The sequence below is a fragment of the Rhizobium sp. LjRoot258 genome (assembly GCF_964254185.1).
Lineage (GTDB): Bacteria > Pseudomonadota > Alphaproteobacteria > Rhizobiales > Rhizobiaceae > Rhizobium.
Genome location: NZ_CAXUST020000001.1, coordinates 2,690,964 through 2,745,249 on the forward strand (window position 1 = coordinate 2,690,964; position 54,286 = coordinate 2,745,249).

59 protein-coding genes and 1 pseudogene (2 of these 60 only partly in view) are annotated in these 54,286 nt (G+C 60.7%); 26 read left to right on the plus strand and 34 right to left on the minus strand.

Going from position 1 to position 54,286, the window contains the following annotated elements; all coding sequences use genetic code 11:
• Positions 1 to 1,992: the 5' portion of an FUSC family protein gene (locus ACSQ9D_RS13295; RefSeq protein ID WP_436282615.1), read on the minus strand. It extends 102 nt beyond the left edge of the window; 1,992 of the gene's 2,094 nt are visible here — the first part of the coding sequence; it begins with the start codon at positions 1,990 to 1,992; its stop codon lies beyond the left edge, outside the window.
• Entirely contained in the window at positions 1,982 to 2,449 is a 468-nt protein-coding gene (locus tag ACSQ9D_RS13300; RefSeq protein ID WP_436282616.1) for a MarR family winged helix-turn-helix transcriptional regulator, read from the minus strand. The genes ACSQ9D_RS13295 and ACSQ9D_RS13300 overlap by 11 nt, the downstream gene beginning before the upstream one ends.
• Before the next feature lie 218 nt (positions 2,450 to 2,667).
• Here ACSQ9D_RS13300 and ACSQ9D_RS13305 point away from each other — a divergent pair, with 218 nt between their 5' ends.
• Together ACSQ9D_RS13305 and hisC are read left to right on the plus strand one after the other, a co-directional pair.
• A complete protein-coding gene (locus ACSQ9D_RS13305; RefSeq protein ID WP_436282617.1) occupies positions 2,668 to 4,086 on the plus strand; it encodes an efflux transporter outer membrane subunit in 1,419 nt (472 codons plus the stop codon).
• A 233-nt stretch (positions 4,087 to 4,319) separates the two neighbouring features.
• Positions 4,320 to 5,378: a histidinol-phosphate transaminase gene (hisC, locus tag ACSQ9D_RS13310; RefSeq protein WP_436282618.1), complete on the plus strand. Its 1,059-nt coding sequence runs from the start codon at positions 4,320 to 4,322 to the stop codon at positions 5,376 to 5,378.
• Between the two features lie 449 nt (positions 5,379 to 5,827).
• Here hisC and ACSQ9D_RS13315 read toward each other — a convergent pair whose 3' ends face one another.
• The 3 genes from ACSQ9D_RS13315 to ACSQ9D_RS13325 all read right to left on the minus strand — a co-directional run bounded on the left by ACSQ9D_RS13315 (position 5,828) and on the right by ACSQ9D_RS13325 (position 7,749).
• Complete coding sequence (locus ACSQ9D_RS13315) at positions 5,828 to 6,670, minus strand: aspartyl/asparaginyl beta-hydroxylase domain-containing protein (RefSeq protein ID WP_436282619.1); 843 nt, start codon at positions 6,668 to 6,670, stop codon at positions 5,828 to 5,830.
• 162 nt (positions 6,671 to 6,832) lie between these two features.
• A complete protein-coding gene (locus ACSQ9D_RS13320; protein WP_368515446.1) occupies positions 6,833 to 7,174 on the minus strand; it encodes an SMR family transporter in 342 nt (113 codons plus the stop codon).
• Positions 7,175 to 7,188: 14 nt separating this feature from the next.
• Positions 7,189 to 7,749 (minus strand): TetR/AcrR family transcriptional regulator, encoded by a 561-nt coding sequence (locus ACSQ9D_RS13325; RefSeq protein WP_436283833.1) that lies wholly within the window; start codon positions 7,747 to 7,749, stop codon positions 7,189 to 7,191.
• A gap of 146 nt (positions 7,750 to 7,895) precedes the next feature.
• Here ACSQ9D_RS13325 and ACSQ9D_RS13330 point away from each other — a divergent pair, with 146 nt between their 5' ends.
• Both ACSQ9D_RS13330 and ACSQ9D_RS13335 read left to right on the plus strand, forming a co-directional pair.
• On the plus strand, positions 7,896 to 8,285 hold the full coding sequence (locus tag ACSQ9D_RS13330; RefSeq protein ID WP_436282620.1) for a group II truncated hemoglobin: 390 nt from the start codon (positions 7,896 to 7,898) through the stop codon (positions 8,283 to 8,285).
• An 8-nt stretch (positions 8,286 to 8,293) separates the two neighbouring features.
• Positions 8,294 to 8,662, plus strand: a complete 369-nt coding sequence (locus ACSQ9D_RS13335) for a DUF423 domain-containing protein (RefSeq protein WP_037124269.1) — start codon at positions 8,294 to 8,296, stop codon at positions 8,660 to 8,662.
• 4 nt (positions 8,663 to 8,666) lie between these two features.
• Here the strand turns inward: ACSQ9D_RS13335 and ACSQ9D_RS13340 are convergent.
• The 6 genes and pseudogenes from ACSQ9D_RS13340 to ACSQ9D_RS13365 form a co-directional block, all read right to left on the minus strand.
• Positions 8,667 to 9,032: pseudogene (locus tag ACSQ9D_RS13340) on the minus strand (bleomycin resistance protein).
• Complete coding sequence (locus ACSQ9D_RS13345) at positions 9,033 to 9,347, minus strand: antibiotic biosynthesis monooxygenase family protein (protein ID WP_436282621.1); 315 nt, start codon at positions 9,345 to 9,347, stop codon at positions 9,033 to 9,035. It lies immediately after the preceding pseudogene.
• 10 nt (positions 9,348 to 9,357) lie between these two features.
• Entirely contained in the window at positions 9,358 to 9,627 is a 270-nt protein-coding gene (locus ACSQ9D_RS13350; protein WP_436282622.1) for a hypothetical protein, read from the minus strand.
• Positions 9,624 to 10,031 carry a DUF2325 domain-containing protein gene (locus ACSQ9D_RS13355; protein WP_037124262.1) on the minus strand — a complete coding sequence of 136 codons (408 nt, stop codon included), beginning with the start codon at positions 10,029 to 10,031 and terminating at the stop codon, positions 9,624 to 9,626. The genes ACSQ9D_RS13350 and ACSQ9D_RS13355 overlap by 4 nt, the downstream gene beginning before the upstream one ends.
• Before the next feature lie 112 nt (positions 10,032 to 10,143).
• A complete protein-coding gene (locus tag ACSQ9D_RS13360) occupies positions 10,144 to 11,430 on the minus strand; it encodes a TonB family protein (protein WP_436282623.1) in 1,287 nt (428 codons plus the stop codon).
• A gap of 59 nt (positions 11,431 to 11,489) precedes the next feature.
• Positions 11,490 to 11,933: a hypothetical protein gene (locus tag ACSQ9D_RS13365; protein ID WP_436283834.1), complete on the minus strand. Its 444-nt coding sequence runs from the start codon at positions 11,931 to 11,933 to the stop codon at positions 11,490 to 11,492.
• Positions 11,934 to 12,071: 138 nt separating this feature from the next.
• Between ACSQ9D_RS13365 and hemP the strand changes: the two genes are divergently transcribed.
• The 7 genes from hemP (at position 12,072) to ACSQ9D_RS13400 (ending at position 17,052) form a co-directional block, all read left to right on the plus strand.
• Positions 12,072 to 12,254 carry a hemin uptake protein HemP gene (gene hemP, locus ACSQ9D_RS13370; RefSeq protein ID WP_037124258.1) on the plus strand — a complete coding sequence of 61 codons (183 nt, stop codon included), beginning with the start codon at positions 12,072 to 12,074 and terminating at the stop codon, positions 12,252 to 12,254.
• A gap of 9 nt (positions 12,255 to 12,263) precedes the next feature.
• Entirely contained in the window at positions 12,264 to 13,316 is a 1,053-nt protein-coding gene (locus tag ACSQ9D_RS13375; protein WP_436282624.1) for a hemin-degrading factor, read from the plus strand.
• A gap of 13 nt (positions 13,317 to 13,329) precedes the next feature.
• Entirely contained in the window at positions 13,330 to 14,220 is an 891-nt protein-coding gene (locus ACSQ9D_RS13380; RefSeq protein ID WP_436282625.1) for a heme/hemin ABC transporter substrate-binding protein, read from the plus strand.
• Positions 14,221 to 14,222: 2 nt separating this feature from the next.
• Positions 14,223 to 15,335 (plus strand): FecCD family ABC transporter permease, encoded by a 1,113-nt coding sequence (locus tag ACSQ9D_RS13385; protein ID WP_436282626.1) that lies wholly within the window; start codon positions 14,223 to 14,225, stop codon positions 15,333 to 15,335.
• A gap of 10 nt (positions 15,336 to 15,345) precedes the next feature.
• Positions 15,346 to 16,137 (plus strand): heme ABC transporter ATP-binding protein, encoded by a 792-nt coding sequence (locus ACSQ9D_RS13390; protein ID WP_436282627.1) that lies wholly within the window; start codon positions 15,346 to 15,348, stop codon positions 16,135 to 16,137.
• A 141-nt stretch (positions 16,138 to 16,278) separates the two neighbouring features.
• Positions 16,279 to 16,638 (plus strand): DUF883 family protein, encoded by a 360-nt coding sequence (locus ACSQ9D_RS13395; RefSeq protein ID WP_436282628.1) that lies wholly within the window; start codon positions 16,279 to 16,281, stop codon positions 16,636 to 16,638.
• Positions 16,639 to 16,647: 9 nt separating this feature from the next.
• Complete coding sequence (locus ACSQ9D_RS13400) at positions 16,648 to 17,052, plus strand: hypothetical protein (protein ID WP_037124245.1); 405 nt, start codon at positions 16,648 to 16,650, stop codon at positions 17,050 to 17,052.
• 72 nt (positions 17,053 to 17,124) lie between these two features.
• Here the strand turns inward: ACSQ9D_RS13400 and ACSQ9D_RS13405 are convergent, their stop codons facing one another.
• Entirely contained in the window at positions 17,125 to 17,679 is a 555-nt protein-coding gene (locus ACSQ9D_RS13405; RefSeq protein ID WP_016554882.1) for an RNA polymerase sigma factor, read from the minus strand.
• 9 nt (positions 17,680 to 17,688) lie between these two features.
• Positions 17,689 to 17,850, minus strand: a complete 162-nt coding sequence (locus ACSQ9D_RS13410; protein ID WP_224566993.1) for a NepR family anti-sigma factor — start codon at positions 17,848 to 17,850, stop codon at positions 17,689 to 17,691.
• 298 nt (positions 17,851 to 18,148) lie between these two features.
• On the opposite strand from ACSQ9D_RS13410, the gene ACSQ9D_RS13415 reads away from it, so the two are divergent.
• The 4 genes from ACSQ9D_RS13415 to preA all read left to right on the plus strand — a co-directional run bounded on the left by ACSQ9D_RS13415 (position 18,149) and on the right by preA (position 23,202).
• Positions 18,149 to 18,943 carry a response regulator gene (locus tag ACSQ9D_RS13415; protein WP_037124241.1) on the plus strand — a complete coding sequence of 265 codons (795 nt, stop codon included), beginning with the start codon at positions 18,149 to 18,151 and terminating at the stop codon, positions 18,941 to 18,943.
• Positions 18,944 to 19,138: 195 nt separating this feature from the next.
• Positions 19,139 to 20,146: a sensor histidine kinase gene (locus tag ACSQ9D_RS13420; protein ID WP_436283835.1), complete on the plus strand. Its 1,008-nt coding sequence runs from the start codon at positions 19,139 to 19,141 to the stop codon at positions 20,144 to 20,146.
• Positions 20,147 to 20,511: 365 nt separating this feature from the next.
• A complete protein-coding gene (locus ACSQ9D_RS13425) occupies positions 20,512 to 21,873 on the plus strand; it encodes an NAD(P)-dependent oxidoreductase (RefSeq protein WP_436282629.1) in 1,362 nt (453 codons plus the stop codon).
• A gap of 15 nt (positions 21,874 to 21,888) precedes the next feature.
• Positions 21,889 to 23,202, plus strand: a complete 1,314-nt coding sequence (gene preA, locus ACSQ9D_RS13430) for an NAD-dependent dihydropyrimidine dehydrogenase subunit PreA (RefSeq protein WP_037124236.1) — start codon at positions 21,889 to 21,891, stop codon at positions 23,200 to 23,202.
• 163 nt (positions 23,203 to 23,365) lie between these two features.
• On the opposite strand, the gene ftrA is transcribed toward preA, so the two are convergent.
• On the minus strand, positions 23,366 to 24,364 hold the full coding sequence (ftrA, locus tag ACSQ9D_RS13435; protein ID WP_436282630.1) for a transcriptional regulator FtrA: 999 nt from the start codon (positions 24,362 to 24,364) through the stop codon (positions 23,366 to 23,368).
• Positions 24,365 to 24,432: 68 nt separating this feature from the next.
• Here ftrA and ACSQ9D_RS13440 point away from each other — a divergent pair, with 68 nt between their 5' ends.
• Both ACSQ9D_RS13440 and ACSQ9D_RS13445 read left to right on the plus strand, forming a co-directional pair.
• Positions 24,433 to 24,846 carry a rhodanese-like domain-containing protein gene (locus tag ACSQ9D_RS13440; protein WP_436282631.1) on the plus strand — a complete coding sequence of 138 codons (414 nt, stop codon included), beginning with the start codon at positions 24,433 to 24,435 and terminating at the stop codon, positions 24,844 to 24,846.
• A gap of 105 nt (positions 24,847 to 24,951) precedes the next feature.
• The gene (locus ACSQ9D_RS13445; RefSeq protein ID WP_436282632.1) at positions 24,952 to 26,013 is read left to right on the plus strand and encodes a glycosyltransferase family 4 protein; all 1,062 of its coding nucleotides are present in this window, start codon (positions 24,952 to 24,954) and stop codon (positions 26,011 to 26,013) included.
• 18 nt (positions 26,014 to 26,031) lie between these two features.
• Here the strand turns inward: ACSQ9D_RS13445 and ACSQ9D_RS13450 are convergent, their stop codons facing one another.
• On the minus strand, positions 26,032 to 26,688 hold the full coding sequence (locus tag ACSQ9D_RS13450) for a TetR family transcriptional regulator C-terminal domain-containing protein (protein ID WP_037124226.1): 657 nt from the start codon (positions 26,686 to 26,688) through the stop codon (positions 26,032 to 26,034).
• A 302-nt stretch (positions 26,689 to 26,990) separates the two neighbouring features.
• Between ACSQ9D_RS13450 and ACSQ9D_RS13455 the strand changes: the two genes are divergently transcribed.
• Both ACSQ9D_RS13455 and hydA read left to right on the plus strand, forming a co-directional pair.
• The gene (locus ACSQ9D_RS13455) at positions 26,991 to 28,244 is read left to right on the plus strand and encodes a Zn-dependent hydrolase (protein WP_436282633.1); all 1,254 of its coding nucleotides are present in this window, start codon (positions 26,991 to 26,993) and stop codon (positions 28,242 to 28,244) included.
• A gap of 77 nt (positions 28,245 to 28,321) precedes the next feature.
• Entirely contained in the window at positions 28,322 to 29,776 is a 1,455-nt protein-coding gene (gene hydA / locus ACSQ9D_RS13460; protein WP_436282634.1) for a dihydropyrimidinase, read from the plus strand.
• 12 nt (positions 29,777 to 29,788) lie between these two features.
• Here the strand turns inward: hydA and ACSQ9D_RS13465 are convergent, their stop codons facing one another.
• Positions 29,789 to 30,202, minus strand: a complete 414-nt coding sequence (locus ACSQ9D_RS13465) for a cupin domain-containing protein (RefSeq protein ID WP_436282635.1) — start codon at positions 30,200 to 30,202, stop codon at positions 29,789 to 29,791.
• A 53-nt stretch (positions 30,203 to 30,255) separates the two neighbouring features.
• Here ACSQ9D_RS13465 and ACSQ9D_RS13470 point away from each other — a divergent pair, with 53 nt between their 5' ends.
• The 7 genes from ACSQ9D_RS13470 to ACSQ9D_RS13500 all read left to right on the plus strand — a co-directional run bounded on the left by ACSQ9D_RS13470 (position 30,256) and on the right by ACSQ9D_RS13500 (position 39,867).
• Complete coding sequence (locus ACSQ9D_RS13470) at positions 30,256 to 31,089, plus strand: ABC transporter ATP-binding protein (protein ID WP_436282636.1); 834 nt, start codon at positions 30,256 to 30,258, stop codon at positions 31,087 to 31,089.
• A gap of 36 nt (positions 31,090 to 31,125) precedes the next feature.
• A complete protein-coding gene (locus ACSQ9D_RS13475) occupies positions 31,126 to 32,010 on the plus strand; it encodes an ABC transporter permease (protein ID WP_024315701.1) in 885 nt (294 codons plus the stop codon).
• Positions 32,007 to 33,134, plus strand: coding sequence for an ABC transporter permease (locus ACSQ9D_RS13480; protein WP_436282637.1), 1,128 nt, complete (start codon positions 32,007 to 32,009; stop codon positions 33,132 to 33,134). The genes ACSQ9D_RS13475 and ACSQ9D_RS13480 overlap by 4 nt, the downstream gene beginning before the upstream one ends.
• Before the next feature lie 56 nt (positions 33,135 to 33,190).
• Entirely contained in the window at positions 33,191 to 34,162 is a 972-nt protein-coding gene (locus ACSQ9D_RS13485) for an ABC transporter substrate-binding protein (protein ID WP_436282638.1), read from the plus strand.
• Positions 34,163 to 34,549: 387 nt separating this feature from the next.
• Positions 34,550 to 35,740, plus strand: coding sequence for an efflux RND transporter periplasmic adaptor subunit (locus ACSQ9D_RS13490; RefSeq protein ID WP_436282639.1), 1,191 nt, complete (start codon positions 34,550 to 34,552; stop codon positions 35,738 to 35,740).
• Positions 35,741 to 35,750: 10 nt separating this feature from the next.
• Complete coding sequence (locus tag ACSQ9D_RS13495; RefSeq protein ID WP_436282640.1) at positions 35,751 to 39,044, plus strand: efflux RND transporter permease subunit; 3,294 nt, start codon at positions 35,751 to 35,753, stop codon at positions 39,042 to 39,044.
• A 142-nt stretch (positions 39,045 to 39,186) separates the two neighbouring features.
• A complete protein-coding gene (locus ACSQ9D_RS13500) occupies positions 39,187 to 39,867 on the plus strand; it encodes a Crp/Fnr family transcriptional regulator (protein WP_436282641.1) in 681 nt (226 codons plus the stop codon).
• Between the two features lies 1 nt (position 39,868).
• Here the strand turns inward: ACSQ9D_RS13500 and ureG are convergent, their stop codons facing one another.
• The 18 genes from ureG to ACSQ9D_RS13590 all read right to left on the minus strand — a co-directional run.
• Complete coding sequence (ureG, locus tag ACSQ9D_RS13505; RefSeq protein WP_037124214.1) at positions 39,869 to 40,480, minus strand: urease accessory protein UreG; 612 nt, start codon at positions 40,478 to 40,480, stop codon at positions 39,869 to 39,871.
• 103 nt (positions 40,481 to 40,583) lie between these two features.
• The gene (locus tag ACSQ9D_RS13510; RefSeq protein ID WP_436282642.1) at positions 40,584 to 41,255 is read right to left on the minus strand and encodes an urease accessory protein UreF; all 672 of its coding nucleotides are present in this window, start codon (positions 41,253 to 41,255) and stop codon (positions 40,584 to 40,586) included.
• A gap of 6 nt (positions 41,256 to 41,261) precedes the next feature.
• Positions 41,262 to 41,738 (minus strand): urease accessory protein UreE, encoded by a 477-nt coding sequence (gene ureE, locus ACSQ9D_RS13515; RefSeq protein WP_436282643.1) that lies wholly within the window; start codon positions 41,736 to 41,738, stop codon positions 41,262 to 41,264.
• A gap of 95 nt (positions 41,739 to 41,833) precedes the next feature.
• Entirely contained in the window at positions 41,834 to 42,685 is an 852-nt protein-coding gene (locus ACSQ9D_RS13520; RefSeq protein WP_436282644.1) for a GGDEF domain-containing protein, read from the minus strand.
• Between the two features lie 341 nt (positions 42,686 to 43,026).
• Positions 43,027 to 44,736, minus strand: a complete 1,710-nt coding sequence (ureC, locus tag ACSQ9D_RS13525) for an urease subunit alpha (protein WP_436282645.1) — start codon at positions 44,734 to 44,736, stop codon at positions 43,027 to 43,029.
• A gap of 3 nt (positions 44,737 to 44,739) precedes the next feature.
• Positions 44,740 to 45,363: a Urease operon accessory protein gene (locus ACSQ9D_RS13530; RefSeq protein WP_436282646.1), complete on the minus strand. Its 624-nt coding sequence runs from the start codon at positions 45,361 to 45,363 to the stop codon at positions 44,740 to 44,742.
• A gap of 16 nt (positions 45,364 to 45,379) precedes the next feature.
• Complete coding sequence (locus ACSQ9D_RS13535) at positions 45,380 to 45,790, minus strand: lysozyme inhibitor LprI family protein (RefSeq protein ID WP_436282647.1); 411 nt, start codon at positions 45,788 to 45,790, stop codon at positions 45,380 to 45,382.
• A 27-nt stretch (positions 45,791 to 45,817) separates the two neighbouring features.
• A complete protein-coding gene (locus tag ACSQ9D_RS13540; protein ID WP_037124205.1) occupies positions 45,818 to 46,123 on the minus strand; it encodes an urease subunit beta in 306 nt (101 codons plus the stop codon).
• Between the two features lie 10 nt (positions 46,124 to 46,133).
• On the minus strand, positions 46,134 to 46,388 hold the full coding sequence (locus ACSQ9D_RS13545; protein WP_436282648.1) for a DUF1272 domain-containing protein: 255 nt from the start codon (positions 46,386 to 46,388) through the stop codon (positions 46,134 to 46,136).
• A gap of 10 nt (positions 46,389 to 46,398) precedes the next feature.
• The gene (locus tag ACSQ9D_RS13550) at positions 46,399 to 46,701 is read right to left on the minus strand and encodes an urease subunit gamma (RefSeq protein WP_024315673.1); all 303 of its coding nucleotides are present in this window, start codon (positions 46,699 to 46,701) and stop codon (positions 46,399 to 46,401) included.
• A 128-nt stretch (positions 46,702 to 46,829) separates the two neighbouring features.
• The gene (locus tag ACSQ9D_RS13555) at positions 46,830 to 47,651 is read right to left on the minus strand and encodes an urease accessory protein UreD (RefSeq protein WP_436283836.1); all 822 of its coding nucleotides are present in this window, start codon (positions 47,649 to 47,651) and stop codon (positions 46,830 to 46,832) included.
• Between the two features lie 349 nt (positions 47,652 to 48,000).
• Complete coding sequence (locus ACSQ9D_RS13560; protein ID WP_436282649.1) at positions 48,001 to 48,972, minus strand: 2-hydroxyacid dehydrogenase; 972 nt, start codon at positions 48,970 to 48,972, stop codon at positions 48,001 to 48,003.
• A gap of 127 nt (positions 48,973 to 49,099) precedes the next feature.
• Entirely contained in the window at positions 49,100 to 50,224 is a 1,125-nt protein-coding gene (locus tag ACSQ9D_RS13565) for a branched-chain amino acid ABC transporter substrate-binding protein (protein ID WP_436282650.1), read from the minus strand.
• A gap of 118 nt (positions 50,225 to 50,342) precedes the next feature.
• On the minus strand, positions 50,343 to 50,696 hold the full coding sequence (locus ACSQ9D_RS13570; RefSeq protein WP_037124194.1) for a DUF6867 family protein: 354 nt from the start codon (positions 50,694 to 50,696) through the stop codon (positions 50,343 to 50,345).
• A 24-nt stretch (positions 50,697 to 50,720) separates the two neighbouring features.
• Positions 50,721 to 51,449 (minus strand): ABC transporter ATP-binding protein, encoded by a 729-nt coding sequence (locus ACSQ9D_RS13575; RefSeq protein ID WP_436282651.1) that lies wholly within the window; start codon positions 51,447 to 51,449, stop codon positions 50,721 to 50,723.
• Positions 51,449 to 52,324 carry an ABC transporter ATP-binding protein gene (locus ACSQ9D_RS13580; protein ID WP_436282652.1) on the minus strand — a complete coding sequence of 292 codons (876 nt, stop codon included), beginning with the start codon at positions 52,322 to 52,324 and terminating at the stop codon, positions 51,449 to 51,451. Before ACSQ9D_RS13580 ends, ACSQ9D_RS13575 begins: the two co-directional genes overlap by 1 nt.
• Positions 52,324 to 53,718: a high-affinity branched-chain amino acid ABC transporter permease LivM gene (livM, locus tag ACSQ9D_RS13585; RefSeq protein WP_436282653.1), complete on the minus strand. Its 1,395-nt coding sequence runs from the start codon at positions 53,716 to 53,718 to the stop codon at positions 52,324 to 52,326. The genes ACSQ9D_RS13580 and livM overlap by 1 nt, the downstream gene beginning before the upstream one ends.
• Before the next feature lie 4 nt (positions 53,719 to 53,722).
• Positions 53,723 to 54,286, minus strand: the 3' portion of a protein-coding gene (locus ACSQ9D_RS13590; protein WP_024315665.1) for a branched-chain amino acid ABC transporter permease. The gene runs 339 nt beyond the window's last position; only the last 564 of its 903 coding nucleotides appear in the window; the start codon falls outside the window, past its right edge — the gene reads right to left on this strand; the stop codon is at positions 53,723 to 53,725.

The following is a 54,286-nucleotide window of genomic DNA, read 5'->3' on the forward strand; positions in this document are numbered from 1 at the left end:
GGAGCGGCGTGCGCCTTCGATCGCCGAAGACCTGCCGGCCTCGACCAATGCCGCGAGCGACTGGTCCAAGGTTTTGAGCAGGTTTTCGTCGGGTTGCGCATCGCGGCTCTTCTGCTTGCGCTGATAGTGAGCTGCGATGCCCGACAACACGTTCTCGATCGGCTCGCGTTTGTCGCGCGACACCAACTGCTTGTGGCGTTGCAGATCCAGGGTGTTGAGGCCGTTGCGCAGGTCCCGCAGGATATCGGTCTGTGCGATCGCGGACTCGGCCGGGATCATCGCGAGACGCGGCGCGACGAGGCCGAGGCGATCGACCATCCGGTAAAGCAACTTGGTGAAATCGACCTCCTCGGGACGACGTGCGGCGGCAACGATGTCGGTCCAGCCGGAGCGCAGCAGGCGGTAGGCCGTCCATTCAGCGCCTACCGAGCGAACGAGAACTGTCGTTCCGCAGGCAATCACCATTCCGATGATCATTGCCGCATTCGAATTGACGAAAGAGGCAAGATCCAGGTTCATGCGGTCCTGCAGCGTCAGCATGTTCGGCAGATTCACGCAAAAGCCCATGCCGTAAAGAGCGAGAGACGGCCTGGTCATCAGAAGCCCCGCCGGCACGAGCATCAACCCGAGTGCGGCAGCGAGTTCGACATAGCTGTGGATCAAGGGCATCAGGCCGTACTCGAAGACGAAAGCGGCAATAACCGTCACGATCGCGACGTTGACGAATTTGATCATCATCGGCGCAGGATCATCCATCGACGAAAAGATGCAGCAGAGCACACCGGCCATCATCGCAGCCGCGCTGCCCTGAGGCCAGCCGGTACAGATCCAGAGGGCCGTCGCAATGAACGTCGCCAACATCACGGACAGGCCCGAGTGAATGGCCATGCCGTAGTCCTTGTGAATTGGTGCGCGATCGAAGGACGTGCCGAACCGGCGCCAACGAAGATCGTGATGGGACCCCGATTCGATATCCTGGCGGAGGCTGAGACAGTCTCCCCATATCTGCACGAGATCGCGGATGCGGGCGGTGAAGTTATGAGCAAGCAGCCCGTTCCACTCCTGTTGTTGGCGCCCCTCCTCCTCGGCCTTCGCCATCAGGGCAAGGAACTGCTGCCGCTTGTCCTCGGCAAGAGGCGCACCGCTTTCAAGCAGTGCCGTGGCTTCGCTTACCAGTGCAGTAATGGCAGGCGTGAATTTGCCCGCCGTTGCCTTCTCGAGCGCGTGCAGCACGTCGGCCAAACCCGAAACAATCGGCAGCATCGCGACCATGCGCTGCTGCAATATTCTGGTGCGACCGACGATATCGCGCAGCGCCGAAGTGTCATAAGCGACGTGGGTGGTAAAGCTGTGGAGATCGACCGCATCGGCAGCGAGCCGGCGGGCAGCGGCCAGAAGCGAGGGATCACGTCCCCTGCCGTTCAGCGTACCGATCGCGAGTTCGGCGCCGTCGCGCAGCCACGCATTGATGCGAGCAGCCAGAACCGGCCCGGCGTGCCTGGGAAAGAAAATGCGATTGACGACCGCCGCACAGATGATGCCGAGCGCGATTTCCTCGACGCGGGCAGTTGCATAGGTAAAGGCCGTATCCGGGTTTGCGACAATCGGGAAGCCGGTCAGAGCGGTCGTATACCCCGCGAGCATGAAACTGTAGCTGCGCGGTGTCCGGTCGAGCAGACTGATGCCAAGGCAAAAGGCCATCCACAGCGCGATCGCGAGCGTCAGCAGTTCCGGCGAATTGACGAGGTTCGGGATCAGGATCACCGTAACCGTTCCGCCGAGCGCGGTACCGATCAGGCGATAGAGCGCCTTCGACGTGCTGGCACCCGACAGGGGATGGGCAACGATGTAAACCGTGCCCACCGCCCAATAGGGATTCGTCAGGTCGAAGCAAAGCGCAATGCCAAGCGCGAGCATCGCCGCCGCGAACGTCTTGATGGAAAAAACGACGTCTCCCAGGCTGGGATCGATCGTGTTCTTGCTACTCGTCATTTTCCTGTATTCCGGATAACGCCGCGGTCTTCGCCGCGATGGCGCGCAGGACCTTGAGGGCGGCCTCGACCTGTTCAGGATCAAGGTCTCCGAGGATCTGTGCTCGCAGCTCCGCCGCACAGCTCTCGGCGCGCTCGGCGACCGCTGTGCCTCCTGAGGTAAGTTGCACCAGCTTGATGCGCCGGTCCGCCTCATCTGGAACCCGGCAGATCAAGCCGTCATTTTCCAAACTGTCGAGAACGCGCACGAGGGTCGGCCCTTCCACACCGACCCTTTCGGCCAGAACACCCTGCGGTACCAGGTCGCCATGTCGAAGCAGCGCTATCAAGGGTGCAGCGCTCGCGTCAGACAGGCTGTGCTCGGTCAGGACGACGTTCAAAGCCCGGCGCCACCCGCGCCCACAGATCATAAGCAAGGGTGCGAACTCGGCCCACGTTTGTTTCAGATTCGTTGTCATGAAATTAGATAACATCCTATCGATTAGAATACAATGATATTATTCGACGTAGCGATGATTGTGGATAGCGGACCGTGTTCGTCGCCCGTCGCCTCCCGGTTCGTCATCATGGGTGCTTTCCTTTAGGACTGTCGTTAAAGGGTATTGAGGAAGTTAAAAATTAACCATAGGCGGTAATAGTTTCTTAGAGAATCGCCGAGCATCCCGTTGGAGACCCTATGCGCCGATATGCAATCCTTGCCGCACTGTCTGTTCTGTCAGGCTGTGTGAGTGGCCCGGACCATGTTCCCCCGGAGATGCCGCTTCCGGCGAAGTTCAGCGAGGGCGGGGCCAAGAACATCGGCGACGTGTCGACGGCGGCCTGGTGGACGGCCTATCGCGACACCCGGCTGAACGGTCTGGTGGTTGAGGGCTTAAACGAGAACCTCTCGGTTCAGCAGGCGCTGGAGCGCATCAATGCGGCTGCCGGCGGCGTCACCGTGGCCGGGGCCGGCTCGCTGCCGAGCCTGGTGGTCGGCGCCAGCCAGACCACCAGCGGCAGCATGGGCGAGCGCCGCACGGCGAGCGGCGCCACCAACATCAGCGGCGGCGAGGCCAACGTCTCCTGGCTGCTCGACCTGTTCGGCCAGTACCGTCGCTCGAAGGAAAGCGCCCAGGCGAGCCTCGATGCCGCCTATTCCAGCGCCGACGTCGCCAAGCTCACCTATCTGCAGGATCTGGTGAACTCCTACATCGACCTGCGCTTCTTCCAGGAGCGCCTGGCGCTGTCGCGCGCCAACCTGAAGTCGCGCCAGGAAACCTACCAGCTGACCCAGTTCCAGCTCGAAGCCGGTGCGGCCTCGCGCCTCGACGTCGTCCAGGCCGAAGGTCTGGTGCAGTCGACGCAGGCCGAAATCCCCGGCCTGGAGACCAATATCCGCGTCGCCGCCCACCACATCGCCACGCTGCTCGGCCAGCCGGCCGGCTCGCTGCTCGGCGAGCTGTTGAAGGGCGCGCCGCAGCCGATCTTCCGCGGCGGCATCGCCTCCGGCATCCCGGCCGACCTGATCCGCAACCGACCCGACATTCGCGTTGCCGAGCGCAATCTGGCGGCGGCCACCGCCAATATCGGCGTCGCCATCTCGCAGCTCTACCCGACGATCACCCTGTCGGGCTCGATCTCGCCGACCTATGTCAAGCCGGCCGGCTTCTCCGGCGGCAGCCTGACCACCTGGTCGTTCGGCCCGACCCTGACGCTGCCGATCTTCGACGGCGGTCGCCTGCGCGCCAATGTCGACATCGCCAAGTCCGATGCCAAGACGCAGTATCTGGCCTGGAAGCAGACGGTGCTGAGTGCTGTCGAAGAGGTCGAGAACGCCCTGTCGGCGGTGCGCCGCGACGCCCAGACGGTGGAAGCGCTGCGCGCCCAGGTGAAGACGACCCAGGAAACCCTGGAACTGTCGACCGCCAGCTACAAGGACGGCGCCTCCTCGCTGCTCGACGTGCTCGATGCGCAGCGCCAGGTATCGCTGGCCCAGGCGAGCCTGGCCGCCGCCATCCAGCAGATGGCCAAGGATTATGTCTCCCTCAACGTCGCCATCGGCGGCGGCTACAATCCGGGCGCACCCAGAACCACCCAGCCGCCAAAGGCGAGCTGAGCAACAGCAGACAATAAGCCCCGCTTCGGCGGGGGCAGCCCCATGTAGAAAACGGACCATCAGCAAGCGCTTGAACCGCTTGCTGATGGTCCGTTTTCGTTGGTGCTATCTGCCGAAGATATCTTCGTGGAGCCGGTTGCCGTCGGACTCCGATTTTGCGACGATGCAAAAATCAGACGTTAAACTGCCGCTTTAATTGGGATATTTGCGACAGTACTAAATTGGAAGTTACAATGAGCCGTTTTTGGAGTCCGCTTGTTCACTCCTTGACCCCCTACGTTGCGGGGGAACAACCGACAATGAGCGGGTTGGTCAAATTAAACACCAATGAAAATCCTTACGGCACATCGCCACGCGCCCTCGTAGCGATCGCAGAGGCAGCAAACGATACTCTCCGGCTCTATCCGGACCCGACAGCCCTGCGACTGCGCGAGGTGATCGCTGCGCGCTATGGCCGTGATCCGGATGAAGTGTTCGTTGGAAACGGCTCGGACGAGGTTCTGGCACATACGTTCCATGCCCTTCTCAACCATGAAGAGCCGCTGCTTTTTCCAGACATAACCTACAGCTTCTATCCAACGTACTGCCGCCTGTACGGAATACATTTTTGTCGAATTCCTCTCGATGAAAACATGCAGGTTCGAATTGAGGACTACCGGCAATCTTGCGGAGCAATCATCCTGCCGAATCCCAATGCACCAACAGGCATTGCGCGACCGCTCCGTGAAATAGAAACCTTGATCCGGCAACATCCCGATCAAGTGATCGTTATTGACGAGGCATATGTGGATTTCGGCGGTGAAAGCGCCATCCCGCTCGTAAAAGAATATCCGAACCTTCTTGTTGTTCAGACCTTCTCAAAATCGCGGGGCCTCGCCGGGCTACGCGTTGGCTTTGCCGTTGGACAACGGCCGCTGATTGAAGCACTGGAAAGGGTCAAGGATAGTTTCAACTCCTATCCGCTAGACAGGCTCGCTTTGGCCGGAGCAATTGCGTCTTGGGAAGATGTAGATTGGTTTCAGCAATACCGCGATTTGATTGTGGCGAGCCGGGAGCGCCTAACCATGGCTCTCCAAATGCTTGGTTTTGACGTCCTCACATCATCCGCCAATTTTCTATTTGCTCGACATCCCGAAAAATCCGGTGCGGACTTGGCTGCGGGACTGCGGGACAAAGCAATCTTGGTCCGGCATTTCCCCATGGAACGCATAGAAAACTATCTTCGCATAAGCATTGGGACAGACGCTGAGTGCGATCAACTCGTGGCAGCTTTCAGAGAAATACTGACGTAATTCATGTTCGGAAATTAGCGGAATTCCTAAGAAACACTCAGCCGGGCGCAACCGGTGAAGTGTCGTCGTGAGGAAACCCCATTCGAGTGCGAAAGCATTCTTTAACGAAAACGGCACATATTAGCAGTGCTGGAAGTACCATATTAGTGCATGCGCGGCCGCCGTTTTCTTTTTTGATGCAACCAAGGCGGCCGCGTCTCAACCGACCTCACGCACTTAACCATACCCGCAGCAGACAATTATGTGATGTACCTGGCAACGAAGCCGAAGCGCAGGCTGGTGGCAGCCAACAGCAACTGACCGGTGTCGCTGTCGTCCCGGACAAGCCGAATACGCGTGTGCGGTCATCAAAACAGCCACATCAACGTGGACTTGAGATGCATCGTGGCATGAGGCTCCGACCGATCCCAGAAAAGTGGCCTTGCCTCTTTTCGTTCTGCGATCGGCGTTCAATTCTGCGGTCTGTTTCTGAAGGCTTCCGCTTCCGCGTAGAATTTCTTTTCCCATTCCTTGTGGTTTTCCAGCCCCTCACGAATGAAGGGCGTGAACACGGCGAGGTTCATCAGCACCCAATTGACGAGGCTGGCCGGGAACTTCAAAGGCTTCACGAAGTCGACAAAGAGCACCACGCGCGTCTGGTCGGTGTGGTTCCAGGCCTCGTGCTCATAAGCATCATCAAAGATCAGGACTTTGCCTTCCTGCCAGTGGCAGATCTGGTCCTTCACCCGGATAGCAAGCTTGTCCGGTGGTTCCGGTACGATTATGCCGAGATGCAGGCGAAGCACGCCATTGTAAGGTCCGCGATGCGCCGGCAGGTGCTTGCCGGGCTCGAAGATCGAGAACATGGCGGTTTTCAATCCCGGTATCTTTTGCACCGCCTCCCAGGTTTGCGGGCACGCCTTGATGTTCTGTTCCGACGTCACACCGAACCCGACGAGGAAGAATGTCTTCCAGCCGCTATCACTGGAAATCGTCTTCACGTCAGTCGAGATGTCCTGAAATGTCGGCAGTTCGCTCTGTCGCACGAGCACACGGTCCAGTTCGGACCGGATCTGCGGCCACGCCTTCTCTACTTCGCCGGCCCAGGGGAACGTCGCGGTATCATAGACGGGCGGATTGCCGAGCTCGGCATATCTGAAGTTCAGCTTTTCCGCCCATGCGACGATACCCATGAAGAAGCGCGTGATCGCGCTCGGCCGATCCATCGGCGCGATGCCGGCAGTGTTAAAGGATTGGCCCTTGGTTGCGGATGGATTTTCAGAAAGGCCTGCGTCAGCGGTACCGTCGGTCATGGGTTGTCCAATGCGTAGAATGGGCCGTGAAAAGTTCAAGAAGATATGGATATGGCGCCATTTTTCACAAGCCCGCGCGGCGGCGGTCAAATGTCGCGACCACATCCGGGGGATCGCAGCCGGTCAAGGTGGCTAGCCAGATGAGCCCGGATGCGGGCGAGATCAATGGGAGACGGATTTTGAAAAAAGGTTGACCACCAGCACGCCGGCGATGATCAGCCCCAGCCCGATGATCGCCGGCGCATCGAGCCGCTGCTTGAAATAGATGAGGCCGACAGCGGAAATCAGCACGATGCCGAGCGCGCTCCAGATTGCATAGGCGATGCCGACGGGAATAACCTTCAGCGTTATCGACAGGCAATAGAATGCGGCAGCGTAGCAGGTGACAAGAACAACCGTCGGCCCGACGCGGGTGAACTGCTGCGACAATTGCAGCGCCGTCGTGCCAATGACCTCCAGCGCGATCGCAGCAAAGAGCAGCGCGTAGACGACAGCGGGAGCCATGGCGGGGTCCTACTCTACTTGTTGGTGAATTCGACGAGACGGGCAATCAGCGCATGCCGATCGCCGCCGTTGTCATGGCTGCCGAGCATGTCGGCAAGCCAGAGGCCGTCAGCCGCAAACCGAACGATCTGCGCATCGACGGACGAATCCGTACCGACGTATTCCTCCGTCCGCTCCTGCACCCACGCGCGCCAGCGATGCCGAAGCCGTGGCTCAGCAAGCAACGCGACCGTGACCTGAGCCCAATGGGCCGCCTCGTCGGGACTCTCCCTGAGATCGGCGACGGCATGCAGATAGGCCCGGCTGAAACGGCCGTGCGGCACCGGGTCTTCACGCATGCGCTCATTGATATCAGCGTCAAAACGGTCCAGGAGGCTTTCGAAAAGCGCATCCAGCAGCGCATTCTTCGTCGGGAAGTGGTGCAACAGCCCGCCCTTGCTGACCCCTGAAGCGCCGGACACGGCATCCAGTGTCAGAGCAGCCATACCTTGCTCCATCGTCAAGCGAGCGGCCACATCCAGCAACTGCTGGCGCACAATGAGAGGCTGTTTGCGGCGATGATGAGCGAGTGACATATCGACAAAAGATACCGTCCAGACGGTTTTGTCAAGATATTTGTCACCGGCAGACTGACGGCGGGCGAATTGCCGCGTACTGATCCAGGCGGTTGCGGTCGTCTTCATCGCAGTGCATTAAGAGTTGGATTTCGAGGAATGGAACCGTGACGGAAAAAGTCATTACGCTTTACGAGGCAATGGGCGGCGGCGCGGCCGTGCATGCGCTGACGCACCGCTTCTATGAGCTGATGGATACGCTGCCGGAGGCCCGCCATGTCCGCGCCGTCCATCCGCCATCACTGGAAGGCAGCGAGGAGAAATTCTACGAATACCTGACAGGGTATCTCGGCGGCCCGCCGCTCCACACCGATAAGCGCGGCCATCCACGCCTCAGGAGCCGGCATTTCGTTGCCGAGATCGGTCCCGTGGAACGCGACGAATGGCTGCTCTGCTTTCGCCGCGCGCTTGAAGAAACCATCGCCAATCCGAAGCTGCGCGAGATCATCCTGCCGCCCATCGAACGGCTCGCATATCACATGCAGAACAAGGAATAGGAACAGCCATGACGCTGAACGCGCGTATTGCGCCGCTACTTTATCTGTTTGCAGGCCTGTTCGGCTTTGCCGGCGTGGCGCTGGCGGCTGCCGCAGCGCACGGCGGCGGCGACGCACATCTCGTCGCTTCGGCTTCGGCAATGTGCCTGGCGCACGGCCCTGCCCTGCTTGCTCTTGCCATCGGCGCCGAGAAGCTAAGGACCGCATGGCTTGCCGGCATACTGATCGGCGCTGGCACACTTCTGTTTGCCGGCGATCTCGTCGCATTGCGCTATGCGGGTTCAGGTTTGTTTCCGATGGCCGCACCCACGGGCGGAGTTGCCATGATGTTCGGCTGGTTGGCGGTCGCAGTTGGCGCCTTCATCCGTCGAGGCTGATCGATCAGCTGACGGGTATGCGCCCAAACCGAGAGCAGATTGCCATGCGGGTCATTGATATGGAATTCTTCCATACCCCAAGGCCGTCGCTCAAGCGGGGTCAGACGCGCCACGCGCTTCACTTGATATTCCGCATGCAGCGCGGCAATTCGACCGCCACGCAGATAGACGGACGTCGCCTCGCATAGCGCTCGGTCGCGCGCCAGCCAGAAATGTCCATCTCGTCGCGACGCAGGATCAGATAGTCTGGAGACTGGTGGAGGATCCGGTCGAAGCCAAGATCGTCACGATAAAAGGCCAGCGTTTCTTCGAGATTAAGCGATGGCAGCACCGGCAGGACTTCGACACGATCCGGGTCCGGCTCGGCCATTCAGATGCCGGCCACGACGTTGAAGCCTTCGAAAACCGGCGGCCCTTTGTACATCGCCTTGCGTTCACCGGCACTGCGATGGGCGGCGCGAAAGTTTTCGGACTTCGTCCAGTTCACGAAGTCCTCCTCGCTCTGCCAGAGGGTATGCGAGGAAAACAGCGTGTAATCCTCCTCCGTATTCGTCCTGCCCCGCAGCAGGCGGAACTCGACGAAGCCGGGAACCTGAGAGAGGCTGGAATCGCGATTGCGCCAGACATTCTCGAAGTCGGCCTCCGATCCCATCGCAACCTTGAAGCGGTTCATCGCAATATACATGGAAGGATCCTTACCCTTTGCCTTTCACGCCAGCGCGCGCAGGCGCGAAGGCCACGACATTATTGCCGTTTGCAGCCTCCAAACCAAGCGGCTTTTCAAGCTGCTGCCCGGGCATCCGTGCCTCCCAGAGCGGAAACTCCGACACGTTGGGATAGTCTCTACGCCGCTCGGCATTGCGCAGCAGCAGATCGTAAAGCTCCGGCACAAGGCCGTCACCTCTTTGAGCGGCAAGCTTGTGCAAGCCGATCATCATGACCCCGTCAGGGCGTTCTTCATTCATCGGGAATTGTCTCGTTCGTTCATCGTCTGCAGCGCACGTTCCAGGCTGGACTTGCTGCCGTTTCGAAGCGGGATGAAAGCCTTGCCGAATTTCTTGCAGCCGGTCTTCACGCGCAGGCAGGCATCGTGGCTGATACAGTCGATCGGGCAAAAGACGCAGTCGACCGAGGGAAGCACGGTATCGATGCGGGAGACCGCTTCGCGCAAACCACCGTCGTGGTGGATCAGCTCTGCCCCAAAGTTGCTTGCGATCTGGCGAAGGTGCGCCACCTGGCAGTCCCGTCCGCCGACATACAGGAAACTGCGTCCATCAAGTTTGGACCGCCCGGACGCTTCCTCAACCGTCTCGATATTCGCATTGACGCGGATCTCGCGGTTGGAACCCTTCTTCGTCTTTCGAGCCATTGCCCACCCGTTCGCTCGTTGATCGTCACACGAACCCTGCGTGTGCGAGCGGACCTTATTAAACTTGATTTTTAGAGTAAAGTATAAAGTTGATTATATCAGTCATATTTTATCAGCGTCCTGTCACCTGAACGTCCTGATTGAAGGACCAGACCGGTTTGCCCCACTCGGTAGGGAGCGGAGGGAACGGTGCCGCTCGGCGAATACCCTCGACAACAGCCTGATCCAGCTCGGGAATACCTGAGCTGCGCGCGATCGAAAGACCGCTCAGATCGCCGCTGGCCCCAATTGTGAGGCGAACGCGGACGCTCATGGACGCGCTCATGCGCTTGTACTGCGACGGCACTCTGACGGAGCGGCGGATTCGCGACTGCACTTTGCCGGGGTAGTTGGCAACGGCTGCGCTCCCCACACCGCCGCTGCTGCCGGAGCCACGCGAATTTTGGTTCGACGTTGCTGTCTCGGCCCCCTCGACGGATCCCTTTTTGGAATCCTGCTTGTTTTCACCGCCGGACCCCGCAGATGGTTTGGCCTTCTTCGGCGGCTCCTTCTTCTCGACCGGCTTCTTGACGGACTTTTCCGCCTTCGGCCTGGGTTCAAGCGTCGGCCTATCCGGTTCCGGAGCGACCGTCGCTGTTTCCGTCGGCTGGACCGGCTTAACCTGCTCTGGCGCCGCCTGGGCAACGGGAGGCGTCTCCGCAGGAACCTCCGGCGGCACCCTCGCCGTCGGCTGCACCACGGATGCCTCGGCAGGCGATAGCGAGGTCAGCACTTCGGGTTCCGCGGCAACGACGTTTTCCGGCGAAACGCGCGTGACCTCTTGCGCCGGCGCAACAGCGACCGGTTCTGTTGGCTCTGTCTGCGTCGGCGTCATCGCAATCGGGGGCACAGTCTGCGTCTGAACGGTCTCGGCCACGATCTGCTCAGGCTGTGGTTCTTCAGTTTTTTCGCCTGCGGCCGCCTGGTCCGCCTCTGAATCGCCAAGGATAATAACACTCACCACCTCGCCGGCCTCTTCGACCGGGTCGTGTGGCGTGACCACGAACCCGACGACCAGGATCGCGATAACAGCCGCATGGCAAGCAAGAGAGCTGAGACAAGCCATCACCACATTCCGCTGATGTGGTCTTGCGCTCTCATCCTTTTCGAGGCTGGCATCCATCGATGGCGCGGCTGCGACGGTGTTGCTCGCAGTTTGCGGATCCTGCGGGAAGGAACCAATCAACGCCAGGCGGGCGTAGTGAATGGAGACCTCGGCAGCCGGCTGGCGTGGCGCATTGCGAAGATCAGACAATTCATGCCCGGGATGCATGCCGGGATTGTTGTCGTTCATTCTGCTGTCGGCGACCGGCTCCTCAACGAGAATGACTCTCGATTTGGATTTTGCTGAAACTGCCATTTGTGCCTGCCTCGGCCAGTTGAAACAGAAAACCGCCGGCTATCCCGCCGGCGAACCACTCAACCCTCGAAAGGAACGGAAACCTGTGAACGGGTGACAAGACCCTTCATGCACGCTCCCGTGGCCGGGCCGTCGCAAACCGGCGCATCGTTGATCAACAGGCGCGTCACGCTCTCGCACTTGACGTTCGGCATGTCGAACTGGCGTACGCGCTTCTTGCCTTGCGGCAGATCGCGGAAGTCCAACACGGTCACTCGGTCGACGGCATTCCTGTCGTTGAAGAAAGCAAGCTCGAAGGAGATCTTGTTGATCGGCGCGGCGAGATTGTTGAGCGCAACGAAGGTCATCATGCAGCCCTTCTGCGAGGGCGCGAGGCCGTTCAGCTCGACCTCAAGGCCTTTCACCGGCGACGCCGCTGCAGCATCCTGAGCAAGAACGTGTGACGCGCTCGCAACCACGATCAGACCGCTCGTCAAAAACGCTGCAATCTTGCTCACTGCCATTCCTTCCATCAGTAGCCTCTAAACTTGACTTTCAAACTCCGCTATTGCGTCATTAAAAAATGATGACTATGAGAGTCAAGATAATTATGGACTTTCCCGGCGTAGGCGCCGCGGATCGAGCGGAAATAACCGACCGAAATGATGGTTGAGAAGCCAGATACCTTTACTCACGCGTCGCTGCAGCGCCAACCAACGGCAGAAATGCGCGTTTTGGAAAGTGCAGACATTTTTCGCGGAGCGACCGAGATCATGATCCGTCACGATGGCGTGGTCTACCGCATGAAAATCACCCGTCAGGGCAAACTCATTCTCAATAAGTAGGGCTAGGACATGACTGAGACCACGAAACCGGCTCCCGCCGACATTCGCGCATTTCGCGCAGAAAATCCGAAGATGCGTGAGCGCGATATCGCGGCTCAGCTTCAGATTTCCGAAGCAGCGCTCGTCGCGGCCGAGGTTGGCATCAGCGCAACCCGCATCGATGGCAGCGCTTTGAAGCTTCTGGAGCGGGTCGCTGAACTCGGCGAAGTCATGGCCCTTTCTCGCAACGAAAGCGCCGTTCACGAGAAGATCGGCGTTTACGAAAACATGACCGCCGGGCCGCACGCCTCGATCGTCCTTGGGGAAAACATCGACTTGCGCATTTTCCCCAATCGCTGGGCGCACGGCTTTGCAGTGTCCAAGAAAGACGGCGAACAGGAGCGTCTCAGCCTGCAATACTTCGACAAGGCCGGAAACGCAGTTCACAAGGTACATCTTCGCCCGAACTCGAATGTCGAGGCTTATCACGCCATCGTCCGTGATCTGAAGCTTGAGGATCAGTCTAACGAATTCGTCGCCGATCCGACACCCTCGTCGATGGACGAGAGCGGCGAGGTCACGCGCGAGGAGCTACGCCAGCACTGGAGCAAGCTCACCGACACGCACGAGTTCTTTGGGATGCTGCGCAAGCTGAAGATCGGTCGCCAGGTCGCCGTCCGCACTGTCGGCGACGACTATGCCTGGCAGCTCGACAACACGGCGACGGCAGAGATGATGCACGCTTCGGTCAAGGCAGGCCTGCCGGTCATGTGCTTCGTGGCCAACAGCGGAATCGTCCAGATCCATTCCGGCCCGATCTTCAACGTGCAGCCGATGGGTCCGTGGATCAACGTTCTCGATCCGACCTTCCACTTGCACCTTCGGCAGGATCACATTGCCGAGACCTGGGCCGTGCGCAAGCCGACAAAGGACGGCCATGTGACCTCGCTCGAGGCCTACAATGGCGATGGCGAAATGATCATCCAGTTCTTCGGCAAGCGCAAGGAAGGCAGCGATGAGCGCGACGATTGGCGCTCCATCATGGAAAACCTGCCGCGCACAGGAACAAGCGTCGCGGCTTGAGAAGGGGTTGAAGATGCGTAAGGAACCGCGCCACAAGCGGCTTTGGGCACTGGCGTTTTCGGCGGCGGCTATTGTGCTGTCGCTGGCTCCCGTCCCGGATTGCCTGGCGGCCGAGAAACTGGATACGACGCGCCTCGTATCGGTCGGCGGCGACGTCACCGAGATCGTCTACGCGCTGGGTGAGCAGGATCGGCTGATCGCCCGCGACACGACGAGCATGTATCCCGAAGCGGCGATGAAGCTGCCCGACGTCGGCTACATGCGTGCCCTGTCGCCGGAAGGCATCCTTGCGATGAACCCGACGGCCATCATCGCCATCGAAGGATCCGGACCTCCGGAAGCACTGAATGTTCTAAAGAGCGCCAGCGTTCCCTTCGAGACCGTCCCGAATGCCTATACGCGTGAGGGCATCCTCACGAAGATCGACCGCGTCGGCGAACTCCTTGGGAAGCCGGACAAGGCAAAGGCATTGGAGGAAAAGGTCGGCGCAGACCTCGACGCGGCGATTACCGACGCCAAGAAGCGGCCCGAAAGCGAGCGCAAGCGTGTCCTCTTTATCCTCAGCATGCAGGGCGGCAAGATCATGGCATCCGGTACCGGCACTGCTGCCGACGGCATCATCAAACTTTCGGGCTCCGTCAATGCCGTGGGCAATTTCCAAGGCTACAAGCCGCTGACCGACGAAGCGATCGTGGAAGCAAAGCCCGACGTCATTTTGATGATGAACCGCGGCGATGGTTCGGGTACTGGGGATGAAGACCTTCTCAAGCAGCCCGCACTGGCCCTGACACCTGCAGCACAGAACAAGGCGATCATCCGCATGGACGGCCTGCACCTGCTCGGGTTCGGCCCCCGCACTGCGGGCGCCGTGCGTGAGTTGAACGCGGCGATCTACGGGAGCTGATGATGGCTCTGCAGGACACCATGGGACAGAAGCGTGCGATGTTTTCGCTGACAGGTCTGCGGGAGCTTCACAGGACGGGCGATCGCAGCCGCCTCGCCCTGCTGGCGATCGTTCTGCTTGCGGTCGGCTCCGTCCTGTCCCTGTTGTTTTCGGTGACAACGGGCGCTTCCAACGCCTCGTTCCTCGATGCCATTGCCTACGTGGCCGGCTCAGATGATGCGCTGAACGCGCGCGATCGGATCATCATCTTTGATATCCGCATGCCTCGCGCGATCCTGGGTTTCCTGGTCGGTGGCTCGCTTGCCGTCTCGGGCGCCATCATGCAGGGCCTGTTCCGCAATCCGCTTGCCGATCCTGGACTTGTCGGCGTGTCCTCAGGGGCAGGTCTCGGCGCAGTGGTGATCATCGTGCTCGCCGGCACCTTTGCCGCACCGCTCTACACGCTGCTCGGCATCTACGCACTGCCGATTGCAGCCTTCTGCGGCGGCCTCGCCAGCACGTGGCTGCTCTACCGGATCGCAACTGGGTACGGCCAGACCTCGGTTGCCACGATGCTGCTTGCCGGCATCGCGCTCGGCTCGCTTGCTGGTGCGCTCACCGGGCTGCTGATCTACATGGCCAATGATCAGCAATTGCGAGACCTCACGTTCTGGGGGATGGGATCACTTGCCGGAGCGACATGGGCAAAGATTGCCGCCGCCGCGCCAATCATTCTTCTCTCCTTTGCCGCGATACCGTTCATGGCCCGGGGCCTGAACGCCATCACGCTCGGCGAAGCGACGGCTTTTCACATGGGCGTCCCCGTCCAGCGGCTGAAGAATATCGCCATCGTCAGCGTTGCCGCTGCAACGGGTGCTTCGGTCGCGGTTAGCGGAGGCATCGGCTTCGTCGGCATTGTGGTTCCGCATGTGCTGCGAATGTCGATCGGCCCCGATCACCGCTTCCTGCTGCCAGCCTCCGCCCTTCTCGGCGGCTCGTTGCTGATTTTCGCCGACGTCCTTGCAAGGACGATCGTCCCACCGGCCGAACTGCCGATCGGCATCATTACGGCGGCCGTCGGCGGCCCGTTCTTCCTCTGGATTCTGTTGCGGCATCGCGCACGCCTTGCCCTTTGAGTATCGAGCAATGATCGAAGCAACCGGCATTTCCGTACGCCTTTCCGGCAAGACCATCGTTCGCCAGGTCGGCTTCACCGCACCGGCCGGTCAGCTGACGGCGATTGCCGGCCCGAACGGTTCAGGCAAGACGACCACGATGAAAGCCGTCTCGGGCGAACTCCCCTACGCGGGCACCATTCGCCTCAATGGGCAGGATGTCAGCGCGCTGCAGCCATGGCAGCTGGCGACGATGCGTGGCGTGCTGCCGCAGGTAAGCACCATCTCCTTCCCGTTCACGGTGCGCGAAGTGGTTCGGATGGGTTTGGCCACTGGCGTCAATCGCAACCCTGATAAAGCGGAGCAGACTGCCGCGAATGCGCTGGCCGCCGTCGACCTCAATGGCTTCGAAGGACGCTTCTATCAGGAGCTTTCGGGCGGTGAGCAGCAGCGCGTGCAACTCGCCCGCGTTCTCTGCCAGATCGCCGAGCCGGTCATCGACGGAAAGCCGTGCTGGCTCCTGCTCGACGAGCCGGTATCCAGCCTCGACATCAGCCATCAGCTGACCATCATGACATTGGCACGCAAATTCTGCGAAGCCGGCGGCGGCGTCATCGCCGTCATGCACGACCTCAACCTGACTGCGCTCTTCGCCGACCAGATCATCCTCATGAAGTCCGGCCAATTGGCTGCGGCTGGTGGCGTCCGCGACGTGCTGACCGATGAGACCATGGAGTCCGTCTTTGGCTGTGCCCTGCGGATCAATCAGGTTCCAGCAGACGGCACACCCTTCGTGCTTGCTCATAGTGCAGTTCAGACCTGATACAATCCAGCGTAGCGGAACTTTTGAGGGGCGGCCGCGTTAAGCAATTGATGATGTGGGTCATTGCCGGGCGACAATCTTCATGCAAACTTCGGCGGCGGCCCTGTGTTGAACCAGGCCGCGTCAGAGCGCGCCTTACCGATGGAGAAAATCGTGGTCTCTTCGCTCCTCCACCCCATCCGCAGCCGGCGCAATGGCGGCACGCTTCACAACATTGAATCCACCATCGAAGAGCAGATCGAAACTCTTCGCGATGAGATCGCGGCGCTGACGAAGATCGCTGGAAAGCAGTCGCGCAAGTCGGGTGATCGACTTCGCTATCAGGCGGCAACCAGCTACGACGATCTACTCTCCCGCAGCGAGGACCTGATCCACGAATTGCAGGAGGGCTACCTTCGCAGCGCCCATGAAGTGCGAAACACGGTACGCCGGCACCCTGTAGCCACCATCGGGGCGGCGGCAGCCTTCGGGCTTGTCCTCGCCCTGCTTGCCCGCCGTTAAGGAGACGAGATGCTCTTCCCGCTCCTCAGCCTGCTGGTAGGCACGAGTGTTCACCGAACCGTTGCGCGGACGAAGCGCAACGGTATTTTCGTGGCGATTGCCGTCGTCCTCCTGTTGACCGCCTATACACTCGCGGTCGTTGCCGGCGCGATATGGCTCTCCGGCATTTATGGGCCGATAGGCGCGGCGCTATTCCTGGCTGCCGCAGCACTGCTGATCGCGATCGTCGTCCTCGTTATCATGATGGTGATCAATGCGCAGGAGGCGCGCCGTGCGGCCGAGCGCAGACAGGCGCTGGAATCGCTTGCGGCCGTCGGTATAGGCCTCATCCGCGCCCAGCCGTTGCTGACGGCGGGTGTTCTCGCAGCCGTGGTCGCGGCCAACCTCATGGGCTCCAAGCGCAACGACGACTGACACTCCATCGTTCACCCGACCAAAAAGGGCCGGCGCCGTCAGGCAGCCGGCCTTTCTGTCTAGCTGGGCAGGTCAGAAGGCGAAGGCTTTGGAAGTCAGCGGCGAGGATGTTGCATCCGGCCCGAAATCGGCCTCGCCGGAAATCTGAAGCAGTTCCTGGAGACGCTGGCGGGCGCGATTGACGCGGCTCTTGATCGTGCCGACGGCACATCCGCAGATTTCTGCGGCTTCTTCGTAGGAGAACCCCGATGCGCCGACCAGAATGATCGCTTCGCGCTGGTCCGGGGGCAACTGATCGAGCGCCTTCTTGAAATCCTGAAGATCGAGCGCCCCGTACTGCGACGGGTGCATCGCCATCGACTCGGTGAACAGGCCATCGCTATCCTGGATTTCGCGTCCGCTCTTGCGCATCTGGCTGTAAAGCTCGTTGCGCAGGATCGTAAAGAGCCAGGCCTTCATGTTGGTGCCCATCTCGAAATGATCCTGCTTTGCCCAGGCCTTCATGATCGTGTCCTGAACAAGATCGTCGGCCCGGTCATGCCGGCCAATCAGCGAGATGGCAAATGCTCGCAGACTGGGTAGCGACGCAAGGAGCTCGCGCTTGAAGCTTGGTTGCTGCTTTTCCATGGAGCCACCTTACTTCGCGGCCTTGGCCGAAGCGACCAGCTCAGCCTGGTCAAGCTTCTCGAGCAAATCGAGAAAGCGCTCCGGAATCGCCTCGTCCTGCACGGCAGCATAAAGCGATCGTAACTTCACCCCGATCTGGCTGTTCGGGTCGAGGATATCGCTTGCGCGCATTTCCAGCCGCTGCCGATCTTTTTCATTCTTTCGCGTCGTCATCAATCGTCACTTTACTCGTTATCCGCCGGTTCTGCCACGTCGTCTTGGTTAAGTTCGTCTTAACTATATCAGCCGCTTGGGCCGGCTGATTGGCGAACATCCCGACGCGTGTCATGAACAAATGCGATGAGCCCTCTGTTTGTAGGCACGATAATGCTGCTGGGAAAAAAAAGTTCCTACATGTCAGGAACATTTTTACAGTCCGTCGCGTTTTAATCGCCATTGAGGCCGCTCACCGGCCTGTTGGGAGCTTTAAATGACACTTTCGACTCGAATTGCGCCGCACCTTCCTTATCTGCGTCGTTATTCCCGCGCGCTTACCGGAACGCAAACGTCGGGCGACGCGTATGTAGCCGCCGTACTCGAGGCGATCATTACCGATATATCCATTTTCCCGGATACCGCGGATGACCGCGTTGCATTGTACAAACTTTTCACCACGCTGTTTGGTTCCGTCACAGTCCAGATACCTGAACCTGCCTCGCCTTACGCGTGGGAGCAGCGCGCAACGCTGAACCTCGCCAAGGTTTCGCCGCGCGCGCGCCAGGCTTTTATCCTCGCCTCCGTCGAGAACTTTCGGGTTGGAGAGATTGCCGAGATCCTGGGCGTGGAAGAGGACGAAGTGGTCAGCCTGCTCGACAACGCATCGCGCGAAATCTCTCGCCAGGTTGCCACCGACGTCATGATCATCGAGGACGAGCCGCTGATCGCGATGGACATCGAACAAATGGTGGAAAGCCTCGGCCACCGCGTGACCGGCATCGCCCGTACTCATGCCGAAGCGGTTGCGCTTTATAACAGGACCCGGCCGGGCATGGTTCTGGCAGATATCCAGCTTGCCGACGGCAGCTCCGGCATCGATGCGGTCAACGACATTCTCAAGACTGCGAGCGTGCCGGTGATCTTCATCACCGCCTTTCCGGAGCGACTGCTGACGGGCGAACGGCCGGAGCCGACGTTCCTGGTCACGAAGCCGTTCAATCCGGACATGGTCAAGGCATTGATCAGTCAGGCACTTTTCTTCAACCAATCCACCAAGGCCGCCGCCTGAGAAAATGGCGACTTGAGGAACAAAGGGAACGGGAATGCGTTTCGGTGAATCTGGAACGCTTTTCCGGCCTTAAAGTTTTTTTTTAGCGCTTTCTTCTAGGATTAGCTTCCCGATCAATGGGCACCCTCCTCCGCCGTGAGGAAAGATCAAAATGGGAAAGGCGACTAGGTGAACAGGAATGAACCAGTGCCCGGCATGCCCTTCGCGCTGGAAGGCAGAGTGGTTCTACTGCAGCGCGCGCTCGCAAGTGCCGGGATTTCAGTGATCTACCAAGATCCTGGCCTGTCGATCATCTATGCCGATAACCTTCCTGCGTATTTTCAGCCGCTTGCAATACCTGGTGGAACTGACGCAGATGTCTTCGGCGAGACACATGGGCGCAAGCTGGAGAAGCTGAAGCAGCAGGTCTTCGAAACGGGCAAGCAGACGACAACCGAGGTCGACATTTCGATCGACGGGGAAATCTGCACGTACGAACTGAAGATCCAGCGCGCTGGCACCGATCACGCCATGGGCATCCTTTCCGTCATATCCGAGGTGACGGAGGCGCGGCATCGCGAAAAAGTGCTGAAGTCCCTTCTTCGCGAACTATCGCACCGCTCGAAGAACCTTCTGGCCATTATTCAGGGCATCGCCACACAAACGGCCCGCAACACCATCTCGCTGGATAGCTTCTTGGTGAAATTCCGCGGGCGATTGCAATCGCTGTCGAATTCGCAGGACTTGATTACCGACTCCAGTTGGCGCGGTGCCTTCCTGTTCGAACTCGCTGAAAAGCAGTTCGCCCCCTATTGGCCTGAGACCGCAGGGCCGCTGCCGATCGCCGGGATAAACGTCCACCTGACACCCAATGCCGCCGTGCATGTCGGCCTGGCGCTGCACGAATTGATCGTCAATTCGGCTTCCTATGGAGCGATCGCCGGCAGCAAACCTGCTGTCACCTTGAGCTGCCACGAAGTGGCCTCTGCCGGGCGAAAGGCAATCGAGGTTTCATGGGCGGAGACGCTGTGCGATCCGACAGAGATTCATGAATTCAGCGAAAACAGCTTCGGCAAGACGGTGCTCGAACGCGTCGTCCCCTCCTCGGTTAACGGCAAGGCCGAACTCACGCTGGTACCAGGCCGGATCGAATATCATCTGGTCATCCCTGACGCCGAGTTCGAGATTCTCCGGCGTCCTCCTCGACAGGCAGCCCTGCGCTAAACGAAGAACAGCCAGTGCGAGGGCGGCGCACCGGCTGTTCTTTCACTCACCGGGAGGGGACCGTGAGTACGTCCGAACGATGGGTTGGGGGCGCGCATGTTGGGTCGATGCGGTCATCGTTCGGATACCGCAGTAACGGGCAAGTATCCGAATGGTTCCCCGAACGGACGAGAAAAAATCGATTTCTTCATTTTTTATTTGCAGCACGCGGCCAAGGGTGGACGGCGCTCCGAAACCAGCAAAAATAGCCGTATTAAAACAATATGATAGACGGCATACATCGCAAAAATTTTACCGTTTGATAAATTTTTGAAGCTGAGTTACGCTTCCCTCACTGGCCGTTTACCAATAATGAGGGAACTTCAATGGAACGACTGGGAACTGGGATTCGTGCAGGCCGGCTTTCGCCCGCCGAGTACGAATCGAATTTCTCCGATCTTCATCCGCGCCTCGACAAGCACGAGGCGCTGGTGGCAGCCGACCGCTGTTATTTCTGCTACGACGCGCCGTGCATGACGGCCTGTCCCACCTCCATCGACATTCCGCTCTTCATCCGACAGATCGCCACCGGCAATCCGCTTGGATCGGCCAAGACGATCTTCGACCAGAATATTCTAGGCGGCATGTGCGCTCGCGTCTGTCCCACCGAAGACTTGTGCGAGCAGGCCTGCGTGCGCAACACGGCAGAAGAGCGGCCCGTCGAAATCGGCCGCCTGCAGCGCTACGCCACCGACACGGCCATGCAGGCAGACAAGCAGTTTTACAGCCGCCCCGCTCTGACCGGAAAGAAGATTGCCGTCGTCGGCGCAGGCCCGGCAGGTCTTGCCGCTGCCCATCGCCTCGCCGTGAAGGGCCATGACGTCGTCATCTACGACGCAAGGCCCAAGTCTGGCGGCCTTAACGAATACGGCATCGCCACCTACAAGACAGTCGACGACTTCGCGCAGCAGGAAGTGGACTACGTTCTGGCGATCGGCGGCATTGAAGTGCGCCACGACCAGCAACTTGGCCGTGATTTCTCCCTCGCAGATCTGCAATCGCAATATGACGCCGTTTTCGTCGGCATCGGCCTTGCCGGTGTCAACGCGCTACGTGTCGAAGGCGAAAATCTACCCGGCGTGGATGATGCCGTCGACTTCATCGCCAGCCTGCGCCAGGCCGCCAGCAAGGGCGATATCGCGATCGGCCGCCGCGTCGTCGTTCTCGGCGGCGGCATGACGGCAATCGATGCCGCCGTGCAGGCCAAGCTGCTCGGCGCAGAGGAAGTGACGATCTGTTATCGCCGCGGCAAGGAACATATGAACGCCTCGCAGTTCGAGCAGGATCTCGCCACCTCCAAGGGCGTCATCATCCGCCATTGGCTGGCGCCGAAGTCCATTCTCGCACAGGACGGCAAGGTCGCCGCGATCGAGGTGGAATATACCAAGCTCGTCGATGGTCGCCTGTCGACAACCGGCGAGACCGGCGTCATTGCCGCCGACCAGATCTTCAAGGCGATCGGCCAGACCTTCGATGCCTCCGGCCTCGGCGCGCTGCGCATGGAGTCCGGACGCATCGCCATCGATGCGCAAGGCAAGACTTCGTTGGACGGCGTCTGGGCCGGCGGCGATTGCGTCTTCGGTGGTGACGATCTCACCGTCTCGGCCGTCGCGCAGGGCCGCGATGCCGCTGAATCCATCAACCGCGTGCTTGCTGCCGGTGCGCAGCCCGCCGTTGCCGTCGCTTGAAGGGGAGAATGAACAATGGCTGATCTCCGCAATAATTTCGTCGGCATCAAGTCGCCCAACCCGTTCTGGCTGGCCTCCGCACCGCCGACCGACAAGGCCTACAATGTCGAGCGCGCGTTCAAGGCCGGATGGGGCGGCGTCGTGTGGAAGACGCTCGGCGAGGAAGGCCCGCCGGTCGTCAATGTCAACGGCCCGCGCTACGGCGCGATCTGGGGCGCCGACCGCCGCCTGCTGGGCTTGAACAATATCGAGCTCATCACCGATCGCGACCTCTACACCAACCTGCGCGAAATGAAGCAGGTGAAAATGAACTGGCCGGACCGGGCGCTGATCGCCTCGATCATGGTCCCGTGCGAGGAAAACGCCTGGAAATCGATCCTGCCGCTGGTCGAGGAAACCGGCGCCGATGGCATCGAGCTCAACTTCGGCTGTCCGCACGGCATGTCCGAGCGCGGCATGGGCTCCGCGGTCGGACAGGTGCCGGAATACATCGAAATGGTCGTGCGCTGGTGCAAGCAGTACACGCGCATGCCGGTGATCACCAAGCTGACGCCCAACATCACTGACATCCGCAAGCCGGCGCGCGCTGCCAAGGCCGGCGGAACCGACGCGGTCTCGCTGATCAATACGATCAACTCGATCACCGCGGTCAACCTCGACACCTTCTCGCCGGAGCCGTCCATTGACGGACGTGGCAGCCACGGCGGTTACTGCGGCCCGGCGGTCAAGCCGATCGCGCTCAACATGGTGGCCGAGATCGCCCGCGATCCGGAAACCTACGGCCTGCCGATCTCGGGCATTGGCGGCGTAACGACCTGGCGCGATGCGGCCGAGTTCCTGGCGCTCGGCGCCGGCAACGTGCAGGTCTGCACGGCGGCGATGACCTACGGCTTCAAGATCGTGCAGGAGATGATCACGGGTCTGTCCGACTGGATGGACGCCAAGGGCCACCGCAATCTCGACGATATCACCGGCCGCGCAGTGCCTAATGTCTCCGACTGGCAGTATCTCAACCTCAACTACATCGCCAAGGCGAAGATCGATCAGGATGCCTGCATCAAGTGCGGCCGCTGTCACATCGCCTGCGAAGATACCTCGCACCAGGCCATTACCCAGTTCGTCAATGGCGTGCGCCACTTCGAGGTGATGGAAGACGAATGCGTTGGCTGCAATCTCTGCGTCAACGTCTGCCCGGTCGAGAACTGCATCACCATGGAGCAGCTCCCCGCCGGCGACCTCGACAAGCGCACCGGTAAGATCGTCGATCCGAACTACGCCAACTGGACGACCCATCCGAACAACCCGATGGCCCGCCAGGCCGCGGAGTAATCGACTTGCAACGCCGCAGCGGAACTCGCCGCGGCGTTGCTTGCTGACAGCGACCCGCCTCCTGCGGACGACCTGTCAATCTCTCGCCGCGCAGACGCGCAGCTGCTGGACCCCTGTGACAAGCACAGGAAGGAGAAGGGGCTAGAAGGCCAGTATCAGGGGCTCAACCGCCGCCAGCCGCAAACATCTTCCGATAGGCGCCCGGGCTCGTGCCCAGCCGCTTGCGGAAGTGATGCCGCATCGTCGCCAGCGTCCCAAAACCGCTGGAAGCTGCGATGTCGTCGAGGGATGCGCCGATCTGTTTTTCCAGCAGCTCGCGCGCATGGCGAAGCCTCTGCCTCAGCAGCCATTCGCCGACGCTGAGCCCGGTGGTGCTCTCGAACCGGCGCTGAAAGGTTCGCTGGCTCATCCCGGCTTTCGTCGCGAGCAGACTGATCGACTGCTCCTCATCCAGCCGCTGCCGCATCCACTCGATCAGCGGGCCGAGCCGGATGCCCTCGCGCTCCTGCGGTACCGGCGCCTGGATGAACTGCGCCTGCCCGCCTTCGCGATGCGGCGGCAGCACCAGGCGCCGCGCGACGCTGTTGGCAGCCTCCGCGCCGAAATCACCACGAACCACATGCAGACAGAGATCGATACCGGCGGCGCTGCCTGCCGCCGTCAGGATACTACCCTCGTCCATGTAGAGCACGCCGGCATCGAAGCTGATATCGGGGTAACGCTCCGAGATCGAGGCGACGTAGCGCCAATGCGTGGTTGCCCGCCGATGGCCGAGCAACCCGGTGGCGGCAAGCACCGCAACACCGGAGCAGAGGGACATGATCCGCGCACCACGCTGGTGGGCTAAGCGCAAAGCATCGATGACCGCGTCGGGAACCTCTGCATCGATCGCGCGCCAGCCAGGCACGACGATCAAATCCGCCTCCTCGAGCACCTCCAACCCATGATCGACGCAAACCGTCAGCCCGCCGGCCGCACGAAGCGGTCCCTTCTCTATGGCGCAGACCGAATAGCGGTACCATCCCTCGCCCATTTCCGGACGCGACAGGCCGAACACCTCGTAGGCAATGCCGAACTCGAAGGTGCACAGCCCGTCATAGGCAAGCACCGCGACATGGGGTCCCTTCAGCGCATTTGGCATGATCTTTACGCAAACCGTCATTCTGGCCAATTTCGCCAAGCCATAACATCGGCGATGGTCGGCGGCAACTCGAACCGAAAGGACATGCCATGCCGAGCTTCGTCGCCGAAACCCCTGCGGCCTCTGCCGAGGCCACCGCCGCCTACTATGCCCGCAAGCTCGCCTTCGAGACCGATTGCTGGGACGTCCACGCATCGCTCGCCGCCGGCAACAGTGACTTCGTACTGCTGGACGTTCGCTCGCCCGCACTTTATGCCGCCGCCCACGTACCGGGTGCCATCAACCTGCCGCACGGCAAGATGACGGCGCATCGCATGTCGGAATGGCCCGCAGATACCCTCTTCGTCGTCTATTGCGCCGGCCCGCATTGCAACGGCACCGACAAGGCCGCTCTCCGTCTCGCCAGGCTCGGGCTCCAGGGGAAGGTCATGATCGGCGGAATGACCGGCTGGGCCGACGAGGGGTTTTCCTTCGAGACCAGCCCGGCGGCGGCCGCCGCCTAACGCAAGGATCGCTGCACGGGCAGAAGCATTGGAGCCGCCGCGAGGGAGATTGTATTTTCTTGCGTCGGTGCGATAGTCGGGAGGCGCAAAGAGGTAGCCTCCCGCATGACATGTCATATCGTTGCGATCGGTCAGTTGCCTCCGCCACTCAACGGCTTCTCGCACGCGACTAAAAGCATGATCGTGCTTCTTTCGGAAGCCAACAGCGTCACGGTTTGCAATGTCGCCCCGCCGACCGGCAAGCTGTCGCTGCTGAAGCATCCGATCAAGTTCAGTCGCGTCCTCGGCGCCTGTCTCCAGCTGTTTCGCGATCGCACGCATGGCAACAGGATCTGCTATCTCGCCTGCGAAGGCGGCCTGATCTACACGTCGCTGATCGTGCTGTTTGCGAGGCTCCTTGCCTATCCCGTCTACCTGCACCATCACAGTTTCAGCTACATCGATAGGCCGAGGTTGCTGATGCGATCCATCCTGACGCTCGGCGGCCGCCGGCTGCGACACATTTTCCCGTGCGACATCATGCGAGACGACTTCACCGATACTTATGGCCGCCGCACGCGGAGCAGCCTGATCTCCAATGCGGCCTTCGTGGTAGCGCAGGAAGAAAGGGACGAGCCGAAGGACCGCACGCATCTCGTGATCGGCATGCTGAGCAATCTCAGCCGCGAGAAAGGGCTGGACACCTTTCTTGATCTCGCCCGGCAAGCGCAAAATGAGAGCTTGCCGATCAGGGCAATCCTCGCGGGTCCGGCCGGCGCCGGCGAACGCGCGGCCATTGATGCCGCCGTCGCCGAACTCGGCGATACGCTGGACTATCGCGGCCCGCTATATGACGCCGCGAAAGGGGACTTCTATCGCGAGGTCGATGTGTTCGTCTTCGCCACGACCCATGGCAACGAGGCGCAGCCGCTGATGATCTTTGAGGCGAAGGCGGCCGGAAACGCGGTCATCTCCTGCGACCGCGGCTGCATCAGGAAGCAGCTCGATGAAAGCGACCTTCTCATTCCCTCGAGCGGCGAGTTTGTACCGACCGCATTGGCCTGGTTATCGGCCATGTCACCGGAGCCCGTGCTCGAAGCAAGACGGAAGGCGATCCAGCAAGCCTATAAAACCCGCCACGCCAAGGCGCGCGCTGCCATCAACTCACTCTTGAATTTCGACGAATGATGGTGCGATGCCACGCCATCATGATGCGCCAGGCACCGGCTTGACCTTCAGTCCGTCGATGAACAGCTGCTCGAGGAAGCGCGCCGCATCGTCGAAGCGACCGGCGCCTGCATGGTCCTGCCCGAGCACCGCCCTCACCTGAACGTCGAAGTCGGCATAATGCTGTGTCGTCGACCAGATCGAGAAAATCAGGTGGTAGGGATCGCACTTGGCGATCTTGCCTGCTTTTGCCCAAGCACGGATAACGTCGGCCTTCTCGTCCACGAGTTCCTTCAGCGGCCCTTTCAGTTCGTCTTCGACATGCGGCGCGCCCTGCAGCATCTCGTTGGCGAAAAGCCGGCTTTCGCGTGGGAAATCGCGGGCCATTTCGAGCTTGCGCCTTATGTAGCTGCGGATCTCGCTTTCGGGATTGCCCTCGGCATCGAAGGCTCTCAGCGGCTCCAGCCAGGTAAAAAGCACGCGGTCGATCAGCGCCCGGTGCATCGCTTCCTTGGTGCGGAAATAATAGAGCAGGTTCGGCTTCGACATGCCGGCGACTTCGGCGATCTGATCAATTGTGGAACCACGAAAGCCGCTAACCGAAAACACGTCGAGCGCGGCTTCAAGAATCTGCTCTTCCTTCTCTTCCTGAATGCGCGTGCGCCGCTGAGTCCTGGCTGCTCTCGGGATTGCCATGTCGATCTTGTTTCCCCTTCAAATTCAACCATTTCGCTCAAGATTGAACCGGCATGGGCCGCTCGCCGCAAAAATGGGCAGATGCCGGCAATTTTGTCTGTATTTTTCCTGATTTTCGTCTTGAGCCCAGCGCCGGAAGTTGTAATGTTTACCAATCGGTCAAATTATCGATCAGATGCAAAACAAAGGCAACTGGCGATTTTCCGGCGCTAACAAAACAAACAAGAGCGCCGAGAAACTGACCACGGGAACAAGCGGGCATGCGCGCTGCATGACCGCGAAAACAGGTGAGGGCTTTGGACATGGTGGCAGCACCAGGCGAGAACATGCGCGTCAACGGGGATCGTCTTTGGGACAGCCTCATGGACATGGCAAAGATCGGCCCGGGCATTGCTGGCGGCAACAACCGCCAGACCTTGACGGACGCCGATGCCGAGGGGCGCAGCCTTTTCAGGACATGGTGTGAAGACGCCGGGCTGACCCTCGGTATCGACGAGATGGGTACGATGTTCGCGACCCGTCCGGGCGCCGATCCGGATGCGCTGCCGGTCTATGTCGGCTCGCATCTCGATACGCAGCCGACCGGCGGCAAATATGACGGCGTGCTCGGCGTGCTTGGCGCTCTCGAAGTCGTCCGCACCATGAACGACCTCGGCATCAAGACCAAGCATCCGATCGTTGTCACGAACTGGACCAACGAGGAAGGCGCACGCTTCGCACCGGCCATGCTCGCCTCGGGTGTCTTCGCCGGCGTCCATACACTGGAATATGCTTACGAGCGCAAGGATCCGGAGGGCAAGACCTTCGGCGACGAGCTAAAGCGCATCGGCTGGGTTGGCGACGAAAATGTCGGTGCGCGCAAGATGCACGCATATTTCGAGTACCACATCGAACAGGGGCCGATCCTCGAAGTCGAGAACAAGCAGATCGGTGTGGTCACGCACTGTCAGGGCCTCTGGTGGCTCGAATTCACGCTGACTGGCAGGGAAGCGCATACCGGCTCGACCCCGATGAACATGCGCGTGAACGCCGGGCTTGCGATGTCACGCATCATCGAAATGGTGCAGACCGTGGCGATGGAGAACCAGCCGGGCGCCGTCGGCGGCGTCGGTCAAGTCTTCTTCACCCCCAACTCACGCAACGTCCTGCCTGGCAAGGTCGTCTTCACCGTTGACATCCGCTCCCCCGATCAGGCGAAGCTCGACGGCATGCGTGCCAGGATCGAGGCAGAAGCACCTGACATTTGCAAAGCGCTCGGCGTCGGTTGCGCGATCGAGGCGATCGGCCACTTCGCGCCGGTCACCTTCGATCCGACGCTCGTTTCGCGCGTGCGCGGTGCGGCCGAACGGCTTGGCTACAGCCACATGAACCTTATCTCGGGCGCCGGCCACGACGCCTGCTGGGCAGCAAAGGTCGCGCCGACGACGATGGTCATGTGCCCCTGCGTCGGAGGCCTCTCGCACAACGAGGCGGAGGACATCTCCAAGGAATGGGCAACGGCCGGCGCTGACGTCCTCTTCCACGCCGTCGTCGAGACCGCCGAAATCGTTGTATAATCAAGGGCGGGATCATTCCCGCCTTTCTTTTACCGGCGGACGCATAGCCGCGAGCAATCAATGCAAGGGAACTGATCATGAGCACAGTCATCAAGGGCGGAACCATCGTCACCGCGGACCTGACCTACAAGGCGGACGTGAAGATCGAGGGCGGCAAGATCGTCGAGATTGGCCCGAACCTCTCCGGCACCGAAACGCTCGATGCTGCGGGCTGCTACGTCATGCCCGGTGGTATCGACCCGCATGTCCATCTCGAAATGCCGTTCATGGGCACCTACTCCTCCGACGACTTCGAAAGCGGCACCCGCGCGGGTCTCGCCGGCGGCACCACCATGGTGGTGGATTTCTGCCTGCCGGGACCGGAGCAGTCGCTGCTTGAAGCCCTGCAGATGTGGGACAACAAGACCAGCCGCGCCAACGCCGACTATTCGTTCCACATGGCGATCACCGGCTGGAACGAACGCGTCTTCAACGAGATGGAAACGGTCGTCAAGGACAAGGGCATCAACACCTTCAAGCATTTCATGGCCTACAAGGGCGCGCTGATGGTGAACGACGACGAGATGTTCGCCTCCTTCCAGCGCTGCGCCGAGCTCGGCGCACTGCCGCTGGTTCACGCAGAGAATGGCGATGTCGTTGCCTCGATGACCGCCAAGCTTCTCGCCGAAGGCAACAACGGCCCCGAGGCACACGCCTATTCCCGCCCGCCCGAGGTCGAAGGCGAGGCAACCAACCGCGCCATCATGCTCGCCGACATGGCCGGTGTGCCGCTCTATGTCGTGCACACCTCCTGCGAGCAGGCGCATGAAGCCATCCGCCGCGCCCGCCAGAAGGGCATGCGCGTCTATGGCGAGCCGCTGATCCAGCACCTCACGCTCGACGAAAGCGAATATTTCGACAAGGACTGGGACCATGCCGCCCGCCGCGTCATGTCGCCGCCCTTCCGCAGCAAGCAGCACCAGGACAGCCTCTGGGCAGGCCTGCAATCCGGCTCGCTGTCGGTGGTGGCAACCGACCATTGCGCCTTTACCACCGAGCAGAAGCGCTTCGGCGTCGGCAATTTCGCCAAGATCCCGAATGGCACCGGCGGCCTCGAGGACCGACTGCCGATGCTGTGGACCCATGGCGTGAACACCGGCCGTCTCACGATGAACGAATTCGTAGCGGTCACCTCGACCAACATCGCCAAGATCCTCAACGTCTATCCGAAGAAGGGCGCGATCCTCGTCGGTGCCGATGCCGATATCGTCGTATGGGATCCGAAGCGCTCGAAGACCATCTCGGCCAAGTCGCAGCAGTCGTCGATCGACTATAACGTCTTCGAAGGCAAGGAAGTCACCGGCCTGCCGCGCTACACGCTGACGCGCGGCGAAGTGGCGATCGAGGAAGGCGCGATCAAGACGATGGAAGGCCACGGCCAGTTCGTCAAGCGCGAACCGTTCCAGGCAGTCAACAAGGCGCTCTCGACCTGGAAGGAGCTCGTGGCGCCCCGCAAGGTCGAACGATCCGGCATCCCGGCGACGGGAGTGTGATCCTTGACATCGTCACTCCTGCACCAGCCGATCAAGCTCCGGAAGCAGAACGACGCTTTCCTGCTCGTTCGGATCGGTGCGGGCGATGATCGCGGTGCAAGGGGTGCTGCTGAGGTTGGCAGGCAGATGCGGCACACCGGCGGGGATATAGAACAGCTCGCCGGCGTGAACGACGACATGATGCTCCAGCTCGTCGCCATACCAGGTGTGAGCCTCGCCGGACAGCATGTAGATGGCCGTTTCGTGCGCCTCATGCAGATGCGCCTTGGCGCGCACGCCGGGCGGGATCGTCAGCAGATTCATGCAGATGCCCTTGGCGCCGACCGTCTCGGCCGCGATGCCTTCGAAGTAGCTGAGCCCCTGCTTGCCGTCATAGGCATGACTGGGACGCACAATGTGACAGGTGGGCTTTGATGTCGCGTCCATCGTCATCCTCCATGGACCTTGCCGGAACAATGAAAACCGCTACTCATACTATCATGCAAACCGCAGAAGCGCGGGGAAAACAGGATACACAAGCATTGACGCAAGCTGCCTCCGTCGTCTCCGCCAAGGACCTCTGTCTGACCTACGATGCCAGCGATGCTCCTGTGCATGCGCTGACGAACGTCAATCTCGACGTGCGCAAGGGCGACTTCGTCTCCTTCATCGGCCCATCCGGTTGCGGAAAGACCACTTTCCTGCGCGTTATTGCTGATCTCGAAAGAAAAACATCGGGGGAAATCACCGTCAACGGCATGACGCCGGAGGAGGCTCGCAAGGCCCGCGCCTACGGCTACGTCTTCCAGGCACCGGCGCTCTATCCCTGGCGCACCATCGAGAAGAACATCGCCCTGCCGCTCGAAATCATGGGCTATGCCTTAGCCGACCAGAAGAAGCGTATAGCCGATGCGCTTGACCTCGTGAACCTTTCCGGTTTCGAGAAGAAATTCCCCTGGCAGCTTTCCGGCGGCATGCAGCAACGGGCCTCCATCGCACGTGCGCTCGCCTTCGATGCCGACCTGCTCCTGATGGACGAACCCTTCGGCGCGCTCGACGAAATCGTTCGCGACCACCTGAACGAGGAGCTTCTGAAACTCTGGGCGCGCACCAACAAAACCATCTGCTTCGTCACCCATTCGATCCCAGAAGCGGTCTATCTCTCAACTAAGATTGTCGTGATGTCCCCTCGCCCCGGTCGCGTCACCGACGTCATCGACTCGCCGCTTCCCAAGGAGCGGCCGCTGGATATTCGCGAGTCGCCCGAGTTCCTTGAAATCGCCCATCGCGTGCGCGAGGGCCTGAGATCGGGGCACAGCTATGAGCAGCACTAAGGCATTGGGTGTTAGAACCGGTGCGCGGGGGCACTCATGAGGCCAGATACTCTTAAGGATCGCATCGTCCCCGTCCTCACAATCCTGTTGGCATTGATCGCGATCTGGTACGTCGCGGCAGTGCTGATGAATGCCTCCTTCCAGCGCGACATGGATCAGCGTGCCAACCAGACGCCGGGAACGGTGGAATTCGTCGAAAAGACGCTGTCGCAGCCGAAGCCGCTGCTGCCTGCACCGCATCAGGTGGCGCAGAACGTCTTCGAGAATACCTTCCTGCGCAAACTTTCGAGCAACCGCAGCCTGGTCTACCATAGCTGGGTCACGCTCTCGTCGACGCTGCTGGGCTTCGGCTTCGGCACACTGCTCGGCATCGTGATCGCCGTCGGGATCGTTCACATCAAGGCGCTCGACCGCAGCCTCATGCCGTGGATCATCGCCTCGCAGACCGTGCCCATCCTGGCGATCGCTCCGATGGTGATCGTCGTCCTCGGCGCGGTCAACATTACCGGCCTCGTGCCGAAAGCGCTGATCTCGACCTACCTTTCCTTCTTCCCGGTCACCGTTGGCATGGTCAAGGGGCTGCGCTCGCCGGAGGTGATGTTCCTCGATCTGATGCGGACCTATAACGCCACAGCCGCGCAGACCTTCTGGAAGCTACGTGTTCCCGCCTCCGTGCCCTTCCTCTTCACCTCGATGAAGGTCGCGATCGCTGCAAGCCTTGTCGGTGCCATTGTCGGCGAGCTTCCGACCGGCGCCGTCGCCGGCATCGGTTCGAAGCTGCTCGCCGGCTCCTACTACAGCCAGACGATCGATATCTGGGCGGCGCTTGTCGCAGGCTCGGTGCTGGCAGCAAGCCTAGTCGCCATTGTCGGCCTCGTGGCGAAGATCGTCGATCGTTCGATGGGCGGGAGGCCGGCATGAAACAGATGACCTTCTCATGGCAGGGCGTTCTTGTCCTGCTGCTGGCCGCCATTGCGCTCGTGACACTGCCGATCATGGGCCCAGGCGCGCCTGAGCCGGTTTCGTCGGTGACCGTTGGGCTGACGATCGCCCTGATCGTCGCCCTCGCCTTCGTTTCCTTCGCGCCCTTGCCGAAGCTTTATGTTGCCGGCGCTTTGCTGATCGGTGCGCATTGGGCCGCCTGGGTGCTGCTTTCAAGCGTGACGGGCAACGAGGGGCTGGCGACCACGTCCCTCTTCCTGCTGATGGCCGCCTGCTGGCTGCTGGCCTGGCGCTGCGTCACCGAGCTCTCGGAGATGAAGCCGGCCTCGAATTTTGGCCGCTCCTTCCTGCGGCTGCTCATTCCGGCAATCTTCGGCGCCTGGATCCTGATCCTCTGGGAAGCGCTGACGCGTGGCGCCGGCATCCCCTTCGTCTTGCTGCCGCCGCCGAGCGCCATCGGCGTCAGGATCGCCGGCTCTCTGCCGATTCTGGCCGACGACGTGCGTCAGACGATCTTCAAGGCAGTGTTCGCCGGCTACGTCCTCGGCTGTGGCGCAGGCTTTGCAGTGGCCGTTCTTGCCGATCGCGTCGCCTTTTTGCGCCGCGGCCTGCTGCCGATCGGCAACATGGTGTCGGCCCTGCCCATCATCGGCGTCGCACCAATCATGGTGATGTGGTTCGGCTTCGATTGGCAGTCGAAGGCGGCCGTCGTCATCATCATGACCTTCTTCCCGATGCTGGTGAACACCGTCGCCGGCCTCGCCGCCTCCGGTCAGATGGAACGCGACCTGATGCAGACCTACGCTTCGAACGACTGGCAGACGCTACTGAAGCTCCGGCTTCCGGCGGCGATGCCCTTCATTTTCAATGCATTGAAGATCAACTCGACGCTGGCGCTCATCGGTGCCATCGTTGCGGAGTTCTTCGGTACGCCGATCGTCGGCATGGGCTTTCGCATCTCCACCGAGATCGGTCGCATGAATGTCGACATGGTCTGGGCCGAGATCGCCGTTGCGGCGCTGGTCGGCTCGATCTTCTATGGCGTCGTCGCCCTCGCCGAAAGGGCGGTGACTTTCTGGCATCCGTCTATCCGTGGTGGCTAGGCGTCGCTTTATTCCCGCGAATGGGATTGGGGCATAACTTCAGAGGGAAAAAGAAAATGAAAAAACTGATTATTGCGATGATGGCGAGCGCAATGGCGCTCGCAGCAGCCCAGGCGATGGCTGCCGACAAGGTGACGCTGCAACTCAAGTGGGTGACGCAGTCGCAGTTCGCCGGTTACTACGTCGCCAAGGACAAGGGCTACTACGAGGAAGAAGGCCTCGACGTTACCATCAAGCCGGGCGGCCCTGATATCGCACCGGAACAGGTGATCGCCGGCGGCGGTGCTGACGTCATCGTCGACTGGATGGGCGGCGCGCTCGTTGCCCGCGAAAAGGGCGTTCCGCTGGTCAACATCGCCCAGCCCTTCCAGAAATCCGGCATGGAACTGATTTGCCGCAAGGATGGCCCGATCAAGACCGAAGCCGATTTCAAGGGCCATACGCTGGGCGTCTGGTTCTTCGGCAACGAATATCCGTTCTTCGCTTGGATGAGCAAGCTCGGCCTGAAGACGGAAGGCGGTGCCGATGGCGTCACCGTTTTGAAGCAGAGCTTCGACGTACAGCCGCTGCTGCAGAAGCAGGCCGATTGCATCTCCGTCATGACCTACAATGAATACTGGCAGGCAATCGATGCCGGCTTCAAGCCCGAGGAACTGACTGTGTTCAACTACACCGCCATGGGCAACGACCTGCTCGAAGACGGTCTCTACGCGTCTGAAGACAAGCTCAAGGACCCGGCCTTCAAGGAAAAGATGGTCAAGTTCGTCAAGGCTTCGATGAAGGGATGGAAATACGCAACCGAAAATCCTGACGAAGCAGCAGGAATCGTCGTCGATGCCGGCGGCCAGGACGAAAACCACCAGAAGCGCATGATGGGCGAAATTGCCAAGCTGATCGGCGACGGCACCGGCAAGCTCGACACGACGCTCTACGATCGCACGGCCAAGGCCCTCCTTGACCAGAAGATCATCAACAAGGAACCGACTGGCGCCTGGACGCACGACGTCACGGACGCTGCTTCCAAGTAATCAGCGACTGAGACGACGAAACGCGCGGAGCTTCCGCGCGTTTTGCTTTTTGACGAAAAAGTTCGCGTTCCATGTCGCATCGGCCATGCCTCGCGCGTCATATGGAGGCGATGCGCGATCAACTATCGGAATGCTTGCATAACCGTTCAGTGATTGATCTGCATCGCAATGCTAATTATTGTGTTCAAATGAGGAATTATTTTCCGCCGGGCTTGCGCGATGGGCAAATCGCTACCACGTACAAACCGAATTTGCCGGACGAGGGACTTCTTAAGTAAGAACCGGCAAAGGATGCGGAAATACTTCTGAGAACACCAATACGGGAACCGGCCAGTCGCGTGCTGATGACAACGCGCGAGTCTGACCGAGCAAACTGGATGACGACGCATGGCACGTACGCCTGTTAAGATATTTCGCGCCTCAACCCTGCTGATCGCGGCAGCTGTTGCTTCGGCAGCATTTGCCCAGGAACAGCCGGTCGCAAAGCCGCAGCAGAACCTGCCGGCAATCGTGGTGACGAAGGCGTCCACCCGCACCCTCGTCGACCGCGTTGTTGCGACCGGTACGGTAAAGCCTGTCGAGGAAGTTTACATTCAGCCTCAAGTCGAAGGATTGTCGGTCCGCACGTTGAATGCCGATGTTGGCGACAGGGTTCAAGCCGAAAGCACGCTGGCGACCCTGAACGACGACGCACTCATCCTAGAGAAGAGCCAGATGCAGGCCACGAAGGCCAAAAACGAAGCGAGCCTTGCGCAGCTCCGCGCTCAGTTGATCGAAGCGCAGGCCAATGCGGAGCAGGCGCGCCAACAGCAGGCACGCGCCCAGGAAATGGGCAAGAAGGGCACGGTTTCCACGGCGACCGTCGAGCAGGCGGATGCGGCAGCGGCTTCGGCCAATGCCCGTGTCGATTCCGCAAAGCAGGCGATCCAGGTGGCCGTCGCGGAGATCAAGGTGACTGAAAGCCAGATCGCGGATGCTGATCTGAAGCTGGCACGCACCGACGTCAAGACGCCGGTCGGCGGTACCGTCGCAGACAAGAACGCCAAGATCGGCGCGATTGCACTCGCGACCGGTGATCCGCTCTTCACGATCATTCGCGACGACAAGATCGAGCTGGTAGCGGAAGTGGGTGAGAGCGACATCGTCAAGGTCCAGCCTGGCCAGAAGGCCACTCTCTCGCTCTCCGGTAGTCGCGAGAAGGTTACCGGCTCCGTACGCCTGGTTTCGCCAACGGTCGATCCGCTCACACGCCTCGGTTTGGTCCATATTTTGATCGATGACTCCAGCAAGGCACGTTCGGGCATGTACGGCAGCGCTGACATAGTCGTGCGCACCACGGAAAACGTGGCGCTCCCGGTCTCAGCCGTGCTGTCGGGCAATGAGGGATCCTCGGCCCGCAAAGTCGAGAACAGCGTCGTCAAGTTCGCCAAGGTCGAAACCGGCATCCAGGACGGCGCCTATGTCGAGATCATCAAGGGATTGAAAGCCGGCGACGAGGTCGTAGCCAAGGCGGGCGCCTATGTCCGTGACGGCGACCGCATCACGCCGGTTCGTGAACAGCCACCGGTTTCCAACTGAGAGACGGCCGATGAACTTTTCAGCCTGGTCTATCCGAAATCCAGTCGCATCGCTTCTGGCGTTTGCACTTCTGCTTTTCGTCGGCATCCAGTCTTTCAACAAGCTGCCGATCACGCGTTTCCCGAATATCGACGTTCCGCTCGTTTCCATCGTCGTGACGCAGAGCGGCGCTTCGCCCGCCGAGCTCGAGATGCAGGTGACGAAGGAGATCGAGGACGCCGTTGCCAGCATAACCGGGATCGATGAGATCCAGTCGACGGTGACAGACGGCCAGTCGCAGACGGTCGTCATGTTCCGTATGGAAATTCCCACCGAGCAGGCCGTTCAGGACACCAAGGACGCGATCGACCGCATCCGCAGCGACCTGCCGGCCAACGTCGAGGAACCAATCGTCTCGAAGATCGACGTCGAAGGCCAGGCGATCCAGACCTTTGCCGTCTCCTCGCCTGATATGACGCTCGAAGAACTCTCCTGGTTCGTCGATGATACCGTCAAACGCGCCCTGCAGGGGCAGGCGGGCATCGGCCGCGTTGACCGCTACGGCGGCGCGGACCGCGAAGTGCGCATCGAGCTCAATCCCGACAAGCTGAACGCCCACGGCATCACCGCCGCGAGCGTGAACCAACAGCTGCGCGGTACGAACGTCGATCTCGGCTCCGGCCGCGGCCAGGTGGCGGGTAGCGAACAGGCGATCCGCGTGCTCGGCGATGCCCGAAATGTCGCGGAGCTCGCCAACACGACGATTGCGCTGCCGAACGGTCGTTTCGTCAAACTGTCCGACCTCGGCGCCATCAAGGACACCTATCAGGAGCCAAAGTCCTTCTCGCGCTTCGATGATACGCCTGTCGTCACCTTCGGCGTGTTTCGGTCGAAGGGCGCCAGCGAAGTCACCGTCGCGGAAACCGTGGCCAAGAGCCTCGAGAAGGTGCGCGCCGAAAACCCCAACGTCGGCATCGAGCTGATCAGCGACTCCGTCTACTTCACCTACGGCAACTATGAAGCGGCCATCGATACGCTGATCGAAGGCGCGGTGCTTGCGATCATCGTCGTCTTCCTGTTCCTCCGGAACTGGCGTGCAACGTTGATTTCGGCAGTCGCACTGCCGTTGTCGGTGATCCCGACGTTCTGGATTATGGACCTGATGGGCTTCTCGCTGAACCTCGTCAGCTTCCTGGCCCTGACGCTCGCGACAGGTATTCTCGTTGACGATGCGATCGTCGAAATCGAGAACATTGCCCGTCATATCAAGATGGGCAAGACTCCCTATCGCGCGGCAATCGAGGCCGCCGACGAAATCGGCCTCGCGGTCATCGCAACGACCTTCACGATCATTGCCGTGTTCGTGCCGGTGTCGTTTATGCCCGGCATCCCAGGCCAGTACTTCATTCAGTTTGGTCTCACGGTTGCCTTCTCCGTCTTCTTCTCGCTCATGGTGGCACGCCTCATCACGCCGATGATGGCCGCATACCTAATGCGTGCGGAAGACGGCATCGAAGACCATCACGACAATGATGGTCTTTTCTTCCGCGGCTACACGCGCCTCGTGCGCGCCACGACCCGGCGGTGGTGGACCCGCTATGCGACGCTGATCGCGGCAATCGCCTTCCTCATCGGCTCCGTAATGTTGCTTGCGCAGGTGCCCGGCAGCTTCCTTCCGCCGGAAGATGCATCGCGCATCGTCCTATCCGTAGAGCTGCCGCCGAACGCGACGCTCGACGATACAGAAGCGACGACGGATGCGATCTACAAGGACGTGAAGGATATCGATGGCGTTGAAAGCGTCTTCGTGCTCGGCGGCGCTTCTCCCAAGGGCGACCTCGAACTGCGCCGCGCGACCGTAACGCTCACGCTCCATAAGCTCGACCAGAGGCTTTCGAAGAAGCTGGTCGACGACTTCCTTGGGGCGCTGCCGATCATCGGACCGCACCTGCCCAAGGTGGAGCCAAAGGGCCGCGTTCGGCCGCAGTGGGATATCGAGAAGGAGGTCTTCGCCAAACTCCGCCACATCCCTGATGTGCGCATCCTCAAACTCAACGATCGCGGCGAGCGTGACCTATCGTTCAACTTCCTCTCGAAGAACGAGAAGGACCTGAACGACGCTGTGGGTATCCTGGAATCAAGACTGCGAGCCGATCCGCTGCTGGCGAATGTCAGCGCCGAGGGCGCCCTGCCCCGTCCTGAACTTCAGGTCCGTCCACGCAAGGACCAGGCTGCCCGTCTCGGCATCACCCCGCAGCAGATCTCCGAGACCATCCGCGTCGCCACCATCGGTGACATTGATGCAGCCCTCGCCAAGATCAACCTGGACGATCGCCAGATCCCGATCCGCGTACAGGCGTCGCTCGATATGCGCCGCGATCTTGCCGCCCTGCGGGCGCTGAAGATGCAGACGGCGAGCGGCGGCACCGTGCCGCTCTCCACCGTCGCCGACATCGACTATTCGGAAGGCGTCAGCTCGATCAAGCGCAACAACCGCTACCGCGTCGTCTCGATCGGGTCCGACCTGCCGCAGGGCGTGGCACTCGACACGGCATCCGCCCGGTTCCGGCAGATCGTCAACGAGGCCAAGATCCCTGCGACGGTTCAGCTGGCCGAAAGCGGCGACACGAAGGTGCAGACCGAAATGCAGCAGAGCTTCGTCAACGCCATGTTGATGGGCCTGATGCTGGTGCTGACGGTGCTGATCCTCCTGTTCAAGGACGTGATCCAGCCCTTCACCATCCTGTTCTCGCTGCCGCTTGCGATCGGCGGCGTGGCAGTCGGCTTGCTCGTCACCCAGAACCCGCTCTCGATGCCTGTCATGATCGGCATCCTGATGCTGATGGGTATCGTCACCAAGAACGCGATCCTGCTCGTCGACTTCGCCATCGAGATGCGTCATCGCGGCATGGAGCGCGTGGAAGCCATGGTCGAAGCAGGCCGCAAGCGCGCCCGCCCGATCATCATGACCTCGATCGCGATGTCGGCAGGAATGCTGCCGTCAGCGCTTGGCGTTGGCGAAGGCGGTTCGTTCCGTGCGCCGATGGCGATCGCGGTGATTGGCGGCATCATTGTGTCGACAGTCCTTTCGCTGGTCGTCGTGCCCTCGTTCTTCCTGATCATGGACGATCTGTCGCGCTTGCTTGCCTGGATGTTCGGCCGTCTGGTGGGCAGGAAGGACAAGGAAGACCTGGCCATGTCGCGCGAAGAGCTCACCCAGGCTGTTGGCGCCCTCGAAGGCCGGGTAACCGCAATCGAGACCCCGGAAGGCAAGCGCAGCAAATCAGGCAATGTCGTGCGCCTGCCGCCTTTTGCGGCGGAGTAGCCGCTCAAACCAAAGGCCGGGGCAACGCCCGGCTTTTTCTTGGCGGACATTTGATCGAGATCAAGTTCTGAACCGAACCTCCCGGTTACCCTTACCAAGTATCAGGTAGGGGCGGCACGTGCCGCACCGCAGGGAGAAACAGATGGCCAGAGCTTTGAAACTGAGCAGCGCGCAGCAAGCGATGTTTGGTGGTGCGTTGATCGCATCCAGCCTTGATCGGCATGAGCAAGATGCTCTGCTGTCTTGCGCGGTGGCGGTGCGCTACGAGCCGCAGGACGTTCTCTTCCGTGAGCACGAGAAGGCACGTTCCTTCTACTGCGTGCTAAACGGCTATGTTCGCCTCTACAGCGGTTCGCAAGACCGCGAAGCGGATATCAGTATCTGTGAGCCGGGCGACAGCTTCGGAGAATGCCTCGTGCTCGCCGGCGAAGGATACAATTATAGCGCCCAGGCAATGGAACACGCGATCCTTGCCCGTTTCGACATCGCGCAGGTCAAAGCGTTGCTCGACCAGCGGCCGCGCATTGGCGGGGCGATCGCGCGCAGCCTTTCGCAGCATTTGCTTTCGACCATGGAATGCCTGGCGCGGGATCGCATGCAGACAAGCCCGCAGCGCGTCGCGCACTATCTGCTGGCGCACTGCACCAATGAGGGTACGCGGGCCTCCTTGCGCCTGCCGTTCCAAAAGAGCCTTCTGGCACGAAAGCTGGGTCTGGCGCCGGAGGCGCTGTCGCGTGCCTTCTCCACCTTGCGCACATCCGGCGTAAGCGTTAGCGGCCGCGCCATCGCCATCGAGGATATCAATGTGCTGAGGCAGGTTTAGGCTAGAGGCCGCCCTGTTCCTTCAGGAAGCTGACGATGGAACTGACGCCATCGCCGCGCTTCATGTCGGAGAAAACGAAGGGTCGTGCCTGGCGCATCCGTGTCGCGTCGCGGTCCATGACGTCGAGGTCGGCGCCGACATAGGGAGCCAGATCCTTCTTGTTGATGACAAGAAGATCCGACTTGGTAATGCCTGGGCCGCCCTTGCGCGGGATTTCCTCGCCCTGGCAGACGGAAATGACGTAGATCGTGATGTCAGCCAGATCAGGAGAAAAGGTGGCAGCCAGATTGTCGCCTCCCGACTCGATGAAAACGACATCGAGATCGGGGATCCGCTCGTTGAGGCCAGCGATGGCCTGCAGGTTGATTGTCGCATCTTCGCGGATTGCGGTATGCGGGCAACCGCCGGTCTCCACGCCAACGATCCGATCCGACGGCAGAGCCTGCATACGCATGAGCGCTTCGGCATCCTCGGTCGTATAGATGTCGTTGGTGACGACCGCCACCGAATATTCGTCGCGCATCGCCTTGCAGAGCTTTTCGGTCAGCGCCGTTTTGCCGGAGCCGACCGGTCCGCCGATGCCCACACGCAACGGCCCGTTTCCTGATTTCATGTTCTAAACTCCAATAACAGCCGATGATAGCGCGCCGCCCGGAAGGCGGCCACCGGCAAATGACGCAGGTCGTGACGGCTGGCGGTGACCTGCCCGATCCCGGTCACGATCGAAAGAGCCGCGTCGACTGCGTCTCGTGGCGCAGCGACATGATATCGGCCTGGATGGTTGCCGCTCCAAGATCGTCGAGCGTGGAAGTGGCCGACCGCTTCGCAATCCGTGCGATATCGCCTTCAAGGCGCGCCAGGATGGCAACACCGTCCTTCTGCCCGGTAACGCCGAGACGGATGCCTGCGGAAACCGCCTGCGACAGATAGGCATGCAGGAATGCCGCAATCGCCCTCTCCGATGCAACCTCATGCGCACCCGCCACAGCGCCGACCGCAACGGGGTATGCCACGTGTTGCGGCAATCGATCGAACACCTCATCCGGCCAGGCACGGGCGGCAGCGAGAAACGCGTCGCCAAGCAGCATCGTCTCCTGATGACGCTCGCGCGAGCCTGCAAGTGCTTCAGCAAGCTCCGCCAGTTCACCAAGCCGGTCACGCTGCCCGCAGCAGCGGTGGCTCTCGGCAAGGAGGACTGCGTCGTTCCACACGACCCCGCGCTCGATGAGGTTCAACGCCCACGCCGCAAGCGAATGAGCGTCGGTGACCAACCGATCGTGAACGGCCCGCTCCAGACCACCCGAATAGGCGAAGGATCCGACGGGGAAAGCCGGCGACAGCCACGCCATCAGCCGCAGCAAGGCCTGCAGGTCGCCATCCTCCGTCATGTTCGCTCAATCGTGCGAGTGATGGGCATGATCATGACCGTGCGCGTGTGCGTGGGAATGGTAGGCACCGCGGGCGGGCTGAAACGGCTCGGCAACCTCCCGGACCGTCGCACCAAGCCCTTCGAGCATGGAGCGGATCACATGATCCCGCAGGATGAGGATGCGCTCTTCCTCGATCTGTGCGCCGAGATGTCGATTGCCGAGGTGCCATGCGAGTTCGATCAGGTGCAGGCGGTCCCTGCCCTTGACCTCGAAAAGCTTCTCTTCGGCCGCCACGATCTCGATGAGTTCGCCGTCATCGAGAACCAGCATATCGCCACTTGCAAAAAGCACCGGCTCCTTAAGGTCGAGCATGACCATCTCGCCGTTTTCGAGATGGAGCAGCTTGCGCCGCAAATGCCGCAGATCGTGCGGCAGAACCACTTTTCCGATCGGGTTGGAGGAGGGCGTGCCGGCAGGCAGGTAGGAAGTAACGCGTTGCATGACGTGTCCAATTCGCTTGAGACTGCGACCATGCAAAATCGCCCCGCGCGATGCAAGAAGGAATGGGGCCGGAAGGGTATGCTGCCCGACTTTCTTCAGGCCAGTCGCGCTTCGTCACAATCCGCGCTCATCGCGCGCGCAGCTGCATCGTCCTGCGGCAGATGCCTGCGCCAACCCGGATGCAGTCCCTCGTTCTCATGCACGACACGGTTTCGACCGAGCGCCTTTGCCAGATAGAGTGCCTTGTCAGCGGCTGAATAGGCTCCCGCCTTGCCCCGTCCCCCACCAAGGTCGGCGATGCCGGCCGAAACCGTTATGGCGACCACGCAATTGTCGGCGGCAATGGGCTGCCCCGCCAAGCGTGCGCAGACCGACTGCACTCTCTCAATCCGCTGCTCCTGCGAACCACCGACGACGATCGCGCCGAACTCTTCGCCGCCCAGCCGCGCCGCGACGGAGCGCCCGTCGAAGGCGGCGGCGAGAATGGCGGACACGGCGACGATCACGGCATCGCCGCAGGCATGGCCGAAACGATCATTGATGGCCTTGAACCGATCCACGTCGAAGATGGCAAGGCAGGCGTCCCCGTCGGCCTGCTCCAATGCCTCGGTGAAGGCACGCCGGTTAAGGAGACCTGAGAGTACATCGGTACGGCTCAGCTGCTCGAACTCCGCGCGCGAGACGCTGAGTTGGTGCATCGCGTGACCCGCCACCAGCGACAACACACTGGAAACAGTCCCGCCAATCAGCCACGACAGCACCACGCCATAGACCACACCATCGGCGAGCGGCACGGGCAGTACCCCCATCCAGTCGAGCGGCGGCAATAGGAGGAGGATCACGACCGACGACAGCGTCACCGCGAGGAAGCTCATCTTGAGAACGAACACGTAAATTGTGTGGCGATCCTGAAAATCGCCAAGCTCGGCCTGGAGTGAAATTCTCATGCGAATCGACCTTCTTGCCACCGCCAAGCCCATTGCTTAGAGGCCAACTGCTGCCGAGTTCCTAAGTGAATTGTTAGGATTTGAACGAGTTTAGTGAATTGATCGACGGCGGGATAATGCCCGAAAACGCGACGGTTTCAATGATGAATCACGCTGCGAGGGCTCGAATTCAAGCAATTGATTTTACAACACTTTTCCAACCACGCTGCTGCGACTGTCCTATTGCGGACAGGACGCCCCAAGGTGGAACACGTCAAAATAAAAAACAACCAAGGGGAGATTCGGCTTAACGTGCGACGTGAGGAGCGACCGGCGCCTGTGCACCGGCCGCGCCGGATCAATCAGAACAAGAAGTACCGCTGCGCCATCGGCAGCACGGTCGCCGGCTCGCAGGTCAGCAACTCGCCGTCGGCGCGCACTTCATAGGTTTCTGGATCCACCTCGATCTGCGGCGTCAAATTGTTGTGGATCATCGACGCTTTGGAGATGCCGCCGCGGGTGTTCTTCACCGCGATGAGGTCCTTGGCAACGCCAAGGCGTCCCTTGAGGCCGGCATCGAGTGAGGCCTGCGAGACGAAGGTGACGGACGAACTGGTGCGCAGCTTGCCATAGGCAGCGAACATCGGTCGGTAGTGCATCGGCTGCGGTGTCGGGATCGAGGCATTCGGATCGCCCATTGGTGCCGCAGCGATCGAGCCGCCGAGCAGCACCATCTCCGGCTTGACGCCGAAGAAGGCCGGGTTCCACAAGACGAGGTCGGCGCGCTTGCCGACTTCGACCGAGCCGATCTCATGGCTGAGGCCCTGCGCGATCGCCGGATTGATCGTGTATTTGGCAATGTACCGACGGACGCGGAAATTGTCGTTCTCGCCCTTCTCTTCCTTGAGCCGGCCGCGCTGACGCTTCATCTTGTCAGCCGTCTGCCAGGTGCGGATCGCCACTTCGCCGACGCGGCCCATGGCCTGGCTGTCGGACGAGATGATCGAGAACGCACCGATATCGTGGAGAATGTCTTCAGCGGCGATCGTTTCCTTGCGGATGCGGCTTTCGGCGAAGGCGATATCTTCCGGGATTGACGGCGACAGGTGATGGCAGACCATCAGCATGTCGAGATGCTCGGCGATGGTGTTGACCGTATAGGGACGCGTCGGGTTGGTGGACGACGGAATGACGTTCGACTGGCCGCAAATCTTGATGATGTCAGGCGCATGGCCGCCGCCGGCGCCCTCGGTGTGGAAGGCGTGAATCGTGCGGCCCTTGATGGCGCCGATCGTGTCCTCGACAAAGCCGCTCTCGTTCAGCGTGTCGGTATGGATCATCACCTGAATGTCGTATTCGTCGGCCACCGAAAGGCAGCAGTCGATTGCGGCAGGCGTCGTGCCCCAGTCCTCATGCAGCTTCAGCGACGAAGCGCCGGCCAGTACCATTTCCTCAAGTGCAGCAGGCAGCGAGGCATTGCCCTTGCCGGCAAGCGCGAGGTTCATCGGGAAACCGTCGAAGCTCTCGATCATGCGCTCGATATGCCAGGCGCCTGTACAGGTCGTGGCGAGCGTGCCATGTGCCGGGCCGGTGCCGCCGCCCAGCATACAGGTAACGCCTGACATCAGCGCTTCTTCGATCTGCTGCGGGCAGATAAAGTGGATATGTGCATCCATGCCGCCGGCCGTGATGATCTTGCCTTCGCCGGCAATGGCCTCGGTCGACGGGCCGACGATGATGTTGACGCCAGGCTGCGTATCCGGATTGCCCGCCTTGCCGATCGCCGCGATACGGCCGTCCTTGAGGCCGATATCCGCCTTCACGATGCCGGTGTGGTCGATGATGACCACATTGGTGATGACGGTATCGACTGCGCCATTGGCACGCGTCACCTGGCTCTGCCCCATGCCGTCGCGGATCACCTTGCCGCCGCCGAACTTCACCTCTTCGCCATAGGTCGTGAAATCCTTCTCGATCTCGATAAAGAGCTCCGTATCGGCAAGGCGCACCTTGTCGCCGGTGGTCGGACCGAACATGCCGGCATAAGCGGCGCGAGAAATCTTGTAGGGCATATGTCAGGCTCCTTGGGAGGAAGAAAGAGACGGTTCAACGGCGTAGCGCACCAGCCGGCCATTGGCGATATAGCTGTCGACGAGTTGCCTTTCGGCGACGAAGGGATGCCCTTCCCAGCCCGCATGGTCGAAGCCGGCAAGACCGATTTCGGCATCCGGAAAGCGGCGGAAGGTTTCGGCAATCGCGATAAGCCCGGTGCTCGGCGCGACGTAGGGCTGGGGGTGGAACGCGCTCAGTGCCTCGTCCACTGCTTCATGAATCACTTTCTCAACGACCACATGCCGTTTGCCCGCTTCCTCGCAGAAGGCTTTGAACTGACTCGTATAATCGTCGCAGAAATCGTCGAGCTCGGGATGGGAAACGGCCAATGGCGCCCGCATGGCGGCGAATTTTTCGGGATCGCGCACGCACCAGATCTCGGAGGCTTCCACCACGCCCGGCAGCGCCCGCCAGCTCGCCGCCTCCGTCATCGCTTTGCCCGGCCTGCCCGTATTGCAGACGGCAACGGCATCTGTCCGGCCGGGGCTTGCGGCATGGGACCGGCACTCGTTGAAGCGGACGACAAAGTCCGCAGCGGCGATCGCCCAGCGTCCCTCCTCGCTCACGTCACCATTGCCGACGATCATGATCCTCTGTCCCACGTCAGTTGCCCAATGCGTCCGAGAGCTCCTTCAGCTCCTTCGTGCGCTGGTCCGTCAGGTTGGCGAGGCAGCCCGCAACCAGCATCGGCTCCATCGACCCGCCTCGCGCCTGGAAGCCCTCGGCTTGGCACTCGGCGTCGCGGTAGGAGATCCAGGCCCGCTGCGCAGTAAGCAACGCCTTCTCTGCGCCGCGGTCCTTCTCTTCCAAGTTCTTGTCGACGCCCGCCGTCTGCGCGCGCGTCTTCGTCCATTGCTCGTTCAGCGCCTTGTCGGCCGTGTCGTAGCGATCCTGCTCGCAGCTTGTCATCTCCATCTGTGTCAGCGGGTTCTTGCAGTCCGTCTGCTGCGCAAACGCTCCCGACGCAGCAGCCATACCGCCCGAAAGCGCCAGCAGGCCAATCGTCCAATGCATCTCTTTCCTCCCGGATTTTCTTTTTCTTCAGAGCTTGCCCATGACGAGCTGGCGGAATCCGTAGACCTCGCGCTTGCCCGAGAGCGGGATCAGCGTCACCGAGCGCGTCTGGCCAGGCTCGAAGCGGACGGCCGTTCCGGCCGGAATGTCGAGACGCATGCCCTGCGCTTTCTCCCTGTCGAAAGAGAGACCGGCATTGGTTTCCGCGAAATGATAGTGGCTGCCGACCTGCACCGGGCGGTCGCCGGTGTTCGCGACGTCAAGCGTCACGGTCGGCGCGCCGACGTTCAGCTCGATCTCGCCGCTTGCAGCGATGATTTCTCCTGGGATCATATTCTTCTCCTCACGCGGCCTTGACGGGCGCACAACCCTCGGCCTTCAGGACACGTTTTGTCGATGCCGGGTGCTTGGCGAGCATGGCGGCCGGCCGAACCGGGCGACGCACGAGGTTCCCGCCGCAATTCGGGCAGACGCCACAGAGCACATCGGCGACGCAATCGGCGCAGAACGTGCATTCGAAGGTGCAGATCATCGCCTCGGCGCTATCGGGCGGCAGATCCTTGTCGCAGCATTCGCAGTTGGGTCGCAGTTCGAGCATTGCCGCCTCCTCAGCGGATCGGTTCGTGCACCGTGACAAGCTTCGTTCCATCCGGGAACGTCGCTTCGACCTGCACGTCATGGATCATCTCGGCAACGCCTTCCATCACCTGATGACGACCGATGACATGGGCGCCGGCTTCCATCAGCTCCGCGACGGGCCGTCCGTCTCGAGCACCTTCGACGACGAAATCGGTGATGAGCGCGATCGCCTCCGGATGGTTGAGCTTAACGCCCCGCTCCAGCCGCCGTCGCGCGACCATCGCCGCCATCGAAATCAGCAGCTTATCTTTTTCTCTCGGTGTGAGGTTCATCGTGCATCCATCTGCTTGAACAGAGCATGATGCCGAACAGTGTGAAGCGGTTTTCGGGTCATGCTCTACTTCTTCAATTTAGAACAGGATTCAGATTTCAGGTCGAAACGACCGGAAATCATCTGGTTCTAGAGATTCCAGACTTTCGGTACCGGCGCGCCATTGCGCAAGGTCGAAATGATCGGGATGAGGATTTTTCTCAAGGCGAAGCCATCCGGCGCCGAGAGGCGCACGACGAGCTTGCCGGCCCAACTGCTGGCACCACCCATATGGCCCTCGAGCAAGGGACGCGCGGCGCTGAGATAGGCGTCCGCGAGCGGCCCGACATAGAGGACTGTCGCGAAGGCAACCTTGCCGCCGAGCACCGCATCGGCCCGGGTGAGCAAGGCAACGTCGCCGCTGAGCTGGAGGTCCTCCGCGTGGCAGAGCGTGCCCCCCTTGCGGATGCGCCAGCGGTCACGGAAAAGCCCGGTTTCGACGGCCTCCCCCATCGCCTTGCGGCCGAGCAGGATCGCCTCGACGGCAAGGAACTCCGAGCCGTCCTCAAGGTCGACGTCGAGCCGGCGAAACAGCTGCGAGCGATCGAACAGAATGGTTTCCTGCGGCAACCAATCCACCCGTGCCTTGGCGCCAACAGAAATGGTCGTATTGACCTCGGCCGTACCTGACGATGCCTTGTAGATTTTTTCGCAGGCCTGTGTTGTGACATCGATGCGCGTGTCGGGGCCGGCATCGATGCTCCAGTTCATCCGGTCGCCGCCCGTCAGGCCACCTGCCGTATTGATGATGACGGCTTCCATGGAGGAATCAAACGTATCCGGCAGGCGAATCTTCGCCGCCCCTTCCTGATAGAGCTCTCGCAGCCGCGTACGACCGTCGAGCACCTTTGCAGAAAGATGCCCGCGCCCCTCGGCCCTCTGCGGTCTCGTGGCTGCCGCGACGTTCCTCATTCCATCCCCTTCCAGCGCGTCGCCGCTTGTCCCGGCCGTTCTCATTGATGTCTCTAAACGATCACAAGCAATTCCTGTGCCGTGCCGACCCGGAGTGTGGCTGACGACGAAAGGCCAGCTCCCCTTGGCGCGCTGCCGGCAAAAGCGGCATCTGCCTAATGGACCAGCAAGATCGCAAACCTAGGATAACGGCGCGCCGCCAGCACGATCTCGCCGCGATCCATGATGTCGACCTAGTCCAAAATCGCAACCATCGCGCCGGCTGGCGCTTGACCGACCACCGAGACGGCGAATTGCTTTTGAGCTGAAGCTCTAGCCCGACGGCAGTTCGCCAGGCCTGGCCGAAACGTCAGGCGACGCGATCCGGTGGCGATCTGCCGTCAAAGAAAGCGGTGATGTTGTCCACGACCTTCATCCCCATGGCTGTGCGCGTTTCCTCCGTTGCACTACCGAGATGTGGCAGCAAAACGACGTTGTCCATGGCTTTCAGTGCATCCGATACATGCGGCTCGGCCTCATACACGTCGAGCCCCGCACCGCCAATGACACCGTTCTTCAAGGCATTGGTCAGCGCTGCCTCGTCGACGACATCACCGCGAGCCGTATTGATCAGAAACGCGCCCGGCTTCATCGCGGCAAGCCGCGCAGCATTCATCAGGTGCCGGTTCTCTGCGCCACCGGGGCAATGCAAGGACACGAAATCGGACAGTGCCAACACGTCCTCGACCGTCGGCAATTGCCGCGCGCCGTAGCGCGCCGCTTCCGCCGGATCGACGGGCGACCGGTTGTAGAAGACCACCTCCATCCCGAAGCCGAAGTGGCAGCGCTGTGCAAACGCCTTGCCGATGCGTCCGAAACCGATGATGCCGACGGTCTTGCCGGTAACCTTCGTCCCGATCATGTGCGTCGGGCACCAACCGCCCCACTCACCGGCACGCAGCTGGCGCTCGCCCTCACCGCCCCGCCGGGCGACCGTTAAAAGCAGCAGCATGGCTATATCAGCCGTGCAGTCGGTCAGCACACCGGGGGTGTTCGTCACGACGATACCGCGGTCCTTGGCGGCCTTGACATCGATATGATTGTAGCCGACCCCGAAATTGCCGAGTATGCGCGCGCGCGGCATCACAGCGTCAAAGACGGACGCAGGCAATTTGTCTGAGACCGTCGGCAAAACAGCGTCATAGTCTCCGATCGCCCTGTTCAGCGCGTCCGCACTCATCGCTGCATCGTCAAGATTCAGTGTTGCATCAAACCGTTCCGAAAGAATGCGTTCGACGGCCGACGGCCACCGGCGCGTGACGAGTATGCGTGGCTTGGACATGGCGAGTTGTTCCGGATGCCGTGATTGGCTTCCTAGCCAGTAGCGCAAAAAGCGCGAGGGGCCAAACGGAAGAAGCCCGGTCTTGCGACCGGGCTTCCTGAAACCGCACCAAAGTGGGTATGAGCGCTTACTTGGCGTCCTGCGGGAAGTAGCTGTACTTGCCGTCCGGACCCTTCTTCCACTCGTACATGATGTAGCCTGGAAGCTTCGGGTCGCCCTTTTCGTCGAACGACATGTCGCCGAGAACGGTCGGGAACGGGCCCTTTGCCTTCATTGCAGCAGCAACAGCTTCAGCATCGTTCGACCCGGCAGCCTTTGCTCCACCAGCGATCGACTGCAACGCGGCGTAGGAGTAAAGCGTGTAAGCTTCCGGGTTGAAGCCCGCAGCCTTGAACTTCGCAACGAGGTCCTTGTTGGCCGGGTTCAGCGTCGGATCAGGACCGAAGGTGTTCAGCGTACCGGCAACAGCGTCGCCAGCGATCGATGCCAGTTCGTTCGAAACGATACCGTCACCGGAAACGAGCGTAGCCTTCAGGCCCTGGTCGGCAGCCTGGCGGATGATCAGACCAGCTTCGGTGTGGAGGCCACCCCAGTAGATGATCGTGACGCCAGCTTCCTTCATCTTGGCGATGAGGGCCGAGAAGTCCTTGTCACCGACGTTGATGCCTTCGTAGAGGGCTTCGGTAGTGCCGGCAGCGTTCAGAGACTTCTTGGTTTCGTCAGCCAGACCCTGGCCGTAAGGCGTCTTGTCGTGGACGACGGCGATCTTGGCGTCCTTGAAGTGGTCGGCAAGATACTTGCCGGCGATTGCGCCCTGCTGGTCGTCACGACCGCAGGTACGGAACGTATTCCAAAGGCCACGCTCGGTGAACTTCGGGTTCGTAGCGGCCGGGGTGATTTCAAGCATGCCGTTTTCGGCGTAAACTTCGGAAGCCGGGATCGAAACGCCCGAGTTGAAGTGGCCGATAACGAACTTGACGCCGTCAGCAGCAAACTTGTTCGCAACCGAAATGCCCTGCTTCGGGTCGGAGACGTCGTCGCCAAGTACAACCTTGATCTGCTCGCCGTTGATGCCGCCCGCAGCGTTGATGTCAGCGGCCGCCTGCTCTGCGCCCTTCTGGAGCTGAGCGCCGAATGCGGCGTTCGGGCCGGTCAGCGGACCAGCAACGCCAACGATGATGTCGGCCCATGCGTTGCCGCTGAAGGCGACCATCGCCGTCAGAGCTACAGCCGACAGGAGAGACTTTTTCATTCTATTACTCCCAATTTTCTAGCGGGTTACGTTCCACTACCCAGCGCATTACCCACTTTACTGCGCCAGGAAACTTGTTCCACTCTGGGGGCAATCTGTCCCTAGATTCAACCGGCTGTCAATGTTTTGCCTTCCAGGAGAAGGGGGACGTCTTTTCGTATAGCCAGTAGTAGTTATTGACCATCTGGTTGGTCCGGCGATAGCGATAGCCAGCCGTCGAGAAGATCGAAAGAAGGACCAGGTCGATCACGTAGTAAAAGAGGCTGAGAACCGGTCCATCAAAGAGCGCATGATGCAGGAACTGCATCGCTCCAGCGAGAAGCACGGTGTAAACGATGACGAGCGGATAGTCGCTCCAGCTGTCAGCCGCGGCCTTGCCTGCCCGCCACGCAGTCCAGAACCCGATCAGTACGACGAAAAGCCGAATGGCGCTGCGCACGCCTGTATCGCCTTCAAAGAAAAGTCCCTGCATATCAAAGTCTCCCCTTCGCCATGCTCAATGACGTCCGCCTTCGAGATAGGCGGCACGCACTTCCGGATTCGCGAGCAGCTCCATACCGGAACCGCTCATTGTGACCTTGCCGTTGACCATGACATAGGCACGGTCCGACAAGCGCAGGGCTGCAAAAGCGTTCTGCTCCACGAGGAAGACGGTTAGCCCTTCTTCCTTGTTCAACTTCTTGATCGCCTCGAAAATGCCCTTGACGATCAGCGGCGCGAGGCCAAGTGAGGGCTCGTCGAGAAGCAGCAGCTTCGGACGCGCCATCAGCGCGCGACCGATCGAGAGCATCTGCTGCTCGCCTCCCGAGAGCGTGCCGCCGCGCTGGCCTTGGCGCTCCTTGAGGCGCGGGAACATCGCAAAGACTTTCTCGACGTCCTGGCTAAAATATTTCAGGTTGTCGAGGCCAGCGCCCATCTGGAGATTTTCCATGACGGTCATGCGCGGGAAAATGCGCCGCCCCTCCGGCGACTGGGCGATGCGCAGCCGTGCGATCTCGTGCGTCGGCAGATGCGTGATGTCCTGGCCATCGAAGATCACCGAGCCGGTGCGTGCCTGTGGGCTTCCGCAAATTGTCATCATCAGCGTCGACTTGCCGGCGCCGTTGGCACCGATCAGGCTGACGATCTCGCCGCGATGGACCTCGACATCAATTCCGGCCAGGGCCCGGATGTTGCCATAATAGGTTTCAACGCCCTGAACGTTCAGAAGTGGCTGACCAGTCATCAGTGCGAGCCTCCTTCGAGGTTCTCTACGGCTGCAATCACTTCTTCCACTTCCTCGTCCTCGACACCGAGATAGGCCGCGATAACCCGCGGGTCCTGCTTCACTTCATCAGGCGTGCCGTCTGAAATCTTCTGGCCGTATTCCAGCACGACGACATGGTCGGAAATTTCCATGACCACCGACATGTCGTGCTCAATCAGCAAGATCGACGTGCCGCTGTCAGCGCGAATGCTGCGCAGCAGCGCGTTCAGCGCAGCCGACTCTCTTGGATTGAGGCCAGCGGCGGGCTCATCGAGGCACAGAAGCTCCGGTTCGGTGCACATGGCGCGCGCGATCTCAAGCCGGCGCTGTGCGCCGTAGGGCAGATCACCGGCGGGGTCATCGGCACGATCGATGAGATCGGCCTTCTCCAGCCAGTGGCGCGCCAGTTCAATGGCGTTCTTCGCCTCAGCCCGATATGGCCCGATGCCCACCAGACCCATCACCGTATACCCGGACGCCTTCATCAGCTTGTTGTGCTGGGCGACGAGCAGGTTTTCGAGAACCGTCAGGCCTGAGAACAGTCGGATGTTCTGGAACGTGCGGGCAACCCTGGCCTCCTTGGTGATCCGGAAATCCGCAAGGCGTTCAAGCAGGAACTCCTTGCCGCTCTTCTGCTTCAGCGTGATCATCCCCATCGTCGGCTTGTAGAAACCTGTGATGCAATTGAAGACCGTCGTCTTGCCGGCGCCGTTCGGGCCGATCAATGCGGTAATGTCGCCACGCTTGGCTTCAAATGAGAAGTCGTTGATCGCCATCAGGCCGCCGAACTTCATCGACAGGTGCTCGACCTTGAGCAAAGTATCGCTGGTCATGTTTGTTTCCTGAGGGCTCATCAACCATGGCCCTCCTTGGTAAAGCTGCCGGAAACTGCCTTGCGCTCCTTGAGGAAGGCTGTCGGTTCACGCGATCCCACGAAGCCGCGCGGCTTGATCAGCATCACGACGACCATCGCCAGACCGAACAACAGCATGCGGTAGAGCTCAGGCGTGAAGTCAGGTCCGAAAATCGCTTTCAGGAAGGACATCTCACGCAGCAGTTCCGTGCCGCCGACCATGACGATTGCGGCGATCGCAATCCCCGTCAGCGAGCCCATGCCGCCGAGAACGACGATGGCAAGGATCACTGCCGATTCCAAAAAGACGAACGATTCGGGAGAAACGAAGCCTTGGCGGGCGGCAAAGAAGGAGCCGGCGAAGCCGCCGAACATGGCGCCCGTCGCAAAGGCGGTGAGCTTCGTCGTCACCGTGTTGATGCCAAGCGAGCGGCAGGCGATTTCGTCCTCGCGCAAGGCTTCCCATGCGCGGCCGATCGGCATCCGGCGCAGGCGGATCGTCACATAGGCGGTCAGCATGCAAAGGGCGAGGATCAGGTAGAAAAGGAAGATCTTGTAGTAGGCCGAGGAAATCGGCAGATGGAAGAGCTTCGCAAAGCCGCCGGCGCTCGCATCAAAGGGAATGCCGAAAAGCGTTGCCTTCGGAATGCCCGAGATACCGAACGTTCCCTTGGTGAGATCCGTCCAGTTGATAATCACCAGGCGAATGATTTCACCGAAGGCCAGCGTTACGATCGCGAGATAGTCACCACGCAGTCGCAGAACCGGGAAGCCCAGAATGACACCCCACAGCGCAGCCAGAATACCGGACAGAGGCAGGAGCACCCAGAACGACAGGCCGAAATAGCTGGATAGAAGCGCGTAGGAATACGCCCCGATCGCGTAGAAGGCGACATAGCCGAGATCGAGCAGGCCAGCGAGACCGACGACGATGTTCAGCCCCCAGGCCAGCATCACATAGATCAGGATCTGGATGCCAAAGTTATCCACCCACTTCAGCGAGCCCTGTGGACCGGCGACGGCATAGATGAACACCGGATAGAGCAGCAGCGCGACGAGGGCGATCTTCAGGAAGTGTGTGTGGAAAAAGCCTTTTTCAGTCGAGATATCCAGCTCGCCACTGCGCGCCTTCGCCAACTTGCGCGCATCGAGATGCGGCCTCAAAAAGACGACCGTCAGGAAGCGGCCGACGGCGGCAATCGCCACGAAGATGGCAAGAAGGCCCCAGCGCTGGACGATGATCAGTTCGTTGCTGATGTTCTGGTCGGTCTTCAGGCCGACGTAGAGCACGAACATGCCGAATGAAATGAGAGCCGCGAACAGAGCTTCTTTAATACCCTTCTGAACAAGTCCGGCGTTTGCGGACTTGTCAGCGGAACGTACAGCATTTTCCATGACGTTAAACCTTCTCGACTTCCGGCCGACCCAGGATACCTGTCGGCTTGAAGATCAGTACGAAAGCGAGGATGGCGAATGTCGCCACATCCTTGTACGCGATGGTGAAGTAAGCCGACCACAGCGACTCGATGAGACCGATCATCAGTCCACCGAGAACAGCGCCCGGCAACGAGCCGATACCGCCAAGAACAGCCGCGGTGAACGCCTTCACACCCGGTACGAAGCCGTCGTTGAAGTTCACGACGCCATAATACATCAGATACATCGTGCCTGCGACCGCAGCGAGCGCCGCACCCATGATGAAGGTAACGGAAATCGTCTGATCGACATTGACGCCCAGCAACGCCGCCATCTTACGATCCTGCTCCGTTGCACGCTGAGCGCGCCCGAGCGACGTATGATTGACGAGATACCAGAACAACGTCAGCAACACAGCCGTGATGATGATGATGACGATCTGTTTCAGCGAAACGGAGATGCCGGCGACATTGTAGACAGTGCTGACCAGCGGCGGGATCGGCTTGTTGCGCGGTCCCTGGGTCACCTGGATGAAGTTCGACAGCGT

Excerpts from the sequence above, each read along its gene's own strand:
- ACSQ9D_RS13300 (WP_436282616.1), bottom strand. The coding sequence starts at position 2,449 with ATGACAACGAATCTGAAACAAACGTGGGCCGAGTTCGCACCCTTGCTT.
- ACSQ9D_RS13305 (WP_436282617.1), top strand. The coding sequence starts at position 2,668 with ATGCGCCGATATGCAATCCTTGCCGCACTGTCTGTTCTGTCAGGCTGT.
- hisC (WP_436282618.1), top strand. The coding sequence starts at position 4,320 with ATGAGCCGTTTTTGGAGTCCGCTTGTTCACTCCTTGACCCCCTACGTT.
- ACSQ9D_RS13315 (WP_436282619.1), bottom strand. The coding sequence starts at position 6,670 with ATGACCGACGGTACCGCTGACGCAGGCCTTTCTGAAAATCCATCCGCA.
- ACSQ9D_RS13320 (WP_368515446.1), bottom strand. The coding sequence starts at position 7,174 with ATGGCTCCCGCTGTCGTCTACGCGCTGCTCTTTGCTGCGATCGCGCTG.
- ACSQ9D_RS13325 (WP_436283833.1), bottom strand. The coding sequence starts at position 7,749 with ATGTCACTCGCTCATCATCGCCGCAAACAGCCTCTCATTGTGCGCCAG.
- ACSQ9D_RS13335 (WP_037124269.1), top strand. The coding sequence starts at position 8,294 with ATGACGCTGAACGCGCGTATTGCGCCGCTACTTTATCTGTTTGCAGGC.
- ACSQ9D_RS13345 (WP_436282621.1), bottom strand. The coding sequence starts at position 9,347 with ATGTATATTGCGATGAACCGCTTCAAGGTTGCGATGGGATCGGAGGCC.
- ACSQ9D_RS13350 (WP_436282622.1), bottom strand. The coding sequence starts at position 9,627 with ATGAATGAAGAACGCCCTGACGGGGTCATGATGATCGGCTTGCACAAG.
- ACSQ9D_RS13355 (WP_037124262.1), bottom strand. The coding sequence starts at position 10,031 with ATGGCTCGAAAGACGAAGAAGGGTTCCAACCGCGAGATCCGCGTCAAT.
- ACSQ9D_RS13360 (WP_436282623.1), bottom strand. The coding sequence starts at position 11,430 with ATGGCAGTTTCAGCAAAATCCAAATCGAGAGTCATTCTCGTTGAGGAG.
- ACSQ9D_RS13365 (WP_436283834.1), bottom strand. The coding sequence starts at position 11,933 with ATGGCAGTGAGCAAGATTGCAGCGTTTTTGACGAGCGGTCTGATCGTG.
- hemP (WP_037124258.1), top strand. The coding sequence starts at position 12,072 with ATGATGGTTGAGAAGCCAGATACCTTTACTCACGCGTCGCTGCAGCGC.
- ACSQ9D_RS13375 (WP_436282624.1), top strand. The coding sequence starts at position 12,264 with ATGACTGAGACCACGAAACCGGCTCCCGCCGACATTCGCGCATTTCGC.
- ACSQ9D_RS13380 (WP_436282625.1), top strand. The coding sequence starts at position 13,330 with ATGCGTAAGGAACCGCGCCACAAGCGGCTTTGGGCACTGGCGTTTTCG.
- ACSQ9D_RS13385 (WP_436282626.1), top strand. The coding sequence starts at position 14,223 with ATGGCTCTGCAGGACACCATGGGACAGAAGCGTGCGATGTTTTCGCTG.
- ACSQ9D_RS13390 (WP_436282627.1), top strand. The coding sequence starts at position 15,346 with ATGATCGAAGCAACCGGCATTTCCGTACGCCTTTCCGGCAAGACCATC.
- ACSQ9D_RS13395 (WP_436282628.1), top strand. The coding sequence starts at position 16,279 with ATGGAGAAAATCGTGGTCTCTTCGCTCCTCCACCCCATCCGCAGCCGG.
- ACSQ9D_RS13400 (WP_037124245.1), top strand. The coding sequence starts at position 16,648 with ATGCTCTTCCCGCTCCTCAGCCTGCTGGTAGGCACGAGTGTTCACCGA.
- ACSQ9D_RS13405 (WP_016554882.1), bottom strand. The coding sequence starts at position 17,679 with ATGGAAAAGCAGCAACCAAGCTTCAAGCGCGAGCTCCTTGCGTCGCTA.
- ACSQ9D_RS13410 (WP_224566993.1), bottom strand. The coding sequence starts at position 17,850 with ATGCGCGCAAGCGATATCCTCGACCCGAACAGCCAGATCGGGGTGAAG.
- ACSQ9D_RS13415 (WP_037124241.1), top strand. The coding sequence starts at position 18,149 with ATGACACTTTCGACTCGAATTGCGCCGCACCTTCCTTATCTGCGTCGT.
- ACSQ9D_RS13420 (WP_436283835.1), top strand. The coding sequence starts at position 19,139 with ATGCCCTTCGCGCTGGAAGGCAGAGTGGTTCTACTGCAGCGCGCGCTC.
- ACSQ9D_RS13425 (WP_436282629.1), top strand. The coding sequence starts at position 20,512 with ATGGAACGACTGGGAACTGGGATTCGTGCAGGCCGGCTTTCGCCCGCC.
- preA (WP_037124236.1), top strand. The coding sequence starts at position 21,889 with ATGGCTGATCTCCGCAATAATTTCGTCGGCATCAAGTCGCCCAACCCG.
- ftrA (WP_436282630.1), bottom strand. The coding sequence starts at position 24,364 with ATGACGGTTTGCGTAAAGATCATGCCAAATGCGCTGAAGGGACCCCAT.
- ACSQ9D_RS13440 (WP_436282631.1), top strand. The coding sequence starts at position 24,433 with ATGCCGAGCTTCGTCGCCGAAACCCCTGCGGCCTCTGCCGAGGCCACC.
- ACSQ9D_RS13445 (WP_436282632.1), top strand. The coding sequence starts at position 24,952 with ATGACATGTCATATCGTTGCGATCGGTCAGTTGCCTCCGCCACTCAAC.
- ACSQ9D_RS13450 (WP_037124226.1), bottom strand. The coding sequence starts at position 26,688 with ATGGCAATCCCGAGAGCAGCCAGGACTCAGCGGCGCACGCGCATTCAG.
- ACSQ9D_RS13455 (WP_436282633.1), top strand. The coding sequence starts at position 26,991 with ATGGTGGCAGCACCAGGCGAGAACATGCGCGTCAACGGGGATCGTCTT.
- hydA (WP_436282634.1), top strand. The coding sequence starts at position 28,322 with ATGAGCACAGTCATCAAGGGCGGAACCATCGTCACCGCGGACCTGACC.
- ACSQ9D_RS13465 (WP_436282635.1), bottom strand. The coding sequence starts at position 30,202 with ATGGACGCGACATCAAAGCCCACCTGTCACATTGTGCGTCCCAGTCAT.
- ACSQ9D_RS13470 (WP_436282636.1), top strand. The coding sequence starts at position 30,256 with ATGCAAACCGCAGAAGCGCGGGGAAAACAGGATACACAAGCATTGACG.
- ACSQ9D_RS13475 (WP_024315701.1), top strand. The coding sequence starts at position 31,126 with ATGAGGCCAGATACTCTTAAGGATCGCATCGTCCCCGTCCTCACAATC.
- ACSQ9D_RS13480 (WP_436282637.1), top strand. The coding sequence starts at position 32,007 with ATGAAACAGATGACCTTCTCATGGCAGGGCGTTCTTGTCCTGCTGCTG.
- ACSQ9D_RS13485 (WP_436282638.1), top strand. The coding sequence starts at position 33,191 with ATGAAAAAACTGATTATTGCGATGATGGCGAGCGCAATGGCGCTCGCA.
- ACSQ9D_RS13490 (WP_436282639.1), top strand. The coding sequence starts at position 34,550 with ATGGCACGTACGCCTGTTAAGATATTTCGCGCCTCAACCCTGCTGATC.
- ACSQ9D_RS13495 (WP_436282640.1), top strand. The coding sequence starts at position 35,751 with ATGAACTTTTCAGCCTGGTCTATCCGAAATCCAGTCGCATCGCTTCTG.
- ACSQ9D_RS13500 (WP_436282641.1), top strand. The coding sequence starts at position 39,187 with ATGGCCAGAGCTTTGAAACTGAGCAGCGCGCAGCAAGCGATGTTTGGT.
- ureG (WP_037124214.1), bottom strand. The coding sequence starts at position 40,480 with ATGAAATCAGGAAACGGGCCGTTGCGTGTGGGCATCGGCGGACCGGTC.
- ACSQ9D_RS13510 (WP_436282642.1), bottom strand. The coding sequence starts at position 41,255 with ATGACGGAGGATGGCGACCTGCAGGCCTTGCTGCGGCTGATGGCGTGG.
- ureE (WP_436282643.1), bottom strand. The coding sequence starts at position 41,738 with ATGCAACGCGTTACTTCCTACCTGCCTGCCGGCACGCCCTCCTCCAAC.
- ACSQ9D_RS13520 (WP_436282644.1), bottom strand. The coding sequence starts at position 42,685 with ATGAGAATTTCACTCCAGGCCGAGCTTGGCGATTTTCAGGATCGCCAC.
- ureC (WP_436282645.1), bottom strand. The coding sequence starts at position 44,736 with ATGCCCTACAAGATTTCTCGCGCCGCTTATGCCGGCATGTTCGGTCCG.
- ACSQ9D_RS13530 (WP_436282646.1), bottom strand. The coding sequence starts at position 45,363 with ATGATCGTCGGCAATGGTGACGTGAGCGAGGAGGGACGCTGGGCGATC.
- ACSQ9D_RS13535 (WP_436282647.1), bottom strand. The coding sequence starts at position 45,790 with ATGCATTGGACGATTGGCCTGCTGGCGCTTTCGGGCGGTATGGCTGCT.
- ACSQ9D_RS13540 (WP_037124205.1), bottom strand. The coding sequence starts at position 46,123 with ATGATCCCAGGAGAAATCATCGCTGCAAGCGGCGAGATCGAGCTGAAC.
- ACSQ9D_RS13545 (WP_436282648.1), bottom strand. The coding sequence starts at position 46,388 with ATGCTCGAACTGCGACCCAACTGCGAATGCTGCGACAAGGATCTGCCG.
- ACSQ9D_RS13550 (WP_024315673.1), bottom strand. The coding sequence starts at position 46,701 with ATGAACCTCACACCGAGAGAAAAAGATAAGCTGCTGATTTCGATGGCG.
- ACSQ9D_RS13555 (WP_436283836.1), bottom strand. The coding sequence starts at position 47,651 with ATGAGGAACGTCGCGGCAGCCACGAGACCGCAGAGGGCCGAGGGGCGC.
- ACSQ9D_RS13560 (WP_436282649.1), bottom strand. The coding sequence starts at position 48,972 with ATGTCCAAGCCACGCATACTCGTCACGCGCCGGTGGCCGTCGGCCGTC.
- ACSQ9D_RS13565 (WP_436282650.1), bottom strand. The coding sequence starts at position 50,224 with ATGAAAAAGTCTCTCCTGTCGGCTGTAGCTCTGACGGCGATGGTCGCC.
- ACSQ9D_RS13570 (WP_037124194.1), bottom strand. The coding sequence starts at position 50,696 with ATGCAGGGACTTTTCTTTGAAGGCGATACAGGCGTGCGCAGCGCCATT.
- ACSQ9D_RS13575 (WP_436282651.1), bottom strand. The coding sequence starts at position 51,449 with ATGACTGGTCAGCCACTTCTGAACGTTCAGGGCGTTGAAACCTATTAT.
- ACSQ9D_RS13580 (WP_436282652.1), bottom strand. The coding sequence starts at position 52,324 with ATGAGCCCTCAGGAAACAAACATGACCAGCGATACTTTGCTCAAGGTC.
- livM (WP_436282653.1), bottom strand. The coding sequence starts at position 53,718 with ATGGAAAATGCTGTACGTTCCGCTGACAAGTCCGCAAACGCCGGACTT.